This window comes from Brachybacterium sp. AOP3-A1-3, from assembly GCF_052378285.1.
Taxonomy (GTDB): domain Bacteria; phylum Actinomycetota; class Actinomycetes; order Actinomycetales; family Dermabacteraceae; genus Brachybacterium.
Genome location: NZ_JBQSXM010000007.1, coordinates 113,335 through 171,005, shown reverse-complemented (window position 1 = coordinate 171,005; position 57,671 = coordinate 113,335). Strand labels below are relative to the sequence as shown.

General features: G+C 69.7%; 51 protein-coding genes (1 of these 51 running past the window's edge). 42 read left to right on the top strand and 9 right to left on the bottom strand.

All coding sequences use genetic code 11. The features are described 5' to 3' along the window. Positions 1-16: 16 nt before the first annotated feature. On the bottom strand, positions 17-2,263 hold the full coding sequence (locus tag ACT3T5_RS11680) for a HelD family protein (RefSeq protein WP_444594406.1): 2,247 nt from the start codon (positions 2,261-2,263) through the stop codon (positions 17-19). 153 nt (positions 2,264-2,416) lie between these two features. Here ACT3T5_RS11680 and ACT3T5_RS11675 point away from each other — a divergent pair, with 153 nt between their 5' ends. Both ACT3T5_RS11675 and ACT3T5_RS11670 read left to right on the top strand, forming a co-directional pair. Continuing rightward, on the top strand, positions 2,417-3,394 hold the full coding sequence (locus ACT3T5_RS11675) for a proteasome assembly chaperone family protein (protein WP_444575981.1): 978 nt from the start codon (positions 2,417-2,419) through the stop codon (positions 3,392-3,394). 311 nt (positions 3,395-3,705) lie between these two features. Further along, on the top strand, positions 3,706-3,909 hold the full coding sequence (locus ACT3T5_RS11670) for a cold-shock protein (protein WP_193116280.1): 204 nt from the start codon (positions 3,706-3,708) through the stop codon (positions 3,907-3,909). 106 nt (positions 3,910-4,015) lie between these two features. Here the strand turns inward: ACT3T5_RS11670 and ACT3T5_RS11665 are convergent, their stop codons facing one another. After that, a complete protein-coding gene (locus tag ACT3T5_RS11665; RefSeq protein WP_444594405.1) occupies positions 4,016-4,870 on the bottom strand; it encodes a spermidine synthase in 855 nt (284 codons plus the stop codon). A 202-nt stretch (positions 4,871-5,072) separates the two neighbouring features. On the opposite strand from ACT3T5_RS11665, the gene ACT3T5_RS11660 reads away from it, so the two are divergent. From ACT3T5_RS11660 to ACT3T5_RS11520, 29 genes are all read left to right on the top strand, one after another. Beyond that, positions 5,073-5,555 carry an SAV_6107 family HEPN domain-containing protein gene (locus ACT3T5_RS11660; protein ID WP_444575979.1) on the top strand — a complete coding sequence of 161 codons (483 nt, stop codon included), beginning with the start codon at positions 5,073-5,075 and terminating at the stop codon, positions 5,553-5,555. A 56-nt stretch (positions 5,556-5,611) separates the two neighbouring features. Next, on the top strand, positions 5,612-6,883 hold the full coding sequence (gene dinB / locus ACT3T5_RS11655; protein WP_444594404.1) for a DNA polymerase IV: 1,272 nt from the start codon (positions 5,612-5,614) through the stop codon (positions 6,881-6,883). Between the two features lie 135 nt (positions 6,884-7,018). Continuing rightward, entirely contained in the window at positions 7,019-7,426 is a 408-nt protein-coding gene (locus tag ACT3T5_RS11650) for a DUF3040 domain-containing protein (RefSeq protein ID WP_444575977.1), read from the top strand. Between the two features lie 547 nt (positions 7,427-7,973). Next, positions 7,974-8,405: a division/cell wall cluster transcriptional repressor MraZ gene (gene mraZ, locus ACT3T5_RS11645; protein WP_193116275.1), complete on the top strand. Its 432-nt coding sequence runs from the start codon at positions 7,974-7,976 to the stop codon at positions 8,403-8,405. Positions 8,406-8,603: 198 nt separating this feature from the next. After that, positions 8,604-9,599 carry a 16S rRNA (cytosine(1402)-N(4))-methyltransferase RsmH gene (gene rsmH, locus ACT3T5_RS11640; protein WP_444594403.1) on the top strand — a complete coding sequence of 332 codons (996 nt, stop codon included), beginning with the start codon at positions 8,604-8,606 and terminating at the stop codon, positions 9,597-9,599. A gap of 1 nt (position 9,600) precedes the next feature. Next, positions 9,601-10,119, top strand: coding sequence for a septum formation initiator family protein (locus ACT3T5_RS11635; RefSeq protein WP_444575975.1), 519 nt, complete (start codon positions 9,601-9,603; stop codon positions 10,117-10,119). 83 nt (positions 10,120-10,202) lie between these two features. Then, positions 10,203-11,936: a peptidoglycan D,D-transpeptidase FtsI family protein gene (locus ACT3T5_RS11630; protein ID WP_444594402.1), complete on the top strand. Its 1,734-nt coding sequence runs from the start codon at positions 10,203-10,205 to the stop codon at positions 11,934-11,936. A 127-nt stretch (positions 11,937-12,063) separates the two neighbouring features. After that, the gene (locus tag ACT3T5_RS11625; RefSeq protein WP_444594427.1) at positions 12,064-13,578 is read left to right on the top strand and encodes a UDP-N-acetylmuramoyl-L-alanyl-D-glutamate--2,6-diaminopimelate ligase; all 1,515 of its coding nucleotides are present in this window, start codon (positions 12,064-12,066) and stop codon (positions 13,576-13,578) included. Between the two features lie 2 nt (positions 13,579-13,580). Continuing rightward, positions 13,581-15,059: a UDP-N-acetylmuramoyl-tripeptide--D-alanyl-D-alanine ligase gene (locus ACT3T5_RS11620; protein ID WP_444594401.1), complete on the top strand. Its 1,479-nt coding sequence runs from the start codon at positions 13,581-13,583 to the stop codon at positions 15,057-15,059. Continuing rightward, positions 15,056-16,156, top strand: a complete 1,101-nt coding sequence (mraY, locus tag ACT3T5_RS11615) for a phospho-N-acetylmuramoyl-pentapeptide-transferase (protein WP_444575971.1) — start codon at positions 15,056-15,058, stop codon at positions 16,154-16,156. Before ACT3T5_RS11620 ends, mraY begins: the two co-directional genes overlap by 4 nt. Next, positions 16,153-17,682, top strand: a complete 1,530-nt coding sequence (gene murD, locus ACT3T5_RS11610) for a UDP-N-acetylmuramoyl-L-alanine--D-glutamate ligase (RefSeq protein WP_444594400.1) — start codon at positions 16,153-16,155, stop codon at positions 17,680-17,682. The genes mraY and murD overlap by 4 nt, the downstream gene beginning before the upstream one ends. Continuing rightward, positions 17,679-19,229, top strand: a complete 1,551-nt coding sequence (gene ftsW, locus ACT3T5_RS11605; RefSeq protein ID WP_444575969.1) for a putative lipid II flippase FtsW — start codon at positions 17,679-17,681, stop codon at positions 19,227-19,229. Before murD ends, ftsW begins: the two co-directional genes overlap by 4 nt. Beyond that, entirely contained in the window at positions 19,226-20,317 is a 1,092-nt protein-coding gene (locus ACT3T5_RS11600; RefSeq protein WP_444575968.1) for a UDP-N-acetylglucosamine--N-acetylmuramyl-(pentapeptide) pyrophosphoryl-undecaprenol N-acetylglucosamine transferase, read from the top strand. The genes ftsW and ACT3T5_RS11600 overlap by 4 nt, the downstream gene beginning before the upstream one ends. Before the next feature lie 35 nt (positions 20,318-20,352). Beyond that, positions 20,353-21,906 carry a UDP-N-acetylmuramate--L-alanine ligase gene (gene murC, locus ACT3T5_RS11595; RefSeq protein ID WP_444594399.1) on the top strand — a complete coding sequence of 518 codons (1,554 nt, stop codon included), beginning with the start codon at positions 20,353-20,355 and terminating at the stop codon, positions 21,904-21,906. 98 nt (positions 21,907-22,004) lie between these two features. Next, on the top strand, positions 22,005-23,087 hold the full coding sequence (locus ACT3T5_RS11590) for a cell division protein FtsQ/DivIB (RefSeq protein WP_444594398.1): 1,083 nt from the start codon (positions 22,005-22,007) through the stop codon (positions 23,085-23,087). 231 nt (positions 23,088-23,318) lie between these two features. After that, positions 23,319-24,647 carry a cell division protein FtsZ gene (gene ftsZ / locus ACT3T5_RS11585; protein ID WP_444575965.1) on the top strand — a complete coding sequence of 443 codons (1,329 nt, stop codon included), beginning with the start codon at positions 23,319-23,321 and terminating at the stop codon, positions 24,645-24,647. Then, positions 24,644-25,378 carry a peptidoglycan editing factor PgeF gene (gene pgeF, locus ACT3T5_RS11580; RefSeq protein WP_444594397.1) on the top strand — a complete coding sequence of 245 codons (735 nt, stop codon included), beginning with the start codon at positions 24,644-24,646 and terminating at the stop codon, positions 25,376-25,378. The genes ftsZ and pgeF overlap by 4 nt, the downstream gene beginning before the upstream one ends. 189 nt (positions 25,379-25,567) lie before the next feature. Then, positions 25,568-26,056 carry a cell division protein SepF gene (locus ACT3T5_RS11575; RefSeq protein ID WP_444575963.1) on the top strand — a complete coding sequence of 163 codons (489 nt, stop codon included), beginning with the start codon at positions 25,568-25,570 and terminating at the stop codon, positions 26,054-26,056. A gap of 8 nt (positions 26,057-26,064) precedes the next feature. After that, positions 26,065-26,355 carry a YggT family protein gene (locus tag ACT3T5_RS11570; RefSeq protein WP_444575962.1) on the top strand — a complete coding sequence of 97 codons (291 nt, stop codon included), beginning with the start codon at positions 26,065-26,067 and terminating at the stop codon, positions 26,353-26,355. 131 nt (positions 26,356-26,486) lie between these two features. Next, complete coding sequence (locus ACT3T5_RS11565; protein WP_444594396.1) at positions 26,487-27,206, top strand: DivIVA domain-containing protein; 720 nt, start codon at positions 26,487-26,489, stop codon at positions 27,204-27,206. Continuing rightward, a complete protein-coding gene (lspA, locus tag ACT3T5_RS11560; protein WP_444594395.1) occupies positions 27,203-27,826 on the top strand; it encodes a signal peptidase II in 624 nt (207 codons plus the stop codon). The genes ACT3T5_RS11565 and lspA overlap by 4 nt, the downstream gene beginning before the upstream one ends. Continuing rightward, complete coding sequence (locus ACT3T5_RS11555) at positions 27,823-28,746, top strand: RluA family pseudouridine synthase (protein ID WP_444575959.1); 924 nt, start codon at positions 27,823-27,825, stop codon at positions 28,744-28,746. The genes lspA and ACT3T5_RS11555 overlap by 4 nt, the downstream gene beginning before the upstream one ends. A gap of 61 nt (positions 28,747-28,807) precedes the next feature. Then, complete coding sequence (locus ACT3T5_RS11550) at positions 28,808-29,545, top strand: hypothetical protein (protein ID WP_444575958.1); 738 nt, start codon at positions 28,808-28,810, stop codon at positions 29,543-29,545. A gap of 33 nt (positions 29,546-29,578) precedes the next feature. After that, entirely contained in the window at positions 29,579-30,631 is a 1,053-nt protein-coding gene (locus tag ACT3T5_RS11545) for a hypothetical protein (RefSeq protein ID WP_444594394.1), read from the top strand. A gap of 108 nt (positions 30,632-30,739) precedes the next feature. Then, positions 30,740-34,294, top strand: a complete 3,555-nt coding sequence (gene dnaE / locus ACT3T5_RS11540) for a DNA polymerase III subunit alpha (protein WP_444575956.1) — start codon at positions 30,740-30,742, stop codon at positions 34,292-34,294. Between the two features lie 47 nt (positions 34,295-34,341). Further along, entirely contained in the window at positions 34,342-35,187 is an 846-nt protein-coding gene (locus tag ACT3T5_RS11535; protein WP_444575955.1) for an endonuclease/exonuclease/phosphatase family protein, read from the top strand. 22 nt (positions 35,188-35,209) lie between these two features. Beyond that, positions 35,210-36,505 (top strand): acyl-CoA dehydrogenase family protein, encoded by a 1,296-nt coding sequence (locus tag ACT3T5_RS11530; RefSeq protein ID WP_444594393.1) that lies wholly within the window; start codon positions 35,210-35,212, stop codon positions 36,503-36,505. 5 nt (positions 36,506-36,510) lie between these two features. Then, positions 36,511-36,861 (top strand): NAD-dependent epimerase/dehydratase family protein, encoded by a 351-nt coding sequence (locus ACT3T5_RS11525; RefSeq protein ID WP_444594392.1) that lies wholly within the window; start codon positions 36,511-36,513, stop codon positions 36,859-36,861. Further along, a complete protein-coding gene (locus ACT3T5_RS11520) occupies positions 36,862-37,449 on the top strand; it encodes a DUF1731 domain-containing protein (protein ID WP_444594391.1) in 588 nt (195 codons plus the stop codon). A 63-nt stretch (positions 37,450-37,512) separates the two neighbouring features. Here the strand turns inward: ACT3T5_RS11520 and ACT3T5_RS11515 are convergent, their stop codons facing one another. After that, positions 37,513-39,069: a flotillin family protein gene (locus ACT3T5_RS11515; RefSeq protein WP_444575952.1), complete on the bottom strand. Its 1,557-nt coding sequence runs from the start codon at positions 39,067-39,069 to the stop codon at positions 37,513-37,515. 222 nt (positions 39,070-39,291) lie between these two features. On the opposite strand from ACT3T5_RS11515, the gene ACT3T5_RS11510 reads away from it, so the two are divergent. Continuing rightward, positions 39,292-40,695, top strand: coding sequence for an MFS transporter (locus tag ACT3T5_RS11510; protein WP_444594390.1), 1,404 nt, complete (start codon positions 39,292-39,294; stop codon positions 40,693-40,695). 16 nt (positions 40,696-40,711) lie between these two features. On the opposite strand, the gene ACT3T5_RS11505 is transcribed toward ACT3T5_RS11510, so the two are convergent. After that, positions 40,712-41,458 (bottom strand): GH25 family lysozyme, encoded by a 747-nt coding sequence (locus ACT3T5_RS11505; RefSeq protein ID WP_444594389.1) that lies wholly within the window; start codon positions 41,456-41,458, stop codon positions 40,712-40,714. 82 nt (positions 41,459-41,540) lie between these two features. Then, complete coding sequence (gene pgi, locus ACT3T5_RS11500; protein WP_444594388.1) at positions 41,541-43,238, bottom strand: glucose-6-phosphate isomerase; 1,698 nt, start codon at positions 43,236-43,238, stop codon at positions 41,541-41,543. Positions 43,239-43,441: 203 nt separating this feature from the next. On the opposite strand from pgi, the gene ACT3T5_RS11495 reads away from it, so the two are divergent. The 7 genes from ACT3T5_RS11495 to ACT3T5_RS11465 all read left to right on the top strand — a co-directional run bounded on the left by ACT3T5_RS11495 (position 43,442) and on the right by ACT3T5_RS11465 (position 52,255). Then, on the top strand, positions 43,442-45,097 hold the full coding sequence (locus ACT3T5_RS11495) for a peptide ABC transporter substrate-binding protein (protein WP_444594387.1): 1,656 nt from the start codon (positions 43,442-43,444) through the stop codon (positions 45,095-45,097). Positions 45,098-45,235: 138 nt separating this feature from the next. Then, positions 45,236-46,165 (top strand): ABC transporter permease, encoded by a 930-nt coding sequence (locus ACT3T5_RS11490; RefSeq protein ID WP_443416530.1) that lies wholly within the window; start codon positions 45,236-45,238, stop codon positions 46,163-46,165. Continuing rightward, a complete protein-coding gene (locus tag ACT3T5_RS11485) occupies positions 46,155-47,114 on the top strand; it encodes an ABC transporter permease (protein ID WP_443416529.1) in 960 nt (319 codons plus the stop codon). The genes ACT3T5_RS11490 and ACT3T5_RS11485 overlap by 11 nt, the downstream gene beginning before the upstream one ends. Continuing rightward, positions 47,111-49,021 (top strand): ABC transporter ATP-binding protein, encoded by a 1,911-nt coding sequence (locus ACT3T5_RS11480; RefSeq protein ID WP_444594386.1) that lies wholly within the window; start codon positions 47,111-47,113, stop codon positions 49,019-49,021. Before ACT3T5_RS11485 ends, ACT3T5_RS11480 begins: the two co-directional genes overlap by 4 nt. A gap of 270 nt (positions 49,022-49,291) precedes the next feature. Then, positions 49,292-51,214, top strand: coding sequence for a translational GTPase TypA (gene typA / locus ACT3T5_RS11475; protein ID WP_444578694.1), 1,923 nt, complete (start codon positions 49,292-49,294; stop codon positions 51,212-51,214). 4 nt (positions 51,215-51,218) lie between these two features. Further along, positions 51,219-51,659 carry a hypothetical protein gene (locus ACT3T5_RS11470; protein ID WP_444578695.1) on the top strand — a complete coding sequence of 147 codons (441 nt, stop codon included), beginning with the start codon at positions 51,219-51,221 and terminating at the stop codon, positions 51,657-51,659. Next, a complete protein-coding gene (locus ACT3T5_RS11465; RefSeq protein WP_444578696.1) occupies positions 51,656-52,255 on the top strand; it encodes a CDP-alcohol phosphatidyltransferase family protein in 600 nt (199 codons plus the stop codon). Before ACT3T5_RS11470 ends, ACT3T5_RS11465 begins: the two co-directional genes overlap by 4 nt. Here ACT3T5_RS11465 and ACT3T5_RS11460 read toward each other — a convergent pair. Beyond that, entirely contained in the window at positions 52,176-52,514 is a 339-nt protein-coding gene (locus tag ACT3T5_RS11460) for a putative acetyltransferase (RefSeq protein WP_444578697.1), read from the bottom strand. The genes ACT3T5_RS11465 and ACT3T5_RS11460 overlap by 80 nt on opposite strands. Before the next feature lie 126 nt (positions 52,515-52,640). Between ACT3T5_RS11460 and fdxA the strand changes: the two genes are divergently transcribed. Genes fdxA through ACT3T5_RS11445 form a run of 3 tightly spaced genes read left to right on the top strand, consistent with a single transcriptional unit; the run spans position 52,641 to position 55,629 of the window. Then, entirely contained in the window at positions 52,641-52,970 is a 330-nt protein-coding gene (fdxA, locus tag ACT3T5_RS11455) for a ferredoxin (RefSeq protein WP_444578698.1), read from the top strand. Between the two features lie 3 nt (positions 52,971-52,973). Next, entirely contained in the window at positions 52,974-54,224 is a 1,251-nt protein-coding gene (dapC, locus tag ACT3T5_RS11450) for a succinyldiaminopimelate transaminase (RefSeq protein WP_444594385.1), read from the top strand. Positions 54,225-54,276: 52 nt separating this feature from the next. Continuing rightward, positions 54,277-55,629 carry a citrate synthase gene (locus tag ACT3T5_RS11445; RefSeq protein ID WP_444594384.1) on the top strand — a complete coding sequence of 451 codons (1,353 nt, stop codon included), beginning with the start codon at positions 54,277-54,279 and terminating at the stop codon, positions 55,627-55,629. Positions 55,630-55,767: 138 nt separating this feature from the next. Here ACT3T5_RS11445 and ACT3T5_RS11440 read toward each other — a convergent pair whose 3' ends face one another. The 3 genes from ACT3T5_RS11440 to dapD form a co-directional block, all read right to left on the bottom strand. Further along, the gene (locus tag ACT3T5_RS11440) at positions 55,768-56,457 is read right to left on the bottom strand and encodes a glycerophosphodiester phosphodiesterase (RefSeq protein ID WP_444578701.1); all 690 of its coding nucleotides are present in this window, start codon (positions 56,455-56,457) and stop codon (positions 55,768-55,770) included. Positions 56,458-56,613: 156 nt separating this feature from the next. After that, positions 56,614-57,549 (bottom strand): hypothetical protein, encoded by a 936-nt coding sequence (locus ACT3T5_RS11435; protein ID WP_444594383.1) that lies wholly within the window; start codon positions 57,547-57,549, stop codon positions 56,614-56,616. A 19-nt stretch (positions 57,550-57,568) separates the two neighbouring features. Beyond that, positions 57,569-57,671 carry the end of a 2,3,4,5-tetrahydropyridine-2,6-dicarboxylate N-succinyltransferase gene (gene dapD / locus ACT3T5_RS11430; RefSeq protein WP_444594382.1) on the bottom strand. The gene runs 908 nt beyond the window's last position, so 103 of the gene's 1,011 nt are visible here — the last part of the coding sequence; its start codon lies off the right edge, out of view; the stop codon is at positions 57,569-57,571.

The following is a 57,671-nucleotide window of genomic DNA, read 5'->3' as shown; positions in this document are numbered from 1 at the left end:
GCCGCCGATCGCCGTCTCAGGCAGGCGTGATACCTGCCGGGAGCGCCCGCGAGTGGACCACACCGAGATGGTGGGTCGTGCGGGTCATCGCGACGTAGAGGTCGCCGGCACCATGGGCTTCGATCAGCTCCATCGGTTCGACGATGACCACGCCGTCGAACTCCAGCCCCTTGGCCTCCTGTGCGGTCATCACCGCGATCTCATCGTCGACGCCCGAGGATCCTTCGCCCACTCGCGGCAGTCCGCGGCGTGTGCTCAGCTCGGTGAAGACGTCGGACACCCGTTCCGCCGCCGCGATGACCGCGAGGCGCCCGATGCCCTCTGTGTGCACGGCCTGGACCGCATCGGCGGCGGTCCGCGCCAGATCCGCCTGGTCGCTGCGCTGGATCACGGGATCGCGGTCCCCGTCGCGCACCGAGCTGACGTCGGTGACGGGCAGGTTCTGGGCATGCGCCATCGCCATCGCGCGATCCATGATGCGGCTCGGCGTGCGGTAGTTGACGGTCAGGTGCTCGACCTGCAGCCGATCCTGGATGTACGGACTGAGGGCTTCGTCCCACGACGTCGTCCCTCCTGCGGAGGAGGTCTGCGCGACGTCTCCCACCACCGTGAAGGACTTGGTGGGTGCCCGCCGCATCAGGGCGCGCCAGCTCATGGGTGAGTGCTCCTGGGCCTCGTCGACGACGACATGGCCGTAGGTCCAGCTGCGTTCGGCCGATGCCCGCTCGGCGAGTGTGCGGCCATCACGGACCCGGTTGACCTGATCGGCCAGGTCCTCGGCACGCACGATCCCGGAGCTGTCGATGTTCTCGATGACCTTGCGGGCGTAGTCGACGTCCGCCTCGCGCTGCGTGGCGGCGTCGCGGGCGCGTGCTTCGGCAGGTGCGGAGTCCTCGCCGAGGAGCTCGGCGACCTCGTCGAGCAGCGGGATGTCCTGGACGGTCCAGGGCGCGTCCTTGGGCCGTGCCAGGATCTCGATGCGGTCGGCGAGCGAGGGCGGGGCGGCCGCGCGCAGGCGGTCCGGCCGGGAGAGCAGGATCCGCAGGAATCCCTGCGGGGTGTAGGGGAGCCAGGCCAGGTTGAGCTGCCTCTTGACCTCGGAGTCGTTGCGGAGGTCCGACAGCAGATCGGGCCTGTCCTCGGGGACCACGGTGTGGCCGCCGGCGGCCAGCGCCTTCTCGTACGACTCGGCGAGGCGGTCCATCGCCACACGGACGAAGACGGCGCGAGCCGTGTTGTGCGGCTTGTGGGATGCGCGGGCTTCACGGCGGGCAGCGCGCAGCGCACTCCGGGTCAGGGTGATCGGTGTGCCGTCGATGCGCAGTCGGATATCGGAGTCCGGCACGATCTGGCGCTGCCGGATCGCCCGGTCGAGGAGCTCGGCCATGGCGATGTCGCCCTTGAGGGCGGCGATCTGATCCTCGTCGTGGAGGAACGTCTCGATGCCCGGGTACAGCTCGCCGGGAGTGAGCATCACGACGCCGGACTCCCCGAGGCTCGGCAGCACCCGTTCGATATAGCGCAGGAACCCGGGGGTCGGCGCCATGATCAGCACGCCGGTGTGCTCGAGCCGACGACGATGGGTGTACAGCAGATAGGCGGCACGGTGCAGGGCGACCGCTGTCTTCCCGGTGCCGGGCCCGCCCTGGACCACGAGCACGCCGCGGTTCTCGGAGCGGATGATGCGGTCCTGCTCGGACTGGATCGTGGCGACGATGTCGCCCATCCGTCCGGTGCGGTGACCGGAGACGGCGGCGAGCAGAGCGCCCTCGCCCTGGAGCACGACATCGTGGTCGGGATCCTCGAGCACGGACTGGTCCAGGACGTCGTCCTCCAGGCCGTTGATGGTGCGTCCGCGGCTGATCAGGTGTCGCCGCAGGCGCACGTCCTGCCGGTCGGTGCTGGTGGCCTGGTAGAAAGCGGCCGCAGCGGGGGCGCGCCAATCGACGAGGAGCTGCTCACGCTCGGCGGTGAACAGTCCGATGCGGCCGATGTAGTGGCGTGCCGCATCGTCCATGTCGAGACGTCCGAACACCACGGCACGGGCGACGGATCGCAGCAGCGCCAGCCGATCCTCGTACAGCGCCATGAACGAGTCCCGCTCGGACCGGTTCTGATGCGTCGAGGCGTGCTGGGAGGCCTGCATCTGTTCGAGATTGTGCTCGACCTGCCCGATCAGCACGTCCAGTCGTGCGTAGAGACGATCGGCATAGGCCTGTTCGTGCGCGATCTCCCGATCGATCTGTCCCTCAGCATCGTCCACGGATCTGCCCCCTCTGACGGTGAATCCTTCCGCCGCACCTCACGGGACGGACCCAGGGTCGGCGGAGCACAGTGGTCCATTATGGTGGACAGGCCTGGATGTGCGTGCCATCCGGCACGTGACATCCAACCGGCCGCGAGGGAGGAGACGCTGATGCGCGACCCGCGTGACCTGTACCGTTTCGAGTCTGCGGATGTGCTGGCGGAGGTGCCGCGGACCGGTCTGACCCTGGTCCATGCCCTGCCGGGTCTGGTGGATGCCGGCAACGCCTGCCGGATCGCCTCCACCTACCTGCGCGACGAGCTCCGCCATCTCCGGCTGGTCTCGTTCGACATGGACGAGCTGCTGGATTACCGAGGGTCTCGCCCTCAAGCCGTGTTCGACGGGACCTCCTACACGAGCGTCGACATCCCGGAGCTCACGCTGTCCCTCATGTACGACGAGGCGGATCGCCCCTTCCTCTTCCTCGACGGGCCGGAGCCGGACCTCCAATGGCGTCGTCTCGCCGAGGCGCTGACTGACCTGGTCGAATTCTTCGACGTCGAACGTGTCGTGGGCATGCAGGCGGTGCCCATGGCGGTGCCCCACACCCGGCCGATCGGCCTCTTCGCGCATGCCAACGACCCGTCCCTCCTGGGACGGCCCTCGACCCGCCCGACCCCGGCGCCCGGCACGATGCTCGGGGCCGATGAGGACGACTCCCCGGAGATCCTCATCCCGGCGGCCTTCGGTGCGCTGCTCGAGCTCCAGCTCGGCCGTGCCGATCATGCGGCCATGGGGTACGCCGCCCAGATCCCGCACTACCTCACCCGCACCGACTTCCCGGCCGGAGCGCTCGCACTGCTACGACGGGTGAGCGATGCCGCGGGCCTCGATCTGCCCCTCGTGCATCTCGGCGACCTGACGGATGCCGCGACGGTCGCCCTGCAGGGGACCCTCGAGCAGAACTCCGAGGTGCGCCAGATCGTCACCGCGCTCGAGGAGCAGTACGACTCGATGAGCGAGGGTGCTGATCAGTCCCCGCTCTCGACCACGATGGATCTGCCGACGGCTGATGAGCTCGGGGAGCACTTCGAGCGCTTCCTGGCGGACCATGACGGAGAGAGCCCGGACGAGCCCCGTTCCGCGTGAGGCCTCGGCCGGCACCCGTAGTCCGGTGCACGGCCGCATATCCCGGTGCAGGACCGTGTTTCCGGTCCTGGAGCCGGAAGTCGTTACCTCTTCGTGACCGTTCGGTCGACTTCGCAGTGTGAACGGGGACACTGCCGTGGCAGAATGGCGGCGTTACGGAGATGCAGGTTCCGCAGGACAGTCCGTCGAAGGTGCTTCGGCACAGCAGTACGGCTTGCACCTGACGTCCTCCGCTTCGGCGGCGGGCGGTTTCCCGTGGCACCGCGATCGCGTACCGCGATCGTTGATGGACGACACAGAAGGTGACAGGTATGGCACAGGGCTCGGTCAAGTGGTTCAACGCCGAAAAGGGCTTCGGATTCATCGAGATCGACGGAGGCGGCGCTGACGTCTTCGTGCATCACAGCAAGATCGACATGGACGGCTACCGCGCGCTCGACGAGGGTCAGCGTGTGGAGTTCGAGGTCAGCCAGGGGGACAAGGGCCCGCAGGCCGAGCAGGTTCGCCCGGTCTGATCAACGGCAACCCCGTTAATCTCACGGACCGGCCAGGAGCACATGCTCCTGGCCGGTCCGTCGTTGTCGGGACATCTCTTCGTCGTCGGGTCTGCGGGAGTCGTCGTCAGGCCTGGCCCAGCACCCGGCCGGCCCGTGCGAGTGCCTGGACCTGCGAGGGCTGTGCCAGCCGCACCGACACCGCATCCGAGCGCAGATCACGGTCGATCCCCTCGGGCAGCGGACGGTTCGAGGCCAGGAGCACACAGTTCCCGCGGCGTTTGCCGGAGAGGTGCGCCGGTTCGGCGATGAGGCCGACGTGGGGGAAGACGGCGCTGAGGGTCGCGACCTCATCCGCCATGAGCCCGGTTCCCGGTGGAGCGGCGCAGTTGGCCAGATAGAGCCCACTGTCGCGCAGCACGCGGGCGGCGTGCTGCGCCGCGTGGACGGTGATGAGGGGTTCCGGCGTCGTCGCGCCGGAGAAGACGTCACGCACCAGCACGTCGAACCGGTCCTCCCTCCACGCCGCCATCGCACTGAGGGCATCGTCGATCCGGAGTCGGAGCTGAGGCGAGCGGGGCAGGTCGAACCAGTCCCGGACCTGGTTCGCGAGGAGTTCGTCGAGCTCGACGACGATCTGCTTGGACCGTGGATGCCGCGCGGCGATCGCCCGGGGCAGGGAGCAGCCGCCTCCGCCGAGGTGGGCGAGCTGCGGGGCGGAGCTGCTGCCGAGTTCCGACGGGCCGTTCCTGCCCGAGCCGAGGTGCTGGTCGATCGCGATGAGCATCCACCGCATGTACTCGAACACCAGGTGCTCGGGATCGGGATGAAGATGCGAGGACGGCACCCCGTTGACGTCGAGCAGCACGGAGCCGTCGTTCTCGACGGTGAGCCGGGCCGTCCCGGTGGAGATGGGGATGGCGGTGTCGAGCGGGCCGAGGTGCTCGAAAGGGGCGTGGCGCACACGCTCGCGACGGGACATCGTCCCACTGTAGGAGACCGGCAGCCGTACCCCGGGTGCACGCGCCGAGGTGGGGCGGACCTCGTTCCTCCCCACTGCCCGTTCATCCACCGCAGCTGCCTCGGCGCCCCGTCTGTCGGACCCCCTGCATACGGTTCGAGGACGAAGCGGATGGCGAGGAACCCGAGCATCCGCACCGCCACGGTATGGAGAGGAGGCAGAGATGGCTACGACCGCATCGAGGACCCGGGGGAGCGCTCCGGTCCTCTCCGCCGATGCCCGCGCCGTCAGGCTGCGCCTCGCGCACCTCGATCAGGACCAGGCCGATCTGGAGCGCGCCCGGGATCTTCTCCAGCAGGGGGAGGCCGCGGTCGCCACTGACCCCCGTGAGGCCTTCGAGCTCGTCCACCGTGCGGCGCTGCGCGGTGCCGGGATCATCGTCGCGCGCGCCAATCGTGACCGCCGCCGCCGGCTCCCGCTGAACGTGTGGACGGCGATGGAACGCATCGGCGGCGAGGACGCGGAGCGGGCGACCGATCTCGCCCCACTGGTGGCGGAGCGGTCCCGCCTGGATCGAGATCCTTCGGCTGTCCCGGATCCTGTTCTGCTGCAGGCGCATGTCGAGCAGACCGCACGGCATCTGCGGAGCGTCTCGGAGCGGCTGGTCTCGGATCTGCCGTCGCACGTCACGGCATTGGCGGGGTGACGACGCCCCGCTCGCTCACGGGCGCCGAGTACAGTGCCGTCACGAAGGAGGTGTCGATGGCAGCGCAGGACGGTGTCGGACCGACCGTGGAGATCCCGGGAATCCTCCATCTGGATATGGACGCCTTCTTCGCGTCCGTCGAGATCCGTGACAATCCCGAGCTCAGGGGCCTCCCCGTCGTCGTCGGCGGAGCGGGGGCGCGCGGAGTGGTCGCGGCGGCCAGCTACCCGGCCCGGACCCGCGGGATCCGCTCGGCGATGCCGATGGCGAGTGCGCGCCGGCTCGCCCCGGATCTTGTGATCGTCCCGCCGCGCATCTCCCGTTACCAGGAAGCCTCTGCGCTGGTGATGGAGCTGCTGAGTTCCGTCGTCGCCGATATCGAGCAGATCAGCATCGATGAGGCTTTCCTCGACGTGCGCGGAGCGCGCCGTCTCTTCGGCGGACCGGACCAGATCGCCACCCTGCTGCGCACCCGTATCCGAGACGAGCTCGGCCTGCCCAGCTCCGTCGGCGGCTCGGTCTCGCGCGCGGTCGCGAAGATCGCCTCGGCACGGGCGAAGCCCGACGGCCAGCTGATCATCCCGGCGGAGCGGACGGCGGAGTTCCTCGCCCCGCTGCCGGTCTCGGCGGTCTCGGGGATCGGCCCGAAGGCGGTCGCCTCCCTGGAACGGATCGGCGTACGGACCATCGGCCAGATACAGGAGATCCCGCCACCCACCCTGGCGCGGGCGCTCGGCACCCGCGCACCCGAGATCATCCGGTTGGCTGCGGGCAGCGACCGCACCGGGCTGGGCCATCGGGTCCGGGACAAATCATTGGGCACCGAGCGCACCTGGGACGAAGACCTCACCGACGCGGACGAGGTCAGGCGTCGCATCACCTCGATGGCGGATGACGTCGCCCGCCAGCTCCGTCGCAGCGATGCCGTGGCCCGCACGGTCGTCCTCAAGCTGCGCAGTCCCGACGGGACGACGATCACGCGTTCCTCGACCCTCGACCAGCCGACGTCCAGCGGGGAGCGTCTGCGCGAGCAGGTCGTCGCCCTGTGGGACAAGGAGCGGCACCGGCTCCGGCGGATCCGTCTGGCCGGTGTGAGAGTCACGCATCTGGAGCCGGAATCGGGCTCCGCGATCCAGCAGGAGCTGACCAGCCGGTCCGCTCTCTGGAAGGAGCTGGAGACGGCGATGGACCGGGCCACGGACCGATTCGGGACGGCCAGCCTGAGCAGGGGATCGACCGTGGGACCAACCACCGACGGGGCGCAGCGCACGGCGACATCCCACGATCCGAAGGGCGTTCGGGACCCCCGCGGGGGCCCCGGCGTGTGATGCAGTGCCCCGAGTGTTCCCATTACCCAGGAACTGGCTCTAAACTGGATCAATCGCCGATGAGGGCACCGGAACCTGATCGGCAGCTGGGGCGCCGAACGGGGCGCGTGAGGACCGGGGACAAGGAGCGGGACCATGCCGCTGTCTGAACATGAGCAGAAGATGCTCGACGAGATGGAGCGCCAGCTCTTCGCTGACGACCCACGTCTCGCGCGGGCTTTTGCGCCGACGAAGAATTCGCGACGGAGCGCGCGCCGGATCGCCATCGGCCTCGGCGCGGTCATCCTCGGCCTCGGAGTCCTGGTGCTGGCCGTCTCGCTGCCGGCGATCTGGCTCGGAGTGATCGCCTTCCTGGGGATGCTCGCCGGTGCCATCTACGCCGTGACCACGCCGAGCACGACCTCCCAGGAGGGCAAGCAGGAGCCTGGCGGCGGGGGAGGCGGCCAGGGCCCCGCCACGCCGCACGGCGGTCATGGCGGCTCCTTCATGGGCAAGCTCGAGCAGCGCTGGGAGAAGCGCTCCGGAGACGACCCCCGTCGCTGACGACAGACTGAAGCACTGAAGCACTGAAGCACTGAAGCACTGAAGCACTGAAGCCCCGGCTCCTCGAGCCGGGGCTTCTTCATGCCCGAGTGCCTTCGGCAGGGCGTCCGGCCCTCCTCCGCGCAGGGCGCTGACCGGATGGTTCGTCGACGACCTCGTGAGTCCGGCCCCTGGTCGACGCTGCATCAAGGGCCCGTCCCGGCCCATTCCCCACTTCGCCCCACCATGGTCCTCCCTTTCCCTCCACCGGGCGTGCGCAGCGGCTGCCGAGAGCGAGTCGGACTCCCTGACCTGCAGTTCTGCGGAACCGTCGCGCCGGATCGGTGGAGGTCTGCTCTCGCCGATCGGCGCAGCGGGCCGGAATCGACGCGCCGTGAGCGAATTTCCCCCCACCTCACCCCACCGGTTTGACCTGCGGTGATGTGGCGCAATAGGAGGTATTCGACCTCAAACGGGACCCAGTGTGGGGAGTAGTGGGGTAAAGTGGAGCGTGTTGGGAGGAGATGGGGTTCGGTTCTCGAGTCGCGGTAGGTAGAGGAGGCGCTGGATGTTCCTCGGCACCTTTACGCCCAAGCTCGACGACAAGGGGCGCCTGATCTTCCCGGCCAAGTTCCGCGATGAGCTCGCTTCGGGACTGGTCATGACTCGTGGGCAGGAGCACTGCATCGCCGTGTATCCGCTCGCCGAGTTCCGCCAGAAGCTCGAGGAGGCCCGTCGGGCGCCCACCACCGATCAGCGGACTCGTGACTACCTGCGAGTGCTGCTGTCCGGCGCGGAGGACGTCATCCCGGACAAGCAGGGCCGCATCACCATTCCGGGCCACCTCCGCGGCTACGCGGATCTGGACCGGGAGTGCGCCGTCATCGGTGCACTCGACCGACTCGAGATCTGGTCGCTCCCGGCGTGGGAGACCTATCTCGAACAGAAGGAAGAAGGATTCGCCGAGACCTCCGAGGAGGTGGTTCCCGGCTTGTTCTGAGTTCGACTCGACGGACATCCGTCCTGTGAGACCTCTCGTCGTTCCCGCCCCGATGCAACTTCCCCGGTGGCGGGTCGGGAACGACGGGGAATCTGACAGGACGGCACCGCGACCAGGATGCGGAGTCGATCGACAGGAAGGATCCTCACGGATCCGGCCACAGCACATCGCACGAACAGCACGAAGGGGAGAGGTGACATGGACGAGACGCAGCACGACCTGCCGGCGGAAGAGCGGCACGTCCCCGTCCTGCTGGCCACGTCGGTCGAGCTCCTCGTCCCCGCCCTCCAGGAACCTGGTGCGGTCTACGTCGATGCGACGCTCGGCATGGCGGGCCACGCCACCGCCGTCCTCCATGCCGCACCCCATGCGCGACTGGTCGGCATCGATCGTGACCCCGAGGCCCTCGAACTCGCGCGCACCCGGTTGGACCGCGAGGGAGTCGGGGACCGAGCCACCCTGGTCCACGCCACGTATGACGAGATCCCCGAGGTCCTCGAGGAGCTCGGGCTCCCCGGAGCGCACGGCGTGATGATGGATCTGGGGCTGTCGAGCTTCCAGATCGACACCACAGATCGCGGCTTCTCGTACTCGGTCGATGCCCCTCTGGACATGCGGATGGACACGGCCTCGAACGGTCCGACGGCCGCAGATCTGCTGCGAGACCTGCCCGAGACGGAGATCGCTCGCATCCTCCACGAGCTCGGCGACGAGCGCTTCTCCCGTCGGATCGCACGTCGGATCGTCGAGCAGCGTCAGACTGCACCGTTGACACGCAGCGGCGAGCTCGTCGAGCTCCTGGACCGCGCCATCCCCGGATCGTCGAAGGCCAGCGGCGGGCATCCCGCCAAGCGCACCTTCCAGGCGCTGCGGATCGCCGTCAACGAGGAGCTCGAGATCCTCGCCTCGGCGATCGAATCCGCGCTGGACTGCCTGCACGTGGGCGGCCGCATCGTGGTGGAGTCCTACCACTCGGGCGAGGACCGCCTGGTCAAGACTGCTTTCGCACGACGCACCCGGTCCTCCGCCCCTCCTGGGCTGCCGGTGGAGCTCGAGGAGCACAAGCCTTCCTTCGCCCCCGTGATCCGCGGCGCCCTGCAGGCCGACGAGGCCGAACGGGGAAGCAACTCCCGGGCAGCGTCCGTCCGCCTGCGCGCCCTGACCCGTACCCGATCCGCCGAGAGAGCTCACTGACATGGCCAGCACTTCAGCCGTTCACGCCCCCGCGGTCCGTCCTGTCCGGGGCCCGCGGAGCACCTCCGCAGCGCGCCCCCGTCTCGCCATCGTCGCGGCGCCGAAGACGGCCGGCAGCTCGATGCCGTTCACGATCCTGTGCACCCTGATCGTCGCGGCCACCCTGGCGGCGCTGCTCTACATGAACATCCAGATGTCGGATACCAGCTACGAGATCACGCGTCTCCAGAGCCAATCCCAGCGGCTCACGGAGGAGAAGCAGTCGCTCACCGAGACCGATGAGCGACTGGGCACGCCCCAGGAGCTCGAGCGTCAGGCCCGCGAGCTCGGCATGGTCCCGGTCACGGATCCGGCATATATCGACCTCGACACGGGCAAGATCATCGGCGAGACGTCCCCGGCGGCGCAGACTGAGGTGAACCCGGAGCTGGCGAAGGTGGCCCCAGAGGCCGCCGTGCCGCCGGCTGAGATCTACGACAAGCCCACGACCTATCACGGCATGGGCAACGAGGGAGTCTGACCATGGCGCGGTCACGCTCGTCCCGTCGGACGCGTCCGACGCAGACCACCGGCCGCCCGCGCGGCCGTGCCGGAGCCGCCCGCATGCCGCAGAGCCGGCTCGGCGCACCGGCCGTCCGCCACCGCCTGCTGATCTGCATGATCATGGTGGCGGTGCTGTTGATTTCCGGGCGGCTCATCTGGGTCCAGGGGCTCGATGCGAGCGCACGGGCCCAGGAAGCGATCGACCAGCGCACCGTCACGCGCACCATCCCGGCGCTGCGCGGGGACATCCTGGACCGCAACGGCACCACGATGGCGAGCTCGGTCGAGCGCTACGACCTGTGGGTCAACCAGCTGCAGGTCGACGAATACCTCAAGGGGTCCAAGGACGCAGAGGTCAAGGGGATCGATGCCGCAGCCCAGGAGCTCGCTCCCGTGCTGGGCTGGTCCGTCAAGGACACGAAGGCGAAGCTGACCGGTGACCGCGGATTCATGTATCTGCAGAAGAACGTGGACCCCAAGGTGCGCGACGCGATCATCTCCCTGAAGATTCCGGGCATCGGCGCCGACCGGGTCGCCGACCGGATCTATCCGGCCGGATCCGTCGGTGGGAACATCCTCGGCTTCGTGGGGGCCGACGGCGACGCACTGGCCGGCACTGAATACTCCTTCGACGACGAGCTCAGCGGCACGGACGGCAAGACCAGCTACGAGCGCGGCGCCGGCGGCCAGATCATCCCGACCGGCACGCAGCAGACCACACCCGCCGTCGACGGCAACGACCTCGTGCTGACCATCGATCGTGACCTGCAGTGGAAGGCGCAGCAGATCGTGGCGGGCGCCGTCGACAAATGGGGAGCGACCGGTGGCAGCGCGGTGGCGATGAACGCCCGCACCGGCGAGGTGCTGGCGATGGCCGAATACCCGTCGTACGACCCCAACAATCCCACGACCGACGACGGCCAGTACTTGGGCAACCGCTCGATCTCCAACGTCTTCGAGCCCGGCTCGACCGGCAAGCTGTTCACCCTCGCCACAGCCCTAGAGGAGGGCACCGCGACCCCCGAGTCGCAGTACAAGGTCCCCTCCGAGATGTACTTCGACGGCGAACGGATCAAGGACTCCCACCATCATCCCGAGCAGAAGCTGACCTTCGCCGGGGTGCTGAAGAACAGCTCCAACGTCGGCACCGTGCAGATCTCCGAGAAGCTCGACCCCCAGGTGCGCTACGACTACCTGCGGGCCTTCGGTCTGGGGGAGACCACAGGCGTGCAGCTGCCGGCCGAATCCGCCGGCGTCGTGCACCCCCCGGAGGACTGGACCGGACGCACGAGGTACACGACCGCGTTCGGGCAGGGCTACAGCGTCAACGCCCTCCAGATGGTCTCCGCCGTGGGCACCTTCGCCAACGACGGGGTGCGGGTGAACCCCTCGCTCGTCTCCGGGGTGCGTCAGGACGATGGATCCGTGCGTCCGCTCGGCCAGCCCGACAGCACTCGGGTGATCTCCTCCGACACCGCGGCCACGATGCGTGGCCTGATGGACAACGACATCGTGGACGGCGAGGACAACGCCTCGGTGACGGGCTATGCGACGGCGGGCAAGACCGGCACGGCGCAGGTCGCCGACGGCACCTACACCGCCTCGTTCATCGGCTTCGCCCCGGCGGACGATCCGGAGATCGTGGTCGGCGTGTTCGTGTTCGGCCTGGACACGTTCATCTCGGGCAACAAGGCCGCCGCCCCGGCGTTCTCCGAGCTGATGACCTTCACCCTGCAGAACCAGGGCATCCCCCCGACCGGCGTTCCCGGTCGCGAGTACGAGAACGAGTGGTGAGCCCCCGGTGACCGATCCTCACGATCCCGCAGCACGAGGCCGTGCAGCCCAGCTGCCTGCAGTTCGAGAGCCTGCCGCCCAGGACTCCGCCGGTGCGGAGCCGCCTCGCCCTCGTCGAGCCCACGGGGTGAGCGCGGCGGAGCTCGCCGCGTCCCTCGGGGCCACCGCGCCGGAGGGCGAGCTGCTCCTGACTGGGGTCACGCTGGACTCCCGCAGCGCTCGGGACGGCGACCTCTGGTGCGCCCTTCCCGGTGCGAACGCGCATGGGGCCGACTTCGCGGGCCAGGCCCGGGAGCGGGGTGCCGTGCTCGCCCTGACCGATGAGGCGGGCGCTCAGCGCTGCGAGGACGCCGGGCTCCCCGCCCTCGTCGTCGACGACCCTCGTGCCGCCACAGCCGCCGCCGCCGCGATCGTGCAGGGGCGACCCGCCACGCACCTCCGGACCATCGGCGTGACCGGCACCAACGGGAAGACCTCGGTCACCACGGTCCTCACCCGCGTGCTCGACGAGCTCCAGGTGCCCGCCGGGGTCATCGGCACCAGCGGCACCGCCTATCGCGATGCATCCGGCGACGACCATCGCATCGCGACGGTCCGCACCACGCCGGAGGCCCCCGAGCTCCACGGGATCCTCGCCCGCATGCTCGAGGACGAGGTCCAGGTGGCCTCGATGGAGGTCTCCAGCCACGCCCTCGTGCTCCACCGCGCCGACGAGGTCGTCTTCGACGTCGCCTGCTTCACCAACCTCAGCCAGGACCACCTCGACTTCCACGGCACCATGGAGGCGTACTACGAGGCCAAACGGATCCTGTTCACCCCCGAGCACTCCGCGCGCGGCATCGTGTGCGTCGACGACGAATGGGGCCGGCGCCTCGCCCGCGAGGCGAACGTCCCGGTGACGACCTACGCCACGGACCCCGGGGTCGAGGCGGACCACACCGCCCGCGACATCCGTGCCGAGGGCTTCGGCAGCACCTTCACGGTCGACGGTCCGGACGGTCCCCGCGCTCTGCGGGCCGCGCTGCCCGGGCGCCACTACGTCGCCAACACGCTCGCCGCCGAGCTGCTCCTGGCCGCGATCGGGATCTCCGGTCCCGAGACGACGGCGGCGCTCGGCGAGGCCGGCGCCGTCCCCGGGCGCATGGAGCTCGTGGCCTCGGAGCCGATCCGCGGCGTCGTCGACTTCTCCCACACCGCGGCCGCCCTCGAACAGGCCCTGATCACCCTGCGCGCCGTCCCGGGGACCCGCCGCCTGATCGTCGTCATGGGAGCGGGTGGAGATCGGGACCGCAGCAAGCGGCCCGCCATGGGGGAGGTCGCTGCGCGCCTCGCGGACGTGGTGATCGTCACGGACGACAACCCGCGCTCCGAGGACCCTGCCGAGATCCGACGCGCCGTGCTCAGCGGCATCCCGGAGAGCACGAACGCGCAGGTCCACGACGTGGACGGGAGGCGTGCGGCCATCGAGCTCGCCGCGGAACTGGCCGACGTGTCCGACACCATCCTCGTGGCCGGCAAGGGAGCCGAGACCGGACAGCAGATCAGCGGTATCGTCCATCCGTTCGATGACCGCCTCCGACTGCGCTCCGCGCTGGCCGGGACCGGGACCATGTGCGCCGACGACACGGACGGAGAACGCTGACGATGCTGCAGACCACAGCTGGGGAGATCGCTGGGATCACCGGAGGTCGCCTCGTGGGTGGAGCGACCGGTGACGAGACCGTCACCGGAGCGGCCCGGATCGATTCTCGAGAGATCGAGGGCGGTGACCTCTTCGCCGCCTTCCTCGGCGAGCACGCCGACGGGCACGACCACGTCGCCGCGGCGCAGCAGTCCGGAGCAGCCATCGCCCTGGTGACCCGGGACCTCGGCCTTCCGGCGGTGCTCGTCGACGACGTGCGCACCGCCCTGTGGGACCTCGCCCGGGCACAGCTGGCACGCGCCCGCCAGGAGCGCGAGGACCTCGTGGTCTTCGCGATCACGGGCAGCGCCGGCAAGACCGGGGCCAAGGACCTCCTGGGCACGATCCTGCGCACCGTCGGCGAGACCATCGCGCCCGTCGGCAGCTTCAACAACGAGCTCGGCCTGCCCCTGACCGTGCTGCGGCTGGACTCAGCGACGCAGTACCTCGTGCTGGAGATGGGCGCCCGCGGCATCGGACACATCACGCAGCTCACCGACATCGCGCGCCCCGACGTGTCCCTGGTCCTGAACGTGGGCAGCGCCCATCTGGGGGAGTTCGGCAGCGTCGAGGCGATCGCCCGTGCCAAGGGCGAGCTGGTCGAAGCGCTCGAGCCCTCCGGCAGGGCGATCCTGAACGCCGAGGACCGGCTGGTCGCCGCCATGGCCGATCGCAGCGCGGCTCCCGTGCTCAGCTGGGGCTTCACCACCGGCGGCCTGCGCGGAGAGGACCTCACCCTCGACGTCGACGCCCGCGTGAGCTTCACCCTCGTCGTCCCCGAGGGCGTGACCACCCTCCAGGGCACCGACGTGCCCGCGGGCCGTTTCCCCGTGCGCCCGGACCTGCTGGGCGACCACCAGGCGGCCAACGCCCTGGCCGCTCTGACGGCAGCGGTCTCCGCCGGGGTGGACCCGGCCGCCGCGGCCGCCGCCCTCGAGGATGCCAAGCTCGCCTCGGGGCAGCGGATGGAGGCACTGCGCGCCGGCGGCGTGATCGTCATCAACGACGCATACAACGCGAACCCGGATTCGATGCGCCAGGCGCTCAAGACTCTCGCCCACCTCGGCCGCGGCCACCGCACGATCGCGGTGCTCGGCGAGATGCTCGAGATGGGGCCGGACTCCGTGCGCCTGCACGATGAGATCGGCCGCCTCGTGGTGCGCCTGAACATCGGCCAGCTGTACGCGATCGGCAACGGCGCCGCACCGATCCATCACGGGGCGAGCCTCGAAGGCAGCTTCGGGGGTGAGTCCGAGTACCTCGACACGGTCGAGGAGGCGATCGCCGTGCTAGAACGAACGGTGGTGCCCGGTGACGTGGTGCTCCTGAAGTCCTCGCGTGACGCCGGGCTCCGGGAGATCGCCGCGCCGCTCATCGACCACCTGCAGCGACGAGACGGTGCTCTCCCGGAGCACTCGGCAGACGAAGGAGACGACGCATGATCGCGATCATCATCGCGGGAGCGACGGCCTTCCTGCTGTCCATCGGGGGCACCCCGCTGTTCATCAAGCTCCTGGTGCGCAAGAGCTACGGCCAGTTCATCCGGGACGACGGCCCCACCTCGCACGCCACCAAGCGCGGCACCCCGACCATGGGCGGCGTGGCCATCATCCTGGCCACGATCCTCGGCTACGGTCTCTCGCACCTCTTCCTGCTGACCGTGCCGTCCGTCTCCATCCTGCTGGTGCTCTTCCTCATGGTGGGGCTCGGGGTCGTCGGCTTCCTGGACGACTACCTGAAGATCTCGCAGCAGCGCAGCCTCGGACTGCGCCCGCGCGCGAAGCTCATCGGCCAGTTCCTGGTCGCGACCGCCTTCGCCGTGCTCGCCCTGCTGTTCCCCGACGGCAACGGCAACACGTCGGCGTCGACCAAGATCTCCTTCGTGCGAGACGTCGAGTGGCTGGATCTCGCCTTCGCGGGCTCCGTCGTCGGCTTCATCCTCTTCGCGATCTGGGCGAACTTCCTGGTCGCCGCCTGGTCCAACGGCGTGAACCTCACCGACGGCCTCGACGGTCTCGCCAGCGGCGCCACCATCATCTTCACCGCCACCTACCTCGTCATCGCCTTCTGGCAGTGGCGCCAGGTGTGCAACGTCGACCTGGACGCCGGGGGAGTGGTGCACTGCTACGACGCCCGTGACCCTCTGGATGCCGCCGTGCTGTGCGCCGCCATCATCGGCGCCTGCGTCGGCTTCCTGTGGTGGAACACCTCGCCCGCGAAGATCTTCATGGGGGACACCGGGTCCCTCGCTCTCGGCGGCGCGATCGCCGGGCTGACCATCGTCACCCGCACCGAGATCCTCGGCGCGGTCATCGGCGGGCTGTTCGTGATCATCGCCCTGTCGGTGATCATCCAGGTGGGCAGCTTCAAGCTCACCGGGAAACGTGTGTTCCGCATGGCCCCGCTGCAGCACCACTTCGAGCTCAAGGGCTGGAACGAGGTCACGATCGTGGTGCGCTTCTGGATCGTCGCCGGCGTGCTCGCCGGCCTCGGCCTCGGCATCTTCTACCTCGACGCCCTCCCGAGGATCACCTCATGACCGCAGCAGAACCCACCCCCGCACCCCGCACAGACCGTCCCGACGTCGAGAACCTCGCCTGGCCGGGCCTCGACGTCGCCGGGCTGCGGATCCTGGTCGCCGGCTTCGGCATCTCCGGCTACGCGGTCGCCGACCAGACCATGCAGCGCGGCGCGCACGTGCTCGTGGTCGACGGCTCCGACACCCCGGAGATCCGCGAGCGCACCCAGATCCTCGAGGTGCTCGGGGTCGAGGTGCGCCTGGGTCGGGAGCACACGCTCGCCCTGCCCGAGGATCGCGAGGTCGACCTCGTCATCACCTCCCCGGGATGGCGCCCCGACCAGCCCCTCCTCGCCGCCGCGGCCGCCGCCGGGATCCCGGTGTGGAGCGAGATCGAGCTGGCCCGACGGATGCAGCCGGCTGACGGTCCCGACTGGCTCGCCGTGACGGGCACCAACGGCAAGACCACCACCGTGACCATGCTCGAGACGATCCTCCAGCACGCCGGACTGCGCGCCGTCGCCTGCGGGAACGTCGGCCTGCCCGTGATCGAGGCGGCCCTGGACCCCGAGGGCTTCGACGTGCTCGCGATCGAGCTCTCCAGCTTCCAGCTGCACTGGACGCAGAACCTCGACTGCGAGGCCGCTGCGGTGCTCAACATCAGCGCCGACCATCTCGACTGGCACGGAGGCGCCGAGGAGTACGCGCTGGCCAAGGGCCGGATCTACCACGGCGTCCGCACCGCGTGCATCTACAACGTCGCGGACGAGACCACCAGGCGGCTGGTCGAGGACGCCGATGTCCTCGACGGCGCCCGCGCGGTCGGGATCTCCCTCGCCACACCCGGTCTGTCCGAGATCGGCGTGATCGACGAGATCCTCGTGGACCGCGCCTTCCTCGCCGAGCGCCGCACGGCCGCCGCCGAGCTCGCCACCCTGTCGGACCTCGCCCACCTCGGCCCGCACGGGGCCGGGCCCCACCTCGTGCTCGACGCCCTGGCCGCGGCCGCACTCGCCCGCGCGCACGGCGTCGCGGCGGAGGCCGTGCGCGACGGACTGCGGGCCTACCGCGTGGGTTCCCACCGTGCGCAGCTGATCGCGACGATCGACGGCATCAGCTTCGTCGACGACACCAAGGCCACCAACCCGGCCGCTGCCGCAGCGTCCCTGCATGCCGCGGACCGCGTCGTATGGATCGCCGGGGGCGACACCAAGGGCGCCGATCTCGAGCCGCTGATCTCCTCCACGGCGGACCGCCTGGTCGGAGTCGTCCTGCTCGGAGTGGACGACCAGCCGTTCCGTGCCGCCCTCGAGCGACACGCCCCCGAGGTCCCCGTCCGACGCATCGATCCGGGTGACACTGACGACGTCGCCGGGCGCTCCCGACTCATGGAGGACGCGGTGCACGCCGCCCGTTCCCTCGCCTCGGCAGGGGACGTCGTGCTGCTGGCACCGGCAGCCGCCTCCATCGACCAGTTCCGTGACTACGCGGAGCGGGGGGATCTCTTCGCGGCGGCCGTCCATCGACTGCCAGGAGCGAGCACATGACGATCGAGGAGACCCGCCGGGACACCCGTCGGTCCACCGGCGTCGTGCGTCCCGATGAGGACCAGCCGCTGGGCAGCATCAGCTCCCGTATGCGGGACGGCGTCGGCTCCTGGTTGAAGTCCCCGGCGCTCGACTTCTACGCCCTGATCGTGATCGGCACCCTGCTCATCAGCGTGGGCCTGGTCATGGTGCTGTCCTCCTCCGCGGTCCTGAACATCTCCCGGGGGAACTCCGGGTTCGCCGGGCTGTTCCGCCAGGGGACCTTCGCGGCCATGGGGCTCGTCCTGCTCGTCGTCGCCGCCGCGCTGCCTCCGGCCTTCTATCGCAAGGCGGCCTGGCCCCTGCTCGGAGTGGGCATCGCCCTGCAGTGCCTGGTCTTCGTGCCCGGCCTGGGTTGGGCCGTGGACGGCAACCAGAACTGGATCCGCATCGCCGGGCAGACGCTTCAGCCCTCGGAGTTCCTCAAGCTCGCCCTCGCCGTATGGCTGGGTGCCCTGCTGTCCATGAAGCGGCCGTTGCTGCACAGGCCCGCCCATCTGCTGTTCCCGCTCGTCCCCGGAGTCGTCGTCGCCCTCGGCCTGGTGATGCTCGGCCACGACCTCGGCACGATGATGATCATGGCCCTGCTCGTCGCCGGCGCCGTCTGGGTCTCCGGCGTGCCGCGACGCTGGTTCATGGCGGCAGGGGTCGCGGGTCTGGTGGCGGTCATCGGCCTGACCGTCACGAGCGCGAACCGTATGGCGCGCATCGGGAACTGGATCCACGGGATCTGCCAGGGCGATTCCTGCTATCAGTCCGATCAGGGCCTCATGGGTCTCGCCGAAGGCGGCTGGTGGGGCGTGGGCCTCGGCGAGTCCCGCCAGAAGTGGGGACGTCTCCCCGCCGCGGAGGACGACTACATCTTCGCCATCATCGGTGAGGAGCTGGGTCTCATCGGCACCCTCGGTGTGCTCCTGCTCTTCGCCGCACTCGCGCTGATCCTCTTCCGCATGATCACGCGGATCGACGACCACTTCATGCAGGTCACGATCGCCGGCATCAGCGCCTGGCTGCTGGGCCAGGCCTTTGTGAACATGATGGTGGTCACCGGGATGCTGCCCGTGATCGGCGTCCCGCTGCCGTTCATCTCCTCCGGCGGCTCCGCGCTGCTCGCGTCCATGGCCGCGCTCGGGGTGCTGATCTCCTTCGCGCGGCGCGAGCCGGGCGCCCCCGAGGCGATCAGCGCCCGGATGGCGTCGGTGCGCAGCTCCGTCGGCGTGCTGCCCGCCCCGCGCGACACCGCCTCCACCGCGTCGAAGCGCACCGGCTCGTCGAAGCGCACCGGCGCGTCGAAGCGGTCGACGACGAAGGCCGCCGGGGGCGCCAAGAGCTCGAAGACCCCCACGACCGCCACGAGCCCCGCGAGCACGAAGAGCCCCTCGGGCAGAAAGAGCTCACAGGGCGCCCAGCGCTCCAAGCCCTCGACGGCTTCGGGATCGTCCCGCTCCTCCGCCCGTTCGAGCACCTCGCCTGCTCGTCGTTCCCCCTCGTCCCGAAGGACCCGATGACCACGACCACCCCGCCCCGCATCCTGCTCGCCGGAGGTGGCAGCGCCGGGCACGTGTCCCCGCTGCTGGCCACGGCCGCCCAGATCGTCCGTCGCGCGCCGGAGGCCGAGGTGCTCGTGCTCGGCACCTCCGACGGGCTAGAGAACGATCTCGTCCCCGCAGCCGGCTTCGAGCTGCTCACGATCGACAAGGTGCCCTTCCCCCGGCGTCCGAACGGGGCCGCGCTGCGCTTCCCGGGTCGTTTCGTGGGGACCCTGCGCCAGGTGCGGGCGATCCTGCGCGAGCGACAGATCGACGTGGTCGCGGGTTTCGGCGGCTATGTGTGCCCGCCCGCCTACCTCGCAGCCTTCTCCGCGCGTCTGCCCGTGGTGGTCCATGAGGCCAACCGGCGACCCGGTCTCGCGAACCGGCTCGGCGCCCGACGTGCCGCCGAGGTGCTCACCGCCTTCGACGGCTCGAGCCTTCCCGGCGCGCGCCGGATCGGGATGCCGATGCGCGACGGCATCGCCCACCTCGATCGTGACGCCCGCCGCGCCGCCGCACGGGAGGCCTTCGGTCTCGATCCCGACCGACCGGTGCTGCTCGCGACCGGCGGATCCCTCGGCGCCCTGCGGCTGAACACCGCGGTCTCCGAGGCCGCGGAGAGCTTCCTCGACGCCGGCGTGCAGATCCTCCACGTCACCGGCCGCGGCAAGGCCGAGGGCCTCGTCGAGCGGCCCGGCTACCGGGTCGTCGAGTACGTGCTGTCGATGGAGGACGCCTACGCCGCCGCGGACCTCGCCCTGACCCGGTCCGGCGCCGGCACGGTCTGCGAGCTGACCGCCGTCGGGCTGCCGTCCCTCCTGGTCCCGCTCCCGATCGGGAACGGCGAGCAGGCCCTGAACGGGCAGGACGTCGTGGCCGCCGGGGGCGCGCTGATGGTGGCGGATGCGGATCTCGACGCCGAGGTGCTGCGCACACAGGTCCTCCCGCTGCTCCAGGACGCCGAGCGCCTGGGCGCCATGGCCGAGGCGTCCCGCGCCTTCGGCATCTCCGATGCCGCCGAGGTCATGGCCGACGTCGTGACCGGCGTCGCACGCCGAGCCTGACCCGGTCCCCCGAGCGATCCGACTACGGTGATCCCATGACCTCCGCTGCAGTCCCCACCGGCCCCTCGAAGCAGCGCGCACCGCGCACGATCCTGCGTCCGGGGGACGTCATCACGCAGCCCGCGTGGCCGACGGATCGTCCGATCCGCAGTGTCCACGTGATCCGCATCGGGGGCGCCGGGATGTCCGCCGTCGGCCGCCTCGCCCTGGAGGCCGGGCTCCGCGTGAGCGGCTCGGACTCGCAGGACGGCCAGTTCATCGCCCCGCTGCGCGAGGCGGGCGCGCGGATCGCCCTCCGCTTCGACGCCGCATCACTGGCCGAGGACGTCGACGTCGTGGTCGTCTCGACCGCGGTGCGCGCCGACAACCCCGAGGTGATCGCCGCTCACGAGCGCGGGATCCCGGTCGTCCATCGCGCGGCCGCCCTGGCAGGCCTGCTCTCCGGCCGTGACCTCGTCGCGGTGGCCGGCACCCACGGCAAGACCTCGACGACGGGGATGGCCGTGATGGCCCTGCGCGGCGCCGGTCTCGACCCTGCCTGGGCCCTCGGCGCAGCGGTCCCGGACCTCGGTCGCAACGCCGGCTTCCGTGCGGATCCGGCAGTGACGGCCGCCGGCACCGGCGCGGCGTCCGACTCCGGCTCGAGAGGTCCCGCGGCGATCGAGGCCGACGAGTCCGACGGATCGTTCCTCGCCTTCGCCCCTCGGTCCCTCGTGGTCACCAACCTGGAGCCGGACCACCTCGACTTCCACGGCGACGAGGAGACGCTCACCGCGGCCTTCGACACCCTCACCGGACAGATCGTCCCCGGCGGTCACCTCGTGGTGTGCGCCGATGATCCCGGTGCCCGTGCCCTCGGTGAGCGCGCCGCGCAGCGCGGCGTCGCCGTGACGACCTACGGCACCGACGCCGGCTGCGACTGGCAGGTGCTCGCCGAGAGCAGCAGCGCCGGGGGCACCGAGCTCGAGCTCAGCACCCCCCGCGGCACGCTCCGCACCACGCTCTCGGTGGCAGGGCACCACAATGTGCTCAACGCCCTCGGCGCGCTCGCGGCCGTCGGCGCCGCAGTCCCCGAGGCGGAGCTCAGCGCCCTGGCGAGCGGCCTGTCCGTCTTCACGGGCGCCTCGCGACGCTTCGACGTCGCGGGAACCGCCGGTGGTGTCACGGTGGTCGACGACTACGCCCACCATCCCCGGGAGGTCGCGGCGACCATCGCCGCAGCCCGCGGCATCGTGGAGGATCAAGGGCTCGGCGGCCGGGTGCTCGTGGTCTTCCAGCCGCATCTGTTCTCCCGCACCCGGGACTTCGCCGCAGACTTCGCGACCGCTCTGGCCGCGGCTGATCTCACCTGGGTGATGCCGGTCTATGCGGCGCGCGAGGATCCCGATCCGCGGATCGACGCCCGCACCATCACGGATCATGTGCAGACCGGGACCGTTCGGCCCGTCGAGGGGCCGGACCAGGTCGCCGCCGCAGTGCGCGGCGCCGCCGTGCCGGGCGATCTCGTGCTCATGCTCGGCGCCGGTGACATCGTCGAGACCACCCCAGCCGTGCTGGCGGCGCTGGGCGACGGAGCGGGGGAGCGCTGATGGCGCGCCGTCCCTCGGCACCGCGTCCCCGCACCACCGCACGGCGGCCCAGCCCTGCACGGACCCCGCGGCCGGCGACGTCGGAGGGGCGCTCCGGGATGACGCCCGCACGGGGTGACGGCGTCACGGCGCGACCTGCACCGTCAGCCCGCCCCGCACCATCGGTCCGACCTGCACGGTCCGCAGGATCGGCCCCGTCGGCACGCACGGCGGCCTCCGCACCGTCTGCTTCCTCGGCTTCTTCTGCCACCTCGGCAGCTCCCGCCCCGTCGGCGAACCCGGCGCCGCGGGTCGCACGGCCGGGATCCTCTCGCGCCACCACCCGCACCACCCGCACCCCGCGCACCTCGAGCACCGCCGTCGGCCGACCGGGCCCGCAGGCTCCCGCCGAGCGCTCCGCGACCGAGGCCGGCACCGGCGGCGGCTCCGCCGGCGGAGGCCGAGTGGTCCAGGCCGCGGGGCGCTTCCGCGAGATGGTCGCCGGGCGGCCCTGGCGTCGTCGCCGTCGCGCGATCATCGCCGGCGCGTGCGCAGCGGTGGCGCTCCTGGTCGCGGCCGTCCTCGTCGTGATCTTCCTCCCGGCGCTCCAGCTCCGCGAGGTCTCGGTCTCCGGTCTCGGCTACGTCCACGAGGAGGAGGTGCGCACCGTGCTGGATCAGGACCTCGGCGACAGTGTTCTGCTCCTGCCGACCTCGGACATCGCCGAGCGCGTCGAAGCGGTGCCGGGGGTGGAGAGCGCAGAGGTGGAGCGCTCCTGGCCCGACGGCGCCACGGTGACGATCACCGAGGCGGAGCCGGTCGCCGTCCTGACGACGACCGACGGGAGCTCCGCCGTCATCGACGGCACCGGGCAGGAGCTGCCTGCCGAAGCAGGGGAGGGGGCCGAGCTCATCCCGCTGACCGTGGATGCCGGGTCCGCGGATCCGGAGGGTGCCGCGACCGCGCTCAGCGACGTCCTCGCGAGCATGCCGGACGGCCTGCGCGGTTCCGTGCAGCAGATGACCGCCTCGAGCGCGAGCGACGTCCAGCTGGTCCTCGCCCTCGAGGACGGCGGCACGAAGACCGTCGTCTGGGGTGATGCCGCGGATTCGACGCTCAAGGCCGAGGTGGTCCAGGCGCTGATCGACCAGCCCGGCACCGAGATCGACGTGTCCTCCCCGGTCGCCCCGGTCACGCGCTGAACGGTCGGTCCCGCTCGAACAGGGTGAGCCTTTCCACGGTTCGCAGCCGACACGCGGCCGACACGCGCCCGTGGTGTTTGCGTGGGAGTGAAGTCCTCCCTAGCGTCAAAGGAAAGAAGAGGTGCCCCGAACTCCAAACCTCGAGTCGAGGTTGAGGGTTTCGGCAGTCGGTGACCAGGCGCGACGCAGGCTCCTCTTCGCAGGTGAACGACAAGAGCAAGGACCCTAAACGTGGCCGGAACCCAGATCTCCCTAGCAGTCATCAAGGTCGTCGGCGTCGGCGGCGGAGGTGTCAATGCTGTCAACCGCATGATCGAGTCCGGTCTCAAGGGCGTCGAATTCATCGCGATCAACACCGACGCCCAGGCGCTGCTGATGTCCGACGCGGACGTCAAGCTCGACGTCGGCAAGGAGATCACGCGTGGTCTCGGTGCCGGCGCCGATCCCGAGGTCGGCAAGCGCGCGGCCGAGGACCACGCCGAGGAGATCGAGGAGGTCCTGCGCGGGGCCGACATGGTCTTCGTGACGGCCGGCGAGGGCGGCGGAACCGGCACCGGCGGTGCCCCCGTGGTCGCCAAGATCGCCCGCAGCCTCGGCGCGCTCACCATCGGTGTCGTCACCCGTCCGTTCACCTTCGAGGGCCGCCGCCGCTCCACCCAGGCGGACTCCGGCATTGCCGGCCTGCAGGCCGAGGTCGACACCCTCATCGTCATTCCCAACGACCGCCTCCTGTCCATCGCGGACAAGCAGGTCTCCATGCTCGACGCCTTCAAGAGCGCCGACCAGGTGCTGCTGTCCGGCGTGCAGGGCATCACCGACCTGATCACCACGCCGGGCCTGATCAACCTCGACTTCGCGGACGTCAAGTCCGTCATGCAGGGCGCCGGCAGCGCCCTGATGGGTATCGGCTCGGCACGTGGCGACGACCGTGCCCTCCAGGCCGCCGAGCTCGCGGTCTCCAGCCCGCTGCTCGAGGCCTCGATCGACGGCGCCTACGGCGTGCTGCTCTCCATCCAGGGCGGCAGCGACCTCGGCCTGTACGAGGTCTCCGAGGCCGCCCGCCTGGTCCAGGAGGCCGCTCACCCGGACGCGAACATCATCTTCGGCTCCGTCATCGACGACGCCCTGGGTGACGAGGTCCGCGTGACCGTCATCGCCGCCGGCTTCGAGAGCGGCGGCCCGGCCCAGCGCCAGGACGTCGCCCCGCAGCAGCGTCCGGCCCCCCGCCAGGAGCCGGTCCAGCCGCCGCGCGCCGCGCAGGAGCCGCGTCCGGCCTCCACGTCGCAGCGTCCGTCGTCGGGTTCCGGTGCGGCCGCGGCCCCGGGTGCCTGGGGTCTGCCGCAGCAGACGTTCTCCCCGACCCGTCCGGGGTCGAGCGATCCGGAGACCGAGGTGCTCGAGCCCACCGAGGCCGATCAGGAGTACGCCGCTCCGCAGCAGTCGCAGTTCCCGCCGCAGCCCGCGCCCCGCGCTCCGCAGCCGGAGCCGGTGCGTCCGCCGCGCATCGAGGAGCCGCCGTCGGACGATGACGATCTCGATCTGCCGTCGTTCCTCAAGTGACATCAGCTCTCCCCGCACGGGCCCCGCGTCATCGCGGGGCCCGTGCCCTGTTCACGGGGCGTGCCGGGGGAGTGGGGGCCGGCGACTACGCCACCTTGAACCTCGCCCGCCACGTCGGGGACGAGGACGGCGTCGTCGACCGCAATCGCGCGCTCGTCGCCGCCGAGATCGGGGCCCCGCTCGTCTTCGCGGAGCAGGTCCACTCCCCGGATGTCCACGTGCTGCCGGAGCACGGCCCCGTCCCGGTGATCACCGCCGATGCCCTGGTGACGCGCCGCTCCGACGTGGCGCTGGCGATCATGGTCGCGGACTGCCTCCCGGTGCTGCTGTCCGATGAGACGGCGGGCGTGATCGCCGTCGCCCATGCCGGCCGGGCCGGTCTGCTCGGCGGAGTGCTCGAGAACACCCTCGCCGCGATGGCGGAGCTGGGGGCGGTCGCCGAGCAGATCTCCGCGAGCATCGGCCCCTCGATCTGCGGGAGCTGCTACGAGGTTCCCGAGGAGATGCGCGCGGACTCCTCACTGGTCCTGCCGGCCACGTGGTCCCTTACCCGGTGGGGAACCCCTGCGCTCGACCTGCGTGCGGGAGCCGTCAGCGTGCTCACCGGCGCCGGCCTCCCTGCGGCGGAGATCGACGTGGACCACCCCTGCACCCTCGAATGCGAGGACTTCTTCTCCTATCGGAGGCAGGCTCGCACGGGACGGTTCGCCGGGGTCGTCCGGCGCCGCTGATCCCCGCTGGGGCGGCGTGCAACGGCCCGATGTCGGAGGCGGCGCAGGCACGACACGGGAGGCGACACGCCGACGGCCTCCCTGGGCAGAGGAAACCCCTGCGGTACTTTCGAGGCACAGGGCTCCCGCGCACTCCCCGTGCTTCCCCGGAGCCCCGGTCAGCGTGAACAACAAACTGGGAGATCTGCGATGGGTAACTGGCGCAACGCCATGGTCGCTCTCGGCCTCGCCAACGAGGTCGACGATGAATACTACGAGGACGAGCGGCAGCGCCCGGACGAGGCCGCCGCTCCGGCTCGCCGCACCGAGCGTGGCGTCGATCCCGCACCCGAACGGGAGGCTCAGGTGACCCCGATCCGCCAGCGCTCGAATGTTGTCGCCATGGCCCCGGCAGTGGAGGAGTCGATGCACCGCATCACCACCATCCATCCGCGTTCCTACAACGACGCGAAGGCGATCGGCGAGTCCTACCGTGACGGGGTGCCCGTCATCGTGAACCTCTCCGACATGCAGGACGGCGACGCCAAGCGCATGGTCGACTTCTGCGCCGGTCTCGTCTTCGGTCTTCGCGGCAGCATCGAACGGGTCACCTCCAAGGTGTTCCTGCTCTCCCCGGAGTTCGTCCAGGTCGACGGGGATACCTCTGCCGACGAGGGCAGCTTCTACAACCAGAGCTGAGCGCCTTCATGCAGCTTGTCGCAGGAGTGCTGTACCTCGCAGTGCTGCTGTACCTGATCGTGCTCATCGCCCGCCTGGTCCTGGAGTGGATCCAGTCCTACGCGAGGGAGTTCCGCCCGCGGGGGATCGTGCTGGTGCTCTTCGAGGTCGTGTTCACGCTGACCGACCCTCCGGTGAAGGGCCTGCGACGCCTCATCCCTCCGTTGCGGCTGGGCTCGATCGTGCTCGATCTGAGCCTCATGATCCTGCTCGTCGTGGGGTGGATCCTGCTGTCCGTCCTGGCCTCGCTCGCAAGCTGACGTCGCGCAGCGCTGCCCAGTCGAGCCCTCACGGCTTCTCGCAGAAGTCGTGGCAGGCTCCCGCTATCCGCTAGGCTGTCGCCACCGCGCTTCATGCGCACGACGACCCCTGACTGATGAGAAGGTGACCCATGGCTCTGATGCCCGATGACCTGCTGTCCAAGCGGTTCACGCCGGTTCGGTTCTCCGAGGGCTATGACATGGACGAGGTGGACAACTACCTCGATAACGACATCCTGCCGCGCCTGCAAGAGCTGATCGACGAGAACAACCGACTGACCAAGGAGCTCGAGGAGGCGCACAACCGCCTCGCCGAGGTCGAGTCCGCGCCAGCCCCTGTGACCGCCGAGTCCGCTGAGGCCCCTGTGGTCGCGGACGACGTCGAGACCGACGATGCCGCTGTCGACGGGGCCACGGCCGCGTCGACGGAGGAGCCGGATGCCGGAGCGACCGCGCAGAACACCGTCGTGGACGATGCTCCTGCCGAGTCCTCTGCCGCTACCGCCGCCGTCGCGCCTGCCGCCGCTGCAGGTGGCGCCGACGCCGCCGGCATCATCGCCCTGGCCAACCGTCTGCACGACGAGTACGTCAAGAACGGTGAGGATGAGCGCGACCGCCTCATCACCGAGGCCAATGACGAGCACAAGCGCATCGTCAGCGAGGCCGAGGAGAAGTCCCGCACCACGCTGGCCGAGCTCGAGACGAAGAAGGCGGACCTCGACAAGACGATCGAGGGCCTGCGCACCTTCGAGCGCGACTACCGCAACCGTCTGCGCAACTACCTCGAGAACCAGCTCCGCGATCTCGACACGAGCGAGACGCAGGACAAGCAGGCGAACTTCGGTCTGTGAACCACGCTGATCAGTCGCCGACGAGCGCCGGGCCCCACGGGTCCGGCGCTCGTCGCCGTCCGAGCCGGGGCACGGTCCTCGGCGGGATGGCAGTCGTGGGGCTGCTGCTGGCCGTCGTCGACCAGCTCACCAAGAACTGGGCCGTCGCGAACCTGCCGGAGCTGGACCCGCAGCCGTTCCTCGGCGAGATCCTGCACCTGACCCTGCTGTACAACTCCGGTGCGGCCTGGGGGATGGGTTCGGAGATCACGCCGGTCGTCACCGGCCTGCAGATCGCGATCGTGATCGGCGTGATCGTCTTCGCCGTCCGCTCGGTCCGGTCGTACTGGTACACGCTCGCCCTGGGCCTGATCCTCGGTGGGGCGCTGGGCAACATCCACGACCGCGTGCTGCGCGCTCCCGGCCCCTTCCACGGTGCGGTCGTCGACTTCCTCGAACTGCCCCATTGGCCCGTGTTCAACGTGGCCGACATGGCAGTGGTCGCCGGAGCGATCCTCGTCGTGCTCCTGGGCGTGATCGGGATGTCGCCGAACCCCGCCGAGGCCGAGGAACGTGCCCGCGCGGAGGCCGTCGGCACCGCCGGGACCGACGACGTCGAGCATCCGGAGGAGACCCGGTGAGCTCCTCGCGCACCCTCATGGTCCCCGACGGGCTGGCCGGTGAACGGGTCGACGTCGGCATCTCACGGATGCTGGGCCTGTCCCGCACCCGCGCCGCAGACCTCGTGATGGCGGGTCTGGTCCAGGTCGATGGCAGCGTCCCGGCCCGCTCCACCCGGCTCGAGCCAGGCTCGGTGGTCGACGTGGAGCTCCCGGACGAGCGGCCCGCCTCTCTGCTGCGGCCGCAGATCGCCGACGGCATGACCCTCGTCCACCAGGATGAGGACATCGTGGTGGTCGACAAGCCCGTCGGCGTCGCCGCACATCCCAGCACCGGCTGGTCCGGTCCCACCGTGCTCGGGCACCTGGCCGCGGCGGGCGTGAGCATCCGCACCAGCGGCGACCCCGACCGGCAGGGCATCGTGAGCCGTCTCGACGTGGGCACGAGCGGCCTGATGGTCGTGGCCCGCACGGAACGCGCCTACACCACCTTGAAGGACGCCTTCCGTGCCCGCGAGGTCGGCAAGATCTATCACGCGATCTGCCAGGGCACCCCGGACCAGGCAGAAGGCACCATCGAGGCGCCGATCGGCCGGTCCCCGAACCACGACTACAAGTTCGCGGTGCTCCAGGACGGCAAGCATTCCGTCACCCACTACGAGACTCTCGAGGCGCTGCACGGCTCCACGCTGCTCAAGGTCCGCCTGGAGACGGGCCGCACCCATCAGATCCGTGTGCACATGGCGGCCCTGAAGCATCCGCTGGTGGGGGATCCGCTGTACGGCTCCGATCCGGGCCTCGCCCAGAAGGTGGGGCTGATCCGTCAGTGGCTGCACGCGATGGAGCTGACCTTCATCCATCCCGCGACCGGGCGTCCCGTCACCTACTCCTCGCAGTACCCGCTGGACCTGCAGGACGCGCTCGACGCGCTGCGCGGCTGAGCTCGTCCCTGACCTCGTGCAGGAGTCGAGGGGACGGCCGGAGCCGGGGTAGCGTCGAGGCATGACCGACGAGCAGACCCCCACCGCGCTGAGCCCGACGCGAGATGCGGCCCTGGCCCGAGAAGACTTCCCCTTCATGAGGGTGGCGCGCCGTCTCGGCATCGACCCGGCCGAGGCCGAGGTGGCCCTGCGGGACGATGACCGTGCTCGCGCCGCGATCGCGCGTTCCCTCCGCGAGTTCCTGGAGGCGGACGATGCCCGTCGGGCCGGGCGCGCCCCCTCCACGGCGATGGCCCTGGACCCGGACTTCCCGACCGGGGTGGGGATGGCGCTGGTGGGCGCCGCCGTGCTGTGGGAGGCTCGCGAACTGGTGCCGTCGGTCGCGCTGCGGGTCGCCAAGGACCACTACGAGGACGGGGCGGACGAACTCGCCGCGAGCTACATCGCTCTGGTCCAGGAGTCCGTGGACCCGGGGGAGGACGACCGCCGCGACGCCTTCGCCTGGGCCGCGCAGTCCCTGCTGGTCTCCGTGCTCCAGCGCTCCGGATCACCGGCCCAGGCCGACGAGATCGCCCGCGACCTCGCCGCCCACGCGATCCCGATCGACCTGTGGCGCGATGACGACCCGACGTTGCCCGACGACTCGATGTCCTGGCACGGCGGCGCCTTCGTGGGCGGGATCCCGCCGCGTCGGGACGAGCGCAGCCTCAGCTTCGAGGACGTCCACGACTACTTGAACTCCCTGTTGGCCGAGACGCGCCGCGCGCAGGACGCCGAGGGTGACAGCGACACGGCGTGAACGGGAGGAGCGGCCGCCCCGTACGCTGAGCCCATGACTGAACCCCGAGGTGCCCTGCTCACAGGCAGCGTGAACTACGACGATGCCGAGAAGACGATGCGGACGGTCGCCGAGATCCTCGGCGCCCATGTGAGGCGCATCCCGGACGGCGAGGTGGGGAAGCGGTTCCACTGGATCATGTTCCAGCCCGACGTGCTCGGACAGGCCGCGGGGATCGACCGCGTCGGCGACGAGCCGGTCCCCTTCCCGGCGGGCATCGATGCGCGTCCGCTGCGTCTCGCCGAGGGTGTCGAGGCCGGAGGTATCGAGCTGCCACCGCTCGGCTACGCGGCCGCCGGGATCGAGTCCTATGCGACCTTCGTCCGGCTCCGCCAGGAGGGGACGATCCCCGCGGGGATCCGCTTCCAGGTCTCGCTGCCCACGCCGGTCGCCGTCGTCTCCTCGTTCTTCGCCGGGCAGGAGCGCGCAGCGATCGAACCCGTCTACGCGGACGCGATGCTGGGTGAGCTCGAGCAGATCCTCGAGGCGATCGACCACGACGACCTCGCGATCCAGTGGGACGTGGCCAGCGAGATGGGCATCCTCGAAGGGGCCGAGGGGTACGGCGCCGTGATGGACCACTGGTGGATCGGGGACGTGCTCGAGGGGATCGTCGGACGCCTCGCCGCTCTGGTCGACTCCGTGCCCGGTGACGTCGAGGTCGGGATCCACCTCTGCTACGGCGACGCGGGGGAGAAGCACTTCGTCGAACCCACCGATACGGCGAACCTGGTGCGCGTCGCGAACGCCGTGACGTCCGCGGCCGGTCGCGAGCTGACCTGGTTGCATCTTCCGGTCCCGATCGGCCGGGACGACGCCGAGTACTTCACCCCGCTCGGCGAGCTCGTCGAGGTTCCCGAGCTGTACCTCGGCCTCGTGCATCGGGAGGACGGCTCCGACGGTGCCCGCCGCCGGATCGCCGCCGCCTCCGCCGCTGTCCGGCAGGAATTCGGCGTCGCCACCGAATGCGGCATCGGCCGCGCCCCCGAGGGCACCACCGACGGCATCCTGCGCACTCACGCCGAGGTCGCTGCGCCCCGTCGCTGAGGTTCCCCGCCCTGTTGCTCCTCCCCGGTCCGTCGGACGCGCCGGGGTGACCTCCCCGACGCCCTCCCGATGGCATGTCGGGCCTCCGGACTGGCTACTCTGGAGGGCATGTCCGACGATTTCGTGCACCTCCACGTCCATACCGATTATTCGCTCCTGGACGGGGCCGCGAAGATCGACAAACTCGTCGACGAGACCGTCCGCCAGGGACAATCGGCCGTTGCGATCACGGACCACGGCTACCTGTTCGGCGCCTATGAGTTCTACAAGACCGCCAAGGCGGCCGGCATCAAGCCGATCATCGGCATCGAGGCGTATGTGACGCCCGGGACGAGCCGTCATGACCGCACTCGCATGCAGTGGGGCACCCGGGAGCAGCAGCTCGCCGGCGACGACGTCTCCGCGCGTGGCGCCTACACCCACATGACCCTGCTGTCGCGCTCCACCGAGGGCATGCACAACCTGTTCCGTCTGGGCTCCGCCGCCTCGCTCGACGGGCAGATGGGCAAGTGGCCCCGCATGGACCGCGAGATCCTCTCGAAGTACTCCGAGGGTCTCGTCGCCACGTCCGGCTGCCCCTCCGGCGAGGTGCAGACCCGCCTGCGTCTGGGCCAGTTCGACGAGGCGGTCAAGGCCGCCGGCGAGTTCCAGGACATGTTCGGCAAGGAGCACTACTTCATCGAGCTGATGGACCACGGACTGTCCATCGAGCAGCGCGTGACCAAGGACCTCATCGAGGTGTCCAAGGCCGTCGGCGCGCCCCTGCTGGCCACCAACGACCTGCACTACGTCACCGAGCAGGACGCGACGATCCAGGACGTCCTGCTGTGCATCAACTCCGGGTCGCGCCTGAACGACCCCGACCGGTTCAAGTTCGGCGGCTCCGGGTACTTCCTGAAGTCCGCGCAGCAGATGCGCGAGCTCTTCCGCGAGTTCCCCGAGGCCTGCGACAACACTCTGCGCGTCGCCGAGATGAGCGAGGTCGAGTTCCGCACCACGGACGACGGCGCCAACTACATGCCCAACTTCCCCACTCCGGAGGGCGAGGACGAGGAGTCCTGGTTCATCAAGGAGATCCAGCGCGGACTGGAGTACCGCTACCCCGCGGGCATCCCCGACGACGTGCAGAAGCGCGCCGACTACGAGGTCCGCGTCATCCTGCAGATGGGCTTCCCCGGCTACTTCCTGGTGGTGTCGGACTACATCAAGTGGGCCAAGGAACAGGGCATCCGGGTGGGACCCGGCCGTGGCTCCGGCGCCGGCTCGATGGTCGCCTACGCCATGCGCATCACCGACCTCGACCCGCTCGAGCACGGCCTCCTGTTCGAGCGGTTCCTGAATCCCGACCGCGTCTCCATGCCCGACTTCGACGTCGACTTCGATGACCGCCGCCGCGGCGAGGTCATCGAGTACGTGGAGCGCAAGTACGGCGACGACCGCATCGCGCAGGTCATCACCTACGGCGTCATGAAGACGAAGAACTCCCTCAAGGACGCCTCGCGCGTGCTCGACTACCCCTACGCGATGGGCGACCGCCTCTCCAAGGCGCTCCCGCCCACCGTCATGGGCAAGGACATCTCCATCAAGGGGATCTTCGACCCCGAGGACAAGCGCTACGCGGAGGCGGGGGAGTTCCGCCGGATCCACGACGAGGACCCCGACGTCCAGAAGGTCGTCGAGATCGCGAAGGGCGTCGAGGGCCTCACCCGCGGCTGGGGCGTCCACGCCTGCGCGGTGATCATGTCCAGCCACCCCCTGGTCGACATCGTCCCGATGATGCGCCGCCCCTCCGACGGCCAGATCATCACCCAGTTCGAGTACCCGACGCTGGAGACCCTCGGCCTGCTGAAGATGGACTTCCTGGGGCTGCGCAACCTCACCGTGCTCTCCGACGCGGTCGCGAACATGGAGCGCAACGGGAAGGTTCCCCCGGACCTGGAGACGCTGCCCTTCGACGATGAGAAGACCTACGAGCTCCTGCAGCGCGGAGACACCCTGGGCGTGTTCCAGCTGGACGGCTCGGGCATGCGCACCCTGCTGCGGCAGATGAAGCCTGACCAGTTCGGCGACATCACCGCCGTCTCGGCGCTGTACCGCCCGGGTCCGATGGGCATGAACTCCCACACCAACTACGCGCTGCGCAAGAACGGGCTGCAGGAGATCACGCCGATCCACCCGGAGCTCGAGGAGCCGCTCTCGGAGATCCTCGGCGAGACCTACGGCGTGCTGGTCTACCAGGAGCAGGTCATGCAGACGGCGCAGAAGGTCGCCGGCTACAGCCTGGGTCAGGCGGACATCCTCCGCCGTGCAATGGGCAAGAAGAAGAAGGCGGAGCTGGACAAGCAGTTCGCCTCCTTCGAGGCCGGTATGAAGGACAACGGGTACTCCACCGCCGCGGTGACGGCGCTGTGGGAGACCCTGATGCCGTTCGCGGACTACGCCTTCAACAAGTCGCACTCCGCCGCGTACGGGGTGGTCTCCTACTGGACCGGCTACCTCAAGGCGAACCACCCCACCGAGTACATGGCGGCGCTGCTGACCTCCACCCAGGAGAACCGCGACCGCCTGGGCCTGTACCTCGGCGACTGCCGGCACCGCGGCATCACGGTGCTCCCGCCGGACGTCAACCAGTCCGACCTGTACTTCTCCGCGGTGGGGGAGGACATCCGGTTCGGCCTCTCGGCGATCCGGAACGTCGGCGCAAACGTGGTCGAGGAGATCATCAGGACCCGTCAGGAGAAGGGCGCGTTCACGTCCTTCACCGACTTCCTGGACAAGGTCCCGCTGAGCGTCTGCAACAAGCGCACCATCGAGTCGCTCATCAAGGGCGGTGCCTTCGACGAGCTCGGTGCGAACCGTCGCGCCCTCGTGCTCATCCACGAGGATGCGGTCGACTCCGTGGTCGACGTGAAGCGCAAGGAGGCCCAGGGCCAGTACGACCTCTTCGGCGACGTCTTCGGCGACGCCGGCGGGGACGACGTGGCGACCGGCTCCGCGGCGACCATCGTGATCCCGGACCTGCCCGAGTGGGACCGCAAGGAGAAGCTGGCCTTCGAGCGCAACATGCTGGGTCTGTACGTCTCCGACCACCCCCTGTACGGCCTCGAGCACGTCATCGCCCAGAACTCCTCGACCTCGATCAGCGCCCTCGCCGACGACGGGGCCGTCGAGGACGGCGCCATGGTCACGATCGCCGGGCTCATCACGACCCTGCAGCGCAAGACCACCAAGAAGGGCGACATGTGGGCGATCGCCACGGTCGAGGACCTCGAGGGCTCGATCGACTGCCTGATGTTCCCCTCGACCTATCAGACCGTCGCCACCGAGCTCGCCGAGGACCTCATCGTCTCGATGAAGGGCCGTGTGGACACGTCCAAGGGCATGCCCGAGCTGCGCGTCATGGAGATGTCGATCCCGGAGACCGGGGGCGGACCCGACGGCCCGGTCACCATCGCCCTGCCGGCGATGCGCGCCACCACCAAGGTGGCCCAGCAGCTGCGCGGGGTGCTCGAGGACAACCCGGGATCCAGCGAGGTGCGTCTGCGCCTGCAGGAGCCCGGCCGCACCACGCTCATGCAGCTCGACAAGCGGCTCTCCGTGAACCCGTCGGCCGCGCTGTACGCCTCGCTCAAGACGCTGCTGGGCCCCAGCTGCCTGCAGTGACCCGGCGGATGAGAGCGGCCCGACGGGCGTGACACGACAGGAGTGAGATGACAGGCGCGCTGCGGGTCGGGACCTACAACATCCACCATGGGGCCGACGGCCAGGACCGTCTGGACCTGAGCCGCACTGCGGCGGCGATCGCCGCCCTGCGGGCCGACGTGATCGGCCTGCAGGAGGTCGATGTCGGCTACGGTGCGCGGTCGGGCTTCGAGGATCAGGCGGCCCGCCTGGCGGAGCTGCTCGGCCTGCAGGTGTGCTTCGGGGCGGCGATCGACCGTCCCGGCGTCGACCGTTCCGGCACTGACGGTGCCGACGGGGGCGGGAGGCGGCAGCAGTACGGCCTCGCGCTGCTGACCCGGCACGAGATCGTCGCGCACGCGATGCACCCGCTGCCCGGCCACCCGGCCCTCGACGCCCTCCATGAACCCCGCGGTCTGCTGAGCACGACGGTGCGCCCCGCCGGACAGGAACCGCTCCACGTGCTGGTCACGCACCTCGACCACGAGGACCCCCGGCACCGCACCGCGCAGGTGCTGCGGATCCTCGAGCACACCGCCGCCCTGGAGGGCCCCGCCCTGCTGCTCGGGGACTTCAACGCCGACCCCGGCGCCCCGGAGCTCGCGGCCCTCTCGGCGGGCGGATGGCGGGAGGCAGCCACGGACCTCACCCGGAACCTGCCGCGCTCGCCGCTGACCTCGATGCTCGCGGCGGCGCTGCCGCTGGGGAGCTTCCCGGGGCGACCGACCTTCCCCTCTCGCCTGCCCCTTCATCGCATCGACTCGATCTGGGCGCGTGGCGGACTCGAGGCGACGGCGCTCGAGGTCGGGACCAGCCGCGCCTCGGATCACCGCCCCGTGGTGGCGACCTTCGACCGGGTCCCGACCGGACGCTGAGCGGCACCACTATCGTGGGGACATGAGCGCTCCTGAACCGTCCACGGACCCGGCAAGCTTTCTCCCTGACCACCTGCTGGACACCTTCCGCGACCGTGCCGTCGTCCATGACCGGGAGAACACCTTCCCGCGCGAGGATCTCGCCGATCTGCGCGAGGCCGGCTATCTGCGCCTGCTGGTGCCCCGGGAGCTCGGCGGGCTCGGCGCGAGCCTGCTGGAGGCCAGCAGGATCCAGCGCCGGCTCGCCCAGGCCGCACCGGCGACCGCCCTGTCGATGAACATGCATCTGGTGGTCACGGGCGCCGCCCTGCACGCCCACCGGCTCGGCGTCGGCTCCGTGCGCATGATCCTCGAGGATGCCGCCGCCGATCGTCTCTTCGCCTTCGGGATCTCCGAGCCCGGCAACGACGCGATGCTCTTCGACTCCGGGACCAGCGCCGAATCGGAGGAGGACGGTGGATACCGGCTCACCGGCACCAAGATCTTCACCTCCCTCGCCCCGGTCTGGGACCGACTGATCGTCCACGGACGGGTCGCGGGCGACACCTCCACGCAGGCGCGGCTCGTCTTCGGTGTGCTGGAGCGGACCGCGGACGTCGAGACGCTGGACGACTGGGACACGCACGGCATGCGCCCCTCCCAGTCCCGCACCACCCGTCTGCACGGAGCCCGGATCGATTCCGACCGGGTCCTGACCGACACCCCCGTCGGCCCGAACCCCGACCCCTTCGTGATGGGCATCTTCGGCGCGTTCGAACTGCTGATCGCCTCGGTCTACACGGGCGTCGCCGAACGCGCCGTCGCCCTCGGGGCGCAGATCGCCGTGACGCGCCGCAACGTCACCCGGGACATGGTCCATGCCGACGATCCCGACATCCGCCGGCGCCTCGCGCAGGCGGCGATCGGTATCGACGGCTCGGTGCTGCAGATCGAGAAGGTGATGGCCGACCTCGACGCCCTGGGAACGGGGGAGACCGGCCCCGGGATCACCGATCACGGAGCACGCTGGTTCCTGCACTTCTCCGGCGTGAAGTCCCGGGCCACCGAGGCCGCGATCAGCGCCGTCGACCAGGTGCTGCGCGCCAGCGGTGGCTCCCAGTACTTCCGCCGCAGCGAGCTCGAGAGGCTCTCGAGGGATGTGCGCGCGGGCATGTACCACCCCAGCGACGAGGAGTCCGTGCACGCCACCTACGCGAAGGCGCTGCTCGGCGAGATCGGCGCGAACGGTGCGACGGGCGAGAACGGTGCGACGGGCGCGAACCCTCCGACGGGCACGAACGGTGCGACGGACACGGCCGACGCACCGCAGGATCGCTGAGCGCCGTGAAGGTCGTCATCGCCGGCGGCTCCGGCACTCTCGGGCGTGCCCTGAGCGCAGCTCTCACCGCCGCCGGGCACGAGGTCGTGGTCCTCACCCGGTCCCCGCGGCCGGAGGGTGAACGTCCTGAACGGCAGCGCGGCATGGTCCGCGACGTCCGGTGGGATGCCCGCACTGCGGGCGGCTGGGCCGCTGAGCTCGCGGGGGAGGAGGTTGCCCTCGTCAACCTCGCCGGGCGGTTCGTCGATGCCCGGCCCACCCCGGCGACCATCGCAGACCTCACCCGCTCCCGGGTCGAGGCGACGAGAGCGCTGGTGGAGGCGAGCCGCGACCTGGAACGTCCGCTGCGACGCTGAGTGCAGGCCTCGACCACGGCGATCTGGTCCGACGCGGGCGAGGAGCGACTGGACGAGAGCAGTCCGATCCCGATCGGCCTGCCGCAGATGACCGGGGTCGCCGAGCAGTGGGAGCGGGCTCTGGACGGAGCACACAGCGACCGGACGGTCATCCTGCGCACCGGCGTCGTGCTCGAGGCGAACACCCCGGCGCTGGACCGTCTGCTTCTCCTGGCCAGGCTCGGCCTCGGCGGGCCCGTGGGCACCGGTCGCCAATGGGTCAGCTGGATCCACGTCCGGGACTGGGTGCGGATCGTCCTGGCGGCCCTCGGCCTCGAGGGACCCGAGCTGCCGGCAGGGGTGGTGGTCGCCTCGGCGCCCCATCCGGTGCGCAACGCCGAGCTGATGCGCACCCTGCGTCGGGCGGTCGGCCGGCGCGTCGGTCTGCCCACGCCGGCCCCCGTGCTCCGACTGGGCGCGCTGCTGCTGCGCACGGACCCGGATCTGGGACTCACCGGGCGTCACGCCACGTCGAGGGTGCTCGAGCAGGCCGGATTCGAGTTCGAGCACCCTCAGCTCGACAGTGCGATCCAGGATCTGCTGGCGTGAACGAGAGACGCCCCGGCTCCTCCGTGAGGAGGAGCCGGGGCGCCTGGAGCGTCCGAGAGGCGATCAGGCCTCGTCGGCGGGGGTGTCCTCGGTGTCGTCGTCCTGGACGGGAGCGCTCGCCGAAGGCGTCTGCTCAGCCTGCTCGCGCACGTCACGACCGCTGTCGGCGGCGCGCTGGAGCGTGTCCTGGAAGTCGACCCCGGTGGTCGACTTGACCATGTCGAGCACCTGGGCGAGACCGAGCGAGATGTTCTGCCCGATCTTCGACTCGCCATCGGTGGAGAACACCGACAGGTTGGAGATGTTCGAGTACGGCGCGGCGAGCTCGTTGGCGACGGCAGGCAGCACCTCGAGCACCTGGTTGAGCACCGCGGCGTCGTTGAACTGCTTGTACGCCTCCGCGCGGGCACGGGTGGTCTCCGCCTCGGCATCGCCCTTGGCACGGATCGATGCACCTTCGGCGTCGCCCTTGGCGCGCAGGGCATCGGCCTCGGCCTGGCCCTCGAGGCGCACGGCCTCGGCGTCCTTCGAGCGGCGCTGCAGCTCGATCTCGGCCTCGGCCCGACCTCGCGCCTCGATGGCGTGGGCCTCGGCGTCGGCGGTGACCTTGCGGGACTCGGCGCGGTTGCGCTCGTCCTGCAGCTGGGCCTCCGACTCGGCGATGTGCGCGTACTTCTTGGAGTCCGCATCCTGCTGCTCGGCGTAGCGCTTCGCCTCGGCCGGCTTGTGGACCTCGGCGATCAGCTGCTTCTCCCGCAGGTCGTTGTTGCGGACCGCGATGAGCTCCTCCTGCTCGATGATCTTCTGCTGCTGCGCGGCGCGCGCCAGCGGACCGGAGGCATCGGCGACCGCCTGGCGGGCGTCGGTCTGCTCCTTGATCTCGGCGTTGCGGATGTCGAAGGACTGCTTCGACTCCGCCTCCTGCTGGAGGTTGAGGTTCGTGGCCTGGGTCGACTCACGGTTCGCGTCCGACTCGGCGATCGCGGCGCGCTTGGCGACCAGAGCGGCCTCGGGCCGCCCCCAGTCGCGCAGGTACGAGCCGTCGTCCTCGATCGAGGAGATCTGGAAGGTGTCGATGACCAGACCCTGGTTGTTCATCGAATGCTCGGCCTCGGCCTGGACCTGGTTGGCGAACGAGGCGCGGTCGCGGATGATCTGCTCGACGCTCAGCGTGCCCACCACGGCGCGGAGCGTGCCCGAGAGGATCTCCTGGGTGTAGTGGTCGATCTGCTGCTGCTGATCGAGGAATCGCTGCGAGGCCTTGCGGACGTCGTCGATGTTGCCCCCGACCTTGACCTGCGCGACGCCGCGCAGGCGCAGGAAGATGCCGTTCATCGAGTAGCCCTCGACCTCGACCGGGATCTGTCGTGAGCTCAGGCTCAGCACGAAAGCGCGGTCGACGATCGGTCGCACGATCGCACGACCACCGATGATCACCCGAGCGCTGCCGGACTCGAGGTCGATGTCGCCGGTCGGGCTGGCCTTCGCATTGCGACCGGTGATGATGAGCGCCTCGTTGGGCGCCGCGATCCGGTAGCTGCGCATCAGGATGAGCAGCAGGATCAGGATGACGACGATGACGACGACCGCGCCACCGGCAAGTGGTATCAGTGCTTCCATGGGTTCCCCTCAAGTTTTTCAGGCGTGCCTCCGTCAGTCTTTCATCGAATGAGCAGGAGCGGTGCGGTGCTCCAGGACCGGGGCTGTCTCGTGACCTCTGGAACCCGCTGACCTGTGACCTCAGCGTTCAGCTGTCTCGTGGCCTCGGGGTCCACCGGAAGGCGTCTCACGATGTGTCAGGCGTGTCCGCATGTCGGGACGAGAGGTCTACAGTCAGTCGCCGTGAGTACCGCACCAGCACAGTCCCCGACCCCTTCGGCGCCTCCCGCGGCCCCCGCGAACACCCGCGGCCGCGTCATCACCGCCTCGATGGTCGGCACGACGATCGAGTTCTTCGACTTCTACGCCTATGCGACCGCCGCCTCGCTGGTGTTCCCGGCTCTGTTCTTCCCCACGCAGACCCCCGCGAACCAGCTCCTGAGCTCGTTCGCCATCTTCGGCGTCGCCTTCGTGGCCCGCCCGCTGGGCTCCTTGATCTTCGGCCACTTCGGGGACCGGGTCGGCCGCAAGACCACCCTGGTCGCGAGCCTGCTCGTGATGGGGATCGCAACCTTCCTCATCGGGGTGCTGCCTGCCGCCTCGACTCCCGGCTTCACCGTCCTCGCCCCGGCGATCTTGGTGCTGCTGCGGTTCTGCCAGGGCATCGGCCTGGGCGGTGAATGGTCCGGAGCGGCGCTGCTCGCCACCGAAAACGCCCCGCCGGGCAAGCGCGCGCTCTACGGCACCTTCCCGCAGCTCGGCGCCCCCATCGGCTTCATCCTGTCCAACCTGCTGTTCGTGGTCCTCAGCCTGCAGCTGACCGACGCCCAGTTCATGTCGTGGGGCTGGCGCCTGCCGTTCCTGCTGTCCTCGATCCTGGTGATCGTGGGCCTCTGGGTGCGCTTGAAGCTCATGGAGAGCCCCGCCTTCCAGAAGGTCATCGACGAGGAGCGGGTCGCCGCCATCCCGATCGCGCGCGTGTTCCGCACCGCCTGGAAGCCGCTGATCCTCGCCACGGTCGCCATGGTCGCGACCTATGTCCTCTTCTACCTGATGACCGCCTTCCTCATGGTGGTCGGGACCACCCCGGCCGACGAGGAGACCGCCCGCGCCGCCGCGGAGGCCGCCGGCAAGCCGTTCGACGCCGCCGGGTTCGCGCCCGGCCTCGGCTTCGACCGGCCGCAGTTCCTCACCATGCTGATCATCGGCGTCGTGTTCTTCGGGATCTTCACCCTCGTCTCCGGCCCGCTCGCGGATCGGCTGGGCCGCCGCAAGCTGCTGCTGGCCGTCACCGCCGGGATCGGGGTCTTCGGGCTCCTCATCGAGCCGATGGTGCAGGCCGGAACGGTCGGCGCGATGGCGACCCTGATCCTCGGCTTCACGCTCATGGGCCTGACCTTCGGCCCGATGGCCGCGTTCCTGCCGGAGATGTTCGCCTCGGACGTGCGCTACACCGGCAGCGCCGTCAGCTACAACATGGCCTCGGTGATCGGCGCCGCCCCTGCGCCGTACGCGATGATCGCGTTGTGGCAGCTGCTGGACGGCCCGCTGTGGCTCGTGGGCGGGTACCTGACCCTCGCGGCGATCATCACGATCGTGGCCCTGCTGCTCGGCAAGGAGACCCGCGAGGTCGACTACCTGGCCTGAGCAGCAAGACGTGGTCCTAGTTCTCGGCCGGTTCGGCGTCCTCAGCGCGTTCGACGAGCATGGCCAGCTCTGCACGTGAACCGGCGAAGACGTTCATGTCGATGTACCGCTCCTGGCCGTCGTAGCCCTCTCGCCGGTCCCGGTGGGAGTACTGCCAGAAGGCCCATGGCCGCTCATCACCCAGGTCCGGTGGCAGCACCACCGAGCGGATCCAGATCGGGGAGTCGGGGTAAGAGCCGTCGATGTAGAGCTCGTAGGCGTCGGCGGTGGTGTAGATGACCGGAGCGACGCCGTAGTGGGCGGTGAGCTCGTCCAGGAGCGGGACGAGGATCGCGTCCACCTGCGCCCGTGACGGAGGGTCCTCGAAATAATCGCCGTAGAACTCGACATCGACCGCGATCGGCAGGGTCCCGCCCGTGGGCACGGTGTCGATGACGTGCTGCGCCTGCGCGCGACCGGGGCTCTCGAAGCTCACGAAATGGTAGGCACCCACGAGCAGATCCGTGGAGCGGGCATGCTCCCAGTTCTCCACGAATCGTTCATCGACGTACGAAGATCCCTCGGTCGCCTTGAGATAGGCGAAGTCGAGGTCGCCCCCGACGAGAGCCGGCCAGTCGATCTCGCCCTGGTACGAGGAGACGTCGACGCCTCGCACCTCGTGGCCGCTCGCGAAGATCCGGCCCGGCCAGATGACACCGGTCGAGACCAGCATCGCGAGCACGGCGACGAGGACGACCGTTCCCAGCAGTCCGGAGCCGAGCATCACCGAGCGGGGGAGGCGGTGTGCTCCCCGGCTCGGTGCGGACGGTCCCGACAGTGCGGATCTCCCACTCTCGATTCGTCGATCAGCCCTGCTGGCGGTGCTCGCGGTAGTAGCGGATCAGCGCCGAGGTCGAGGAGTCCTCGGCCGAGATCGCCTGCTCATCCCCGGCGACGGCGGGGGCGAGGCCCTTGGCGAGCTGCTTGCCCAGCTCCACGCCCCACTGGTCGAAGGAGTTGATGCCCCACACGACGCCCTGCACGAAGGTGATGTGCTCGTACAGCGCGATCAGCTGGCCCAGCACCGACGGCGTGAGCTTCGGGGCCATGATCGAGGTGGTGGGACGATCGCCGGAGAACTCGCGGGCCGCCACGAGAGCGCCCTCGGTGCCCTCGGCACGCACCTCCTCGGCGGTCTTGCCGAAGGCGAGCGCCTTGGTCTGGGCGAAGAAGTTCGCGAGGAAGAGCTCGTGCACGTCCTGCTCGCCGTCGGCCAGGGCATGGTTCGGGGTGGCGAAGGCGATGAAGTCCGCCGGGATGATCCGGGTGCCCTGGTGGATCAGCTGGTAGAAGGCGTGCTGGCCGTTGGTGCCGGGCTCGCCCCAGAACACCTCGCCGGTCTCGGTGGTGACGAGGGAGCCGTCCCAGCGGGCCGACTTGCCGTTGGACTCCATGGTCAGCTGTTGCAGGTAGGCGGGGAAGCGGTGCAGGTACTGCGAGTAGGGGAGCACCGCGTGGGTCTCCGCCTCGAGGAAGTTCACGTTCCAGATGTTGAGCAGGCCCATCAGCAGCGGCACGTTCTTCTCCGCCGGGGCGGTGGCGAAGTGCTCGTCCATGGCGTGGAACCCGGCCAGCAGCTCCTCGAAGGTGTCCGGGCCCAGCACGGTGGCGAGCACCGTGCCGATCGCGGAGTCGACGCTGTAGCGACCGCCCACCCAGTCCCAGAAGCCGAAGGCGTTCTTGGGGTCGATGCCGAAGGCCTCGACCTTGTCCAGCGCGGTGGAGACGGCGACGAAGTGCTTGGCGATGGCCTCCTTCTCCTGCTCGAGCGTCAGGCCGGCGTTCTCGCGCAGGCCCTGCAGCAGCCACTCGCGCACCAGGCGCGCGTTGGTCAGGGTCTCCTGCGTCGTGAAGGTCTTCGAGGCGACGATGACCAGCGTGGTCTCGGGGTCGAGATCACGCGTGGTCTCGTAGGCGTCCGTCGGGTCGATGTTCGAGAGGAAGCGCGCTCTCAGGCCATCCTGCGACTGGGGCTTCAGCGCCTCGTAGACCATCACGGGGCCCAGATCCGAGCCACCGATGCCGATGTTCACGACGGTCTCGATGCGCTTTCCGGTCATGCCCGTCCACTCGCCCGAGCGCACGGAGTCGGCGAAGTCGTAGACCCGCTGCAGAGTCTCGTGGACGTCCTCGTCGATCTGCTGCCCGTCGATCTCGAGGGTGGGGGAGGCGCCGGCAGGGCGGCGCAGGGCGGTGTGGAGCACCGCGCGGTCCTCGGTGGTGTTGATGTGGGCACCGGCGAACATGGCGTCGCGGTGCGCCTCGACGCCGACCTCCCGGGCGAGCTGCTGCAGGAGCTCGAGGGTCTCGGCGGTCACCAGGTTCTTGGACAGGTCCACATGGAGGTCCGCGGCGTCGGCGCTGAAGCGATGCGCCCGCTCGGGGTCCGCGTCGAACCATTCGCGCAGGGACCCGGACAGCTCGAGGTTGTGCGCCTCGAGGGACGCCCACGCGTCGGTGGTCGTGGGATCGATGGGGGCGGAAGGAGAGTTCGAAGCAGTCATATGGCCATTGAACACCCTTCTCGGGAGGAACGTCGTGCCCGGTCAGCGTGTTGCTGCCGCCTGCACCGAACTGATTGAAAAAGTCCCGAGACCGAGTTGTGACCGGCTGATGGATAGTTCTTGACAGGCGAGGGTGCACACTGAGGGGTGCGTCGTGCGCAACGGAGCGCGACGAATTCAGCTCAGTCATCCCAGGAGACCCCATGGCTATTTCGCGACGATCGATGATGCTCGGCACCGCCGTCGGCGGTGCCGCAGCTGTCACCTTGGCCGCCTGCTCCGGCGGCGACAGCGGCGGCGGCTCTGGCTCCGGCAGCGACAGCGGCGGCGGCTCCGGAGAGCCGGTCCTCGCCAACGGCACCGAGCCCCAGAACCCGCTGATCCCGACCAACACCAACGAGGTCGGCGGCGGCAGGGTCATCACCTCCGTCTTCTCCGGCCTCGTGTACTACACCGCGGACGGCAAGGTCGAGAACGAGGTCGCGGAGTCGATCGAGTCCGAGGACAACCAGAACTGGACCATCACGATCCGCAAGGATCTGAAGTTCTCCGACGGCAGCCCGCTGACCGCGCAGAACTTCGTGGACGCCTGGAACTTCGGGGCGAACACCGCCAACGCGCAGCTGGGACAGTCCTTCTTCGAGCCCTTCGAGGGCTTCGACAAGGTCTCCGCGGACGATGCGACCAAGGATCTGACGCTGTCCGGTCTGAAGGTCGTCGACGACACCTCCTTCACGGTCAAGCTGGTCTCCGCGCAGTCCGACTTCCCCTCGCGACTGGGCTACACCGCGTACTCGCCGGTCCCGTCCTCCGCCTTCGACGACATCGACGCCTTCGGCGAGAAGCCCGTCGGCAACGGCCCGTATATGGTCGACTCCTGGACCCACGACTCCGAGATCGTGCTGGTCCCGAACCCGGAGTACGACGGCCCCCGCGCCGCGAAGAACGCCGGGGTCACGTTCGTGGTCTACGCCGACGAGGAGACCCTGTACAACGACATGCTCTCGGGCAACGTCGACGTCTCGGACCAGATCGCCACCTCGGCGCTGTCGACCTTCGAGGACGAGCTCGGCGATCGGGCGGTCAACGATCCCGGCGCCGTGTTCCAGTCCTTCACCATCGCGCAGAACGATCCGAACTTCTCGGGCGACGTGGGCAAGCTGCGCCGCGCCGCGCTCTCGTACGCGATCGACCGCAAGTCGATCTGCGACTCGCTGTTCTTCGGCACCCGCAGCCCCGCGACGGACTTCGTCGCCCCGGTGATCGACGGCGGCGGCGCCACCGACATCCCCGGTGCTGAGGTCCTCGTGTTCGACGAGGCCAAGGCGAAGGACCTGTGGGCCCAGGCGGAGAAGAAGAAGCCCTACGAGGGCGAGTTCACGCTCTCCTACAACGCGGACGGCCCGCACAAGGACTGGGTCGAGGCGGTCTGCAACTCGATCAAGAACACCCTCGGCATCGAGGCGACGCCCCAGCCGTTCCCGGCCTTCGGCGAGTTCCGCGATCAGATCACCGCGCGCGAGCTCAAGGGTGCCTTCCGCTCCGGCTGGCAGGCGGACTACCCCTCCACCTACAACTTCCTCGGCCCGCTGTACTCCTCCGCCGCGGCGGACGGCAAGGGCAGCAACGACGGCGACTACAAGAACCCCGAGTTCGACGACCTGCTCAAGGCGGGGCTCGCCGCGGCGGACGTCGACGCCGCGAACGAGCAGTACCACGCGGCCGAGGCGATCCTCATGGAGGACCTGCCGGCGATCCCGCTGTGGTACCAGAACACGTTCGGCGGGTACTCGGAGCTGGTCTCGAACGTGCAGTACGGCTGGGACACCGTCCCGCTGTACTACGCGATCACCAAGTGATCCCCTGACCCACCCCTCTGGCGGGAGGCGGCCCTCGTGCCGCCTCCCGCCGTCGCACGTCCATCTGCCGGGGCCATGGACGTGTGACAGCTCTTCCTCTTCTCCTGCCCCGCGCTCCCTCAACCGAAGGTGACCGACGTGATCTGGTACATCGGGCGGCGACTGCTGCAGATGATCCCCGTGTTCCTCGGCGCCACCCTCATCGTCTACCTGATGGCCTTCGTCTCCTCCGGCGACCCCATCGCGGCGATCGCGGGTGAAAAGCCGATCTCTCCTGCTGTCGCGGACCAGCTGCGCGCGCAGTACAACCTCGACAAGCCCGTCCTCGTGCAGTGGCTGATCTACCTGAAGAACCTGTTCCAGGGCGACTTCGGCGTCGGCTTCAACGGGAGGCCGATCGCCAACCAGATCACCGCGGCGTTCCCGGTGACCTTCCGTCTCGCGATCATCGCCGTCGTCATCGAGACGATCTTCGGTGTCATCGCCGGCGTCATCTCGGGGCTGAAGAAGGGCACGCTGATCGACACGACGCTGCTCATGGTGTCGCTGCTCGTCATCGCAGTGCCCACGTTCGTCATCGGCTTCGTCGCCCAGTACGGGCTCGGCGTGAAGCTCGCCCTCGTGCCGGTCAACGTCGGCCGGGACCCGTCCTGGCAGAACCTGCTGGTCCCCGGGGCCGTGCTCGGAGCGGTCTCCTTCGCCTACGTGCTGCGGCTGACCCGCACGTCGATCGCCGAGGTCGCGACCGCGGACCACGTGCGCACCGCCACCGCCAAGGGGCTCTCCCGCGGCGGGGTCATCTCCAAGCACGTCCTGCGCAACTCCCTGATCCCGGTGGTCACCTTCATCGGCGCGGATCTCGGAGCACTCATGGGCGGCGCGATCGTCACCGAGGGCATCTTCAACATCAACGGCATCGGATCGTTGCTCTTCCGAGCCATCAAGGACGGCGAGAGCCCGATGATCGTGTCCCTCGTGACGCTGCTGGTCATCATCTTCCTGCTCGCCAACCTGATCGTGGACCTGCTCTACGCCGTGCTCGACCCGAGGATCCGCTATGCGAAGTGAACCCGTCTCCCGATCCGCGCGCCCCACGGCCGAGCACGTCGTCGCCCCGCTGGAGGAGACTCCGCTGCAGGCCGTCGACGCGGTGGACACCACCACGGCGCCCCGCTCGATGTGGGCCGAGGCCGGCCGCGACCTGGTCCGCAACCCCGTGTTCCTGATCTCCGCGGCGCTGATCCTGATCATCCTGTTCATCGCCGCCTTCCCGGGGCTGCTGACCAGTCAGGACCCCAACTACGGCAACATCTCCCAGGCGAACCAGCCGCCGAGCTCGGAGCATCCCTTCGGGACCACGCGCCAGGGCTACGACGTGCTGGCCCGTGTGCTGTACGGGACCCGCACCTCGGTGATGGTCGGCTTCTTCACGATGATCCTGTCCACGCTCATCGGCGGCACGCTCGGGGCGATCTCGGGCTACGTCGGGGGCTTCTTCGACGCACTCCTCTCGCGCGTCACCGACATCTTCTTCGCGATCCCGCTGATCCTCGGCGCGATCGTGATCGGCAATCGTTTCGACAGCATGACCGTGTGGATCGTGATCGTGGTGCTGGCCGTGTTCGGCTGGACCAACATCGCCCGCATCATGCGCGGCTCGGTCATCTCGGTGAAGAGCCAGGACTTCGTGACCGCCTCGACGGCGCTGGGCGCGAACCCGGTGATCAACCTCGTCAAGCACGTGGTCCCCAACGCGATCGCCCCGGTGATCGTCACCGCCACCGTGAACCTCGGGGTGTACATCGTCGCCGAGGCGACCCTGTCCTTCCTCGGCGTCGGCCTGCCCAGCGGTGCCGTCTCCTGGGGTGGCGACATCTCCGATGCCCGGCCCGCCCTGCGCACCCAGCCGATGATGCTGTTCTACCCCTCGATGGCGCTCGCGATCACAGTGCTGAGCTTCATCATGCTCGGCGACGCAGTGCGCGACGCCCTCGACCCGAAGGCGAAGAAGCGATGACCCCTTCCGAGAACACCCCGAAGACCACCACTCCGAGCGACTCCGCGGTCGCGACGCAGGATGCGCCGCTACTGGAGATCTCGGACCTGGAGATCACGTTCACCACGACCAACGGCCCGGTCCGTGCCGTCCGCGGCGCGAACCTGTCGGTCTACCCGGGCGAGACGGTCGCGATCGTCGGCGAATCCGGCTCCGGCAAGTCGACCACCGCGATGAGCATCGCCCGGCTGCTGCCCAAGAACGGCTCCGTCACCGGTGGCAGCATCCGGTTCGGCGGCCGGGACATCACGTCCGTGCCCACCCGGGAGATCCTCGCCCTGCGCGGCAGCGAGATCGGGCTGGTCCCGCAGGATCCGATGAGCAACCTCAACCCGATGTGGAAGGTCGGCTCCCAGATCCGGGAGGCGCTCGTCGCCAACGGCGTCGCCCGCGGTCGACGGGCCCGGACCCGCTCCGTGGAACTGCTCCAGGAGGCGGGGCTGCCCGACGCGGAGAGGCGTGCCAACCAGTATCCGCACGAGTTCTCCGGCGGCATGAAGCAGCGCGCCCTGATCGCCATGGGGCTCGCAGCCCGACCCAAGCTGCTGATCGCCGACGAACCGACCAGCGCGCTCGACGTCACGGTGCAGCAGCAGATCCTCGACCATCTCGACACCCTCACCGAGGAGCTCGGCGTCGCCGTTCTGCTGATCACCCACGACCTGGGTCTGGCCGCCGAGCGGGCCCAGCACCTGGTCGTCATGTACAAGGGGCAGATCGTCGAATCGGGCCCCGCGATCGAGCTGCTGCAGAACCCGCAGCATCCGTACACCCGGCGCCTGATCGCTGCGGCGCCCTCGCTGGCGTCCCGTCGTCTGGTCTCCGGATCGGGCACGCCCGCGGCGGAGGAGAAGGACGGGACCTCTGCTGTGCAGCGGCCGACGGTCTCCACCCCGACCGCTCCGTCGACGCAGGCCGAGCACGCGGGCCCGAAGTTCGGCTACGGCGAGGTGAGCTCCGATGCCGTGATCCAGGTGCAGGACCTCACCAAGGAGTTCCCGATCCGCGGGAACGTGCCCTGGAGGACCACGCCGTTCACCGCCGTCGACAAGGTCTCCTTCTCGATCGCGCGCGGCACCACCACCGCGATCGTGGGGGAGTCCGGCTCGGGCAAGTCGACTGTCGCGCAGATGGTCCTCAAGCTCCTCGAGCCGACGTCCGGCCGGGTGCTGTTCGAGGGCAAGGACGTCACGACCTACAAGGGCAAGGAGCTGAAGTCGCTGCGCCGTCGTGTGCAGCCGATCTTCCAGAACCCGTACGGCACCCTGGACCCGATGTACTCGATCTACAACACGATCGAGGAGCCGCTGCGGCTGCACGGCGTTGGGGATGCGAAGAGCCGTGAGGCGAAGGTCCGCGACCTGCTCGACAAGGTCGCGCTGCCGGCGGAGATGATGCGCCGGTACCCCAACGAGCTCTCCGGCGGGCAGCGCCAGCGCATCGCGATCGCCCGCGCCCTGGCCCTGGACCCGGAGGTCGTGATCTGCGACGAGGCGGTCTCCGCGCTCGATGTCCTCGTCCAGTCCCAGGTCCTCGAGCTGCTCAACGATCTGCAGTCCGAGCTGGGGTTGTCCTACCTCTTCATCACCCACGACCTCGCCGTGGTTCGGCAGATCGCGGACAACACTCTGGTCATGGAGAAGGGCAAGGTCGTCGAGCAGGGGACCACCGATGAGGTCTTCCATGCCCCGCAGCAGGACTACACCAAGCGTCTGCTGGCGGCGATCCCCGGCGGCTCCATCCCGCTCGCGGGGTCGGAGACCATCGAGGTCGACGCCCCGGAGGTCGCGGTCGAGGACGAGCAGGTCGACGGCCCGCAGCAGGGCGATGGCGTCATCGACCCGTTCTCCGAGGCGGGCCACGTCTGAGCGTCCCTCCCGACCATCACGTCCGACCGCTGCCAGCGGTCGTGCAGGGTGAGCCAGACGTGAGGAGCGCGCCCGGGCCGAGGAATCGGTCCGGGTGCGCTTCTTTCCCTCCGGAGCCCGGTACAGCGTCGAACGTCTCATCGACAGACCACTGACCTTTGTGCTCCGGGCCGATAGACTCACCGAGGCCCTGGAGCGGGCCGCACAGCGGTGCGGTCAGGCGCTGCACGGTCCCCGACCCGCCGCGCAACCTGAAACGAGCCCTCGCGTATGACTCTCCGCCTCCGCAACGACCTGCGAAACGTCGCCATCGTCGCCCACGTCGACCACGGCAAGACCACGCTCGTCGACGCCATGCTGACCCAGGGTGGCGCGTTCAGCGACCACGACAAGCACGACGAGCGGGCGATGGACTCGGGCGAGCTGGAGCGCGAGAAGGGCATCACCATCCTCGCGAAGAACACGGCGATCCGCTATGTCGGCCCGTCGGCCGCAGAGATCGGCGAGCCAGATGGCATCACCATCAACGTCATCGACACCCCGGGGCACGCCGACTTCGGCGGCGAGGTCGAGCGCGGCCTGTCCATGGTCGACGGCGTCGTGCTGCTCGTGGACTCCTCCGAGGGCCCGCTGCCCCAGACCCGCTTCGTGCTGCGCAAGGCGCTGGCCGCGAAGCTCCCCGTGATCCTCGTGGTCAACAAGGTCGACCGCCCCGATGCCCGCATCGAAGAGGTCGTCGGCGAGGCCACCGACCTGCTGCTGGGCCTGGCCTCCGACCTCGCCGAGGAGATGCCCGACATCGACCTCGACGCCGTCCTCGACGTGCCCGTCGTCTACGCCTCCGGCAAGGCCGGTCGCGCGTCGACCGTCCAGCCCGCCGACGGCACCCTCCCCGAGGAGGAGACCGTCGAGCCGCTGTTCAAGACGATCCTCGAGTCGATCCCCGCCCCGAGCTACGACGACGAGATGCCGCTGCAGGCGCACGTCACCAACCTCGACGCCTCGCCCTTCCTGGGCCGTCTCGCGCTGCTGCGCATCAAGAACGGCGAGCTGGCCAAGGGCCAGCAGGTCGCATGGTGCACGCAGGACGGGACCACCAAGCAGGTCAAGATCACCGAGCTGCTCGAGACCAAGGGCCTGACCCGGGTGCCGATGACCGATGTGGCCCGTCCGGGCGACATCGTCGCCGTGGCCGGCATCCCCGAGATCATGATCGGTGAGACCCTCGCCGACCTCTCGGATCCGCGCCCGCTGCCGCTGATCACCATCGACGATCCCGCGATCTCGATGACGATCGGCATCAACACCTCCCCGCTGGCCGGCAAGAACGGCAAGGGCCACAAGCTCACCGCCCGCCAGGTCAAGGACCGTCTGGACTCCGAGCTGGTCGGCAACGTCTCCCTGAAGGTGCTCCCGACCGAGCGTCCCGACGCCTGGGAGGTGCAGGGCCGCGGCGAGCTCGCCCTGTCGATCCTGGTCGAGCAGATGCGTCGTGAGGGCTTCGAGCTCACCGTCGGCAAGCCGAAGGTGCTCACCCGCGACATCGACGGCCACAAGCACGAGCCGGTCGAGCGCATGACGGTCGACGTGCCCGAGGAGTATCTCGGCACCGTCACCCAGCTGATGGCATCGCGCAAGGGCCGCATGGAGACCATGAGCAACCACGGCTCCGGCTGGGTGCGCATGGAGTTCACCGTCCCCTCGCGCGGCCTGATCGGCTTCCGCACCCGGTTCATGACCGAGACCCGCGGCAACGGCATCGCCTCGTCCTACGCCGACGGTTTCGAGCCGTGGATGGGGAACATCGAGTTCCGCGCCACGGGCTCGCTGGTCGCCGACCGCGCCGGCACCGTCACCCCCTTCGCGATGATCAACCTCCAGGAGCGCGGCTCGTTCTTCGTCGAGCCCACCTCCGAGGTGTACGCGGGCCAGATCGTCGGCGAGAACTCGCGCAACGAGGACATGGACGTGAACATCACGAAGGAGAAGAAGCTGACGAACATGCGTGCAGCATCGTCGGACTCCTTCGAGAACCTCGTGCCGCCGCGCCGCCTCACGCTCGAGGAGTCCCTCGAGTTCACCAATGACGACGAGTGCGTCGAGGTCACCCCTGAGGTCATCCGGATCCGCAAGGTCCTCCTCGACGCCAACGAGCGCAACCGCGCCCGGTCGAAGGCCAAGTCCGGGAAGTGATCCCGTGACGGACGCGAGTCCTCGGCCGACGAGGCCCACGACGGTCGACACGACCTCCATCCCCGCCCGGATCCTCCAGGTGGTGATGGGGGTCGTGCTGACGGTGATCTCGGTGCTGCTGATGATCACGACGCATCGGCTGCAGCTGGATGTGCTCGGCCTGACGCTCCCGGCCGGGCTGCTCTTCGGCGCCCTGTTCCAGATCGTCGCCTGCGTGTTCCTCTACGCGGCGACCGGGGCTCGGCTGCCGCTGCTGGTGCTCGGCGGACTGTGGGGGCTCCTCGCGGCGCCGTTCCTGGGCAACGGCGCCGGCGGAGGCGTGCTGATGCCGGCCGTCATCGGCGACCAGCCGCAGTATTCCGGATGGATCGTGCAGGGTCTCGGAATCGCCATCCCGTTCCTCGTACTGCTGGTCATCACGCTGCGGCGACGTCGGCGCTCATGAGCACGCCCCGGCGTCACGACTGGGCGACGATCCCGAACCTCGTCACCCTCGTGCGGTTCGTGCTGCTGGCGCCAGTGTGCGCGCTGCTGCTGCAGGGCCCGGACACCCTCACCGTGGTGCTGCTCCTGGCCTGGGCGTCGACCGACTGGATCGATGGGATGCTGGCTCGCGCGCTCGACCAGACCAGCCGCACGGGCGAGATCATCGACCCGATCGCGGACCGGCTGGGGCTCGCCGCCATCACGGCCACCCTGGCGGTCGCGGGGCTCCTGCCCTGGTCGGCGCTGATCATCATCGTCGTCGCCGATGTCGCGATGGTGCTCCTCGCCACGCGCGCGGCGCTGGGCGGCAGGCTCGGAGTGTCCCGGATCGGGAAGGTGCGCACGTTCGCGCTGATGGCCTCGGTGTTCCTGCTGGTGGTCGCGGCGGCCTGGGCGCCGGACCTGCTCGGCGCGGTGCAGGTGCTGCTGTGGATCTCGGTGGTGCTGCACGTGCTCTCCGCCGTCGACTACATCCTCAGGGCGACCCGGGCCCGGGCTCAGGAGCTGCCCGAGGGCGGCGCACCGGCGGGGGAGGAACCTCCTTCGCGGCGATGACCAGGGCCCGCGGGATCCGCATCGCGCCGCGCCGTGTCATCACCTCGATGGTCCCCTCGTCGGCCTCCAGGATCGTGCCCAGGGCATCACTCATCGACTCCCCGTGCGGGGAAGCCTCCCGGTCGATCGCGTAGCGCAGCACCACCCGCGTCCCGGGCCGGAGGAACGGTGCCCAGCCGGCGCGCACCCGAGGATCCTGCGGGAGATGGTCCCGGGGGTCGTCAGAGGGATCGCCGTGGTGCTCGTCGTGCCTGGTCATCCCACGAGGCTAGCGCGCACGAGGTGTTCGTCGTGTCACGTCCGCCATCGGGGGCCTCGATCGGACGGACCGGGCAGGCTCGGGATGACAGAATGGGGACGTCTCCCTGCCGGAAGGATGCTGCCCATGACCTACGTCATCGCCCTGCCCTGCGTCGACGTGAAGGACCGTGCCTGCGTCGACGAGTGCCCCGTGGACTGCATCTACGAGGGCAATCGCATGCTGTACATCCAGCCCGACGAGTGCGTGGACTGCGGAGCGTGCGAGCCCGTGTGTCCCGTCGAGGCGATCTTCTACGAGGACGACACCCCGGACCAGTGGGCCGACTACTACAACGCCAACGTCGACTTCTTCGACGACCTCGGTGCTCCCGGCGGCGCCGCGAAGATGGGCGTGATCGACAAGGATCACCCGCTCATCGAGGCCCTGCCGCCGCAGACCAATCCGCTGGCCTGATCCATGACCGACATGCCCCGGCCCTCTGATCTGGCAGCGTCCTCTGATCTGGCCGCTCCCTCTGACCTGGCCGCGTCCTCTGACCTGGCTCCTCAGGCTGCCGACGGCGCCACCCGTCGTGGCCTCGCGGCACGGCTCCCTGCCTTCCCCTGGGATGCGCTGGCCGACGCGAAGCGGCGAGCGTCGGCCCATCCGGAGGGCCTCGTCGATCTCTCCGTGGGCACCCCGGTGGATCCCACCCCGGCGTCCGTGCAGCAGGCGCTCGCCGCCGCCGCGGACAGCTCCGGATACCCGACCACGATCGGCACCCCGGCCCTCCGTGAGGCCCTCGTGGACTTCGTGCGCCGCCACCGTGCCGCTCCCGAGCACCTCGGAGTCGACGGCGTGCTGCCCACCGTCGGCTCCAAGGAGCTCGTCGCGCACCTTCCCTTCCAGCTCGGCATCGGCGCAGGAGACGTCGTCGCGTTCCCGCACATCGCCTACCCGACGTACGACATCGGCGCACGGTTCGTCGGCGCCGAGCCGCTGGCGATCGACATGGCGGAGCTCGCGGCGCGCGGCGATGCGGCGCTGCCCGAATCGGCCGATGCGGAACGCATCCGTCTGCTCTGGCTGAACTCCCCGTCGAACCCGACCGGGGAGGTCCTCACGGCGCAGCAGCTGGCGGCGATCCTCAGCTGGGCCCGCGGCCACGGCATCGTCGTGGCCTCCGACGAGTGCTACGCCCTGCTGCCATGGACGGTCGACGAGGTCCCCTCGGTGCTGGATCCGCGCGTGAACGGCGGTGACCTCGACGGGGTGCTGTGCGTGTACTCGCTGTCCAAGCAGTCCAACCTGGCGGGTTACCGTGCGGCGTTCGTCGCCGGTGACCCCGCATTGGTCGGGGAGCTGGTGGCCGTGCGCAAGCAGGCCGGCATGATGCTCCCCGGGCCGATGCAGGCGGCGATGACGGTCGCCCTCGGCGATGACGGCGCCGTGGCCGCGCAGCGCGAGATCTATCGCTCGCGCCGCGCGATCCTCGAGCCCGCGCTGCGGGCCGCCGGAGGCACGATCCACGGCTCCCAGGCCGGCCTGTACCTGTGGACGAGCTTCGGTGAGGACTCGATGACCAGCGTCGAACGTCTCGCTGACCTCGGGGTCCTCGTGGCCCCGGGGATGTTCTATGGTGAGGGGGGCGCGAACTCCGTCCGCGTCGCCCTGACTGCGACCGACGAGCGGATCACCGCCGCCGCCCGGCGCCTCGCGCGCCTCTGAACCCTGCGCCCTGCGCGCACCCACCGATCCGATACTGCACAACGGAGAGCCCATGGATCACGCGAACCCCTCTGCCCAGCTCACGCACGGGGAGAAGTCCCTCGAGCTGCCGATCGTCCCTGCTGTCGAGGGGAACTCGGGCATCTCGATCGGCCCGCTGCGCAAGGAGACCGGCGAGGTCACCTACGACCCCGGCTTCATGAACACCGCGAACGCCAAGTCGGCGATCACCTTCATCGACGGCGACGAGGGCATCCTGCGCTACCGCGGGTACCCGATCGAGCAGCTCGCGGAGAAGTCCTCCTTCCTCGAGGTCTCTTACCTGCTCATCAACGGTGAGCTGCCCACCAACGGCCAGCTCGACAACTTCGAGGCGCAGGTCGAGCGTCGCACGCTGCTGGACGAGCGCTTCAAGCGCATGTTCGACGGCTACCCGCGCGACGCCCACCCGATGGCCGTGCTGCAGGCGGGCACCTCGGCGCTGTCGACCTTCTACCAGGACTCGCTGGACCCCTTCGACGAGGAGCAGGTGCGGCTGTCCTCCGTGCGGCTGCTCGCGAAGCTGCCCACGATGGCCGCCTATGCGCACCGCATCGCCCAGGGCCATGCGCTGCTGTACCCGGACAACCGGCTCTCGTTGATCGAGAACTTCCTGCGCCTGACTTTCGGCTTCCCGGTCGAGGACTATATCGCCGACCCGGTCGTGGTCCGCGCGATGGAGCAGCTGCTGATCCTCCACGCCGACCACGAGCAGAACTGCTCGACCTCGGCAGTGCGCCTCGTGGGCTCCTCGCAGGCGAACCTGTTCACCTCGATCGCCGCCGGCATCGGCGCGCTCTCGGGCCCTGCCCACGGCGGTGCCAACGCCGCGGTGATGGACATGCTCGACCAGATCCAGGCCGAGAACATGGACCCGCGCGACTTCATGGAGAAGGTGAAGAACAAGGAGGACGGGATCCGGCTCATGGGCTTCGGCCACCGGGTCTACAAGAACTACGATCCGCGTGCCCGCATCGTGAAGAAGATCGCCGATCAGGTGCTCGAACGCCTCGGTGTCCACGACGAGCGCCTCGAGCTCGCGATGAAGCTCGAGGAGATCGCCCTGCAGGACGACTACTTCGTGGAGCGCAAGCTCTACCCGAACGTCGACTTCTACACGGGTCTGATCTACAAGGCGATCGGCTTCCCGACGGAGATGTTCACCGTCCTGTTCGCGATCGGTCGCCTGCCCGGCTGGATCGCCCAGTGGCAGGAGATGGTCCACGATCCCGAGACCAAGATCGGGCGGCCGCGCCAGATCTACACCGGTCACGCCGAGCGGACCTACGTGCCCATGAAGGGGCGCACCGGCACCAGCGAGCTGCGCCTCGCGGGGCTCAAGGCGGATCTCGACGGCCGCGACTGATCCCTGCACGACCCGCGCCGGAGCGCGCACGACGACCCTGACTTCGGCCCCTCGCGCGGGGCGTCGAGGTCAGGGACTCGTCGTCGGTGCTGACGGTGCTGACGGTGCTGGCTGTCCTGACTGTGCCGGCTGTGCTGATCAGCCGTTCAGCGTGGCGCGCAGCTCTCCGGCCCGGTTCGAGGTGATCGCGTCGACCCCGAGAGCGGCGAGCTCGCGCGCCCGAGAGATGTCGTCGACCGTCCAGCAGGTCACGGCGAGGCCCTGAGCCCGGGCGAGCACGATCGATGCCGCGTCCACGAGCTCGTGCGACGGATTCCAGGAGCTCGGCCGCAGCTGCTCGACGAGCTCATCGGGGAGCGGGTCGAGGGTATTCCACGTCAGCCGGATCTCAGCGCCCTGGTCCGCGGCCCGCACCGCCTGCATCGCGGTCTCCTCGCCGCAGAACGCGACGTCGGCCCCGGCCTCGCGCACCACATGCACGGCCGCGCGCGCGAGATCGGAGACGGGGTCGTCGTCGGGGATGTCCAGCAGCAGCCGCACCGGAGCGGCGGCCAGGGCGTCGCGGAGCAGCGGGATCCCCTCGGGCAGCTCCGAGGTGCGCTGCTCCCGCACCGGACGGTCGATCCCCCACAGGCGGGCGGTGGTCGCATCGTGCAGCAGCACGCAGTCCCCGTCGGCCGTGAGCCGGAGGTCGACCTCGACCATCTCCGCGCCGTCGCGATGGGCACGCCGGATCGCGGCGAGGGTGTTCTCGACCTCGTGGATCGGGTCACCGCGGTGGGCGACGATCTGCGGGGCGGGCTGCGGGACGGGCAGGGGGTCGCTCATGGGGGAGAGGCTACGCGGGAACCCCGTGCTGTCGGGACCCCGTGCTGTCGGGACCCCGTGCTGTCGGGACCCCGTGCTGTCGGGATCTCGCGCTGCCTGGACCTCGCACCGCCAGGACCTCTCGCCGCGAGGGAGCCCGCGTCCGCCCGACGGCGGTCAGGACCCGCTGACGAGCACCACGATCTGGTCCGGGTCGCCGCCGTCGACGGCTGACCAGGTCGCCGCCTCCTCGCCGCGCAGCGACCGGTCCCAGGTGCGTCCCTGGTAGGACACCTGGACCACGCCGTCGTCCGCCGCACGGGCGACTGCCCAGTTGGCCATCGCCCAGCCGATGGTCGTGTCCCCATCGGTGCTGATCACCAGTGCCGTGGCGCCCGCGGTCTCCGGCACCTGCGGCGCGGAGGACGAGGCGCCGGACAGCGCGGAGGTGAGCCTGCCCGCCTCGCTCAGGCGGGGGAACTGCCGGGACAGCTCGGCGCGCAGCTGCTCGGGGGAGACGGTGGAGCCGACGTCGTCCAGGGTGCACACGAGGTTGGCCCCCGACTGGCCCGTCAGGGCCGAGGCGTACAGCCGCCCTTCGGTCTCGTGATCGCGGTACGCCTCGGGGTATCCCGAGCGCTGGACCCGCTGGGCGACGTCGTTGATGTCGGCGCTCGCGTAGCCGTCGACCGTCTCCAGCACGTCGTAGAAGGCGTTCGTGGAGTACATCGGGTCCAGGATCTGCTCCTGGGTGCCCCAGCCCTGCGAGGGGCGCTGCTGGAACAGGCCGATCGAATCGCGGTCACCGTGCTCGATGTTGCGCAGCTGCGATTCCTGGAACGCGGTCGCCAGGGCGATCGAGGCGGCGCGCGGCGGCAGACCGCGGTCCACGGCCACCGCGCTGATCAGCGCGGCATTCGCCGTCTGCTCGGTCGAGTAGCGGTGCGAGGTGCCCAGCCCGCTCGCCGTGCAGGTCCCGGTGTGCGCGGGGGAGCCGTAGTGCTGCAGGGCGAGGTACGAGCCGCCGGCGATCCCGGCGAACAGCAGAACCATCACCAAGGGGATCACGAGATGGCGGGTGAACGAGCCCTGCCGGCCCGTGCGTCGCGCCATCTCGTGCTCCCTCGTCCGATCAGTTCGCGTGCAGGGCGGCGTTGAGCTCGACGGTCTGACCCTCGCGGGCCACCGCCTGCACGGCGCCGGTCAGGGAGTTGCGACGGAACAGCAGGTTCGGG

Bases quoted from the DNA above. Each gene is read 5' to 3' on its own strand.
- ACT3T5_RS11675 (WP_444575981.1), top strand. From the start codon at position 2,417: ATGCGCGACCCGCGTGACCTGTACCGTTTCGAGTCTGCGGATGTGCTG.
- ACT3T5_RS11670 (WP_193116280.1), top strand. From the start codon at position 3,706: ATGGCACAGGGCTCGGTCAAGTGGTTCAACGCCGAAAAGGGCTTCGGA.
- ACT3T5_RS11665 (WP_444594405.1), bottom strand. From the start codon at position 4,870: ATGTCCCGTCGCGAGCGTGTGCGCCACGCCCCTTTCGAGCACCTCGGC.
- ACT3T5_RS11660 (WP_444575979.1), top strand. From the start codon at position 5,073: ATGGCTACGACCGCATCGAGGACCCGGGGGAGCGCTCCGGTCCTCTCC.
- dinB (WP_444594404.1), top strand. From the start codon at position 5,612: ATGGCAGCGCAGGACGGTGTCGGACCGACCGTGGAGATCCCGGGAATC.
- ACT3T5_RS11650 (WP_444575977.1), top strand. From the start codon at position 7,019: ATGCCGCTGTCTGAACATGAGCAGAAGATGCTCGACGAGATGGAGCGC.
- mraZ (WP_193116275.1), top strand. From the start codon at position 7,974: ATGTTCCTCGGCACCTTTACGCCCAAGCTCGACGACAAGGGGCGCCTG.
- rsmH (WP_444594403.1), top strand. From the start codon at position 8,604: ATGGACGAGACGCAGCACGACCTGCCGGCGGAAGAGCGGCACGTCCCC.
- ACT3T5_RS11635 (WP_444575975.1), top strand. From the start codon at position 9,601: ATGGCCAGCACTTCAGCCGTTCACGCCCCCGCGGTCCGTCCTGTCCGG.
- ACT3T5_RS11630 (WP_444594402.1), top strand. From the start codon at position 10,203: ATGCCGCAGAGCCGGCTCGGCGCACCGGCCGTCCGCCACCGCCTGCTG.
- ACT3T5_RS11620 (WP_444594401.1), top strand. From the start codon at position 13,581: ATGCTGCAGACCACAGCTGGGGAGATCGCTGGGATCACCGGAGGTCGC.
- mraY (WP_444575971.1), top strand. From the start codon at position 15,056: ATGATCGCGATCATCATCGCGGGAGCGACGGCCTTCCTGCTGTCCATC.
- murD (WP_444594400.1), top strand. From the start codon at position 16,153: ATGACCGCAGCAGAACCCACCCCCGCACCCCGCACAGACCGTCCCGAC.
- ftsW (WP_444575969.1), top strand. From the start codon at position 17,679: ATGACGATCGAGGAGACCCGCCGGGACACCCGTCGGTCCACCGGCGTC.
- ACT3T5_RS11600 (WP_444575968.1), top strand. From the start codon at position 19,226: ATGACCACGACCACCCCGCCCCGCATCCTGCTCGCCGGAGGTGGCAGC.
- murC (WP_444594399.1), top strand. From the start codon at position 20,353: ATGACCTCCGCTGCAGTCCCCACCGGCCCCTCGAAGCAGCGCGCACCG.
- ACT3T5_RS11590 (WP_444594398.1), top strand. From the start codon at position 22,005: ATGACGCCCGCACGGGGTGACGGCGTCACGGCGCGACCTGCACCGTCA.
- ACT3T5_RS11575 (WP_444575963.1), top strand. From the start codon at position 25,568: ATGGGTAACTGGCGCAACGCCATGGTCGCTCTCGGCCTCGCCAACGAG.
- ACT3T5_RS11570 (WP_444575962.1), top strand. From the start codon at position 26,065: ATGCAGCTTGTCGCAGGAGTGCTGTACCTCGCAGTGCTGCTGTACCTG.
- ACT3T5_RS11565 (WP_444594396.1), top strand. From the start codon at position 26,487: ATGGCTCTGATGCCCGATGACCTGCTGTCCAAGCGGTTCACGCCGGTT.
- ACT3T5_RS11550 (WP_444575958.1), top strand. From the start codon at position 28,808: ATGACCGACGAGCAGACCCCCACCGCGCTGAGCCCGACGCGAGATGCG.
- ACT3T5_RS11545 (WP_444594394.1), top strand. From the start codon at position 29,579: ATGACTGAACCCCGAGGTGCCCTGCTCACAGGCAGCGTGAACTACGAC.
- dnaE (WP_444575956.1), top strand. From the start codon at position 30,740: ATGTCCGACGATTTCGTGCACCTCCACGTCCATACCGATTATTCGCTC.
- ACT3T5_RS11535 (WP_444575955.1), top strand. From the start codon at position 34,342: ATGACAGGCGCGCTGCGGGTCGGGACCTACAACATCCACCATGGGGCC.
- ACT3T5_RS11530 (WP_444594393.1), top strand. From the start codon at position 35,210: ATGAGCGCTCCTGAACCGTCCACGGACCCGGCAAGCTTTCTCCCTGAC.
- ACT3T5_RS11515 (WP_444575952.1), bottom strand. From the start codon at position 39,069: ATGGAAGCACTGATACCACTTGCCGGTGGCGCGGTCGTCGTCATCGTC.
- ACT3T5_RS11505 (WP_444594389.1), bottom strand. From the start codon at position 41,458: ATGCTCGGCTCCGGACTGCTGGGAACGGTCGTCCTCGTCGCCGTGCTC.
- pgi (WP_444594388.1), bottom strand. From the start codon at position 43,238: ATGACTGCTTCGAACTCTCCTTCCGCCCCCATCGATCCCACGACCACC.
- ACT3T5_RS11495 (WP_444594387.1), top strand. From the start codon at position 43,442: ATGGCTATTTCGCGACGATCGATGATGCTCGGCACCGCCGTCGGCGGT.
- ACT3T5_RS11485 (WP_443416529.1), top strand. From the start codon at position 46,155: ATGCGAAGTGAACCCGTCTCCCGATCCGCGCGCCCCACGGCCGAGCAC.
- ACT3T5_RS11480 (WP_444594386.1), top strand. From the start codon at position 47,111: ATGACCCCTTCCGAGAACACCCCGAAGACCACCACTCCGAGCGACTCC.
- typA (WP_444578694.1), top strand. From the start codon at position 49,292: ATGACTCTCCGCCTCCGCAACGACCTGCGAAACGTCGCCATCGTCGCC.
- ACT3T5_RS11465 (WP_444578696.1), top strand. From the start codon at position 51,656: ATGAGCACGCCCCGGCGTCACGACTGGGCGACGATCCCGAACCTCGTC.
- ACT3T5_RS11460 (WP_444578697.1), bottom strand. From the start codon at position 52,514: ATGACCAGGCACGACGAGCACCACGGCGATCCCTCTGACGACCCCCGG.
- fdxA (WP_444578698.1), top strand. From the start codon at position 52,641: ATGACCTACGTCATCGCCCTGCCCTGCGTCGACGTGAAGGACCGTGCC.
- dapC (WP_444594385.1), top strand. From the start codon at position 52,974: ATGACCGACATGCCCCGGCCCTCTGATCTGGCAGCGTCCTCTGATCTG.
- ACT3T5_RS11445 (WP_444594384.1), top strand. From the start codon at position 54,277: ATGGATCACGCGAACCCCTCTGCCCAGCTCACGCACGGGGAGAAGTCC.
- ACT3T5_RS11440 (WP_444578701.1), bottom strand. From the start codon at position 56,457: ATGAGCGACCCCCTGCCCGTCCCGCAGCCCGCCCCGCAGATCGTCGCC.
- ACT3T5_RS11435 (WP_444594383.1), bottom strand. From the start codon at position 57,549: ATGGCGCGACGCACGGGCCGGCAGGGCTCGTTCACCCGCCATCTCGTG.